The sequence below is a fragment of the Ruegeria sp. YTSA105 genome, from assembly GCF_059610225.1.
Map to the genome: position 1 here is coordinate 113,342 of NZ_JBXWNE010000006.1, position 55,567 is coordinate 168,908.

Sequence of the window (55,567 nt, forward strand, 5' to 3'; positions counted from 1 at the left end):
GCCTTTGCGGCGAAATTCGACTGGTTCTGGGGTGCATTCGCCCGCTGGAGCGTAGGAGGCTGACATGACCCAAATCGACTACACCCGCGCCGCCAAGTACTTCCTGCTACAGGACTTCTGGGTCGGCATGAAGCTGGGACTGAAGTACTTCTTCGCACCGAAGGCCACTCTGAACTACCCGCATGAAAAGGGTCCTCTGTCTCCGCGTTTTCGCGGTGAACACGCCCTGCGTCGTTACCCCAACGGTGAAGAACGCTGTATTGCCTGCAAACTCTGCGAGGCGATCTGCCCTGCACAGGCCATTACAATCGACGCCGAACCGCGCGAAGATGGCAGCCGCCGTACCACGCGCTATGACATCGACATGACCAAGTGCATCTATTGCGGTTTCTGCCAAGAGGCCTGCCCGGTCGATGCCATCGTCGAAGGTCCGAATTTCGAATTCGCCACGGAAACCCGCGAAGAGTTGTTCTACGACAAGGAAAAACTGCTCGACAACGGCGAGCGCTGGGAAGCCGAGATCGCCCGCAATCTGGAAATGGACGCGCCGTACCGATGACTGACGCCCCGACAAATCCGTTTGAGCTGATGATGAAGCAGGCTCAGGACATGGCCAAGGCGATGAACCCTGCGATGGAGAGCTTCTCGCCCAAAGGGTTCGAAACTCTATGGCCGACCATGCCGAAAGAAGTCATGGAGATGATGTTCGGCAACACCGTCAACAAAGACGGGTTGGATGCCAAGACCCGCCTGTTGCTGACACTGGCCGGGCTGACCTGTCAGGGCGCGCAGGCAGATGCGGCGGTGCGTCAGACCGTGCGCCACGCTGTGGAAGCCGGTGCCAAGAAACAAGAGATCGTGGAAACGATCGGTCAGATGTCGGTCTTTGCCGGCATCCCGGCCATGACCCGCGCGCTGGAATTGGCGCAAGAGGTCATGGGCGATAACGAGGATGAGGATCAATGACCGTCTTTGCCTTCTATCTGTTCGCCATCAGCGCCATCACCGGAGGGCTGTTCACCGTGATCAGCCGCCAGCCGGTGCATTCGGTGCTGTGGTTGATCCTGTCCTTCCTGTCCGCAGCGGGGCTGTTTGTGCTGCTGGGTGCTGAGTTCGTGGCGATGCTGCTGATCATCGTCTATGTCGGCGCGGTCGCGGTTTTGTTCCTGTTCGTCGTGATGATGCTGGACGTGGATTTTGCTGAGCTCAAGGCCGAGATGGCACGCTATATGCCGCTGGCCTTGCTGATCGGTCTGGTTATCCTGATGCAGTTCGTCATGGCCTTTGGCGCCTGGGACAGCGCGCAAGGTGCTGCCGCCAATCTGGCACAGCCGGTTCCAGTGGATCGTCACAATACCGAGGCACTGGGTGTCATCCTTTACGACCAATACTTCCTTCTGTTCCAACTGGCGGGCCTGATCCTGCTGGTGGCCATGATCGGCGCCATCGTGCTGACGCTGCGCCACCGTCAGGACATCAAGCGTCAGGACATCATCGGCCAGATGATGCGCGACCCGGCCAAGGCGATGGAGTTGAAGGACGTGAAACCGGGGCAGGGGCTGTGAACCGCGCTTTGCAAATAGTCGCAGCGCTAGCGCCAATGCTGTGGTCGGTGGGTCCAGCTTTGGCGGAGGATTGCAACGTTATTGTTTGTGAAATGGCCTCCAAACCTTTTTGGCATGTCGATAAGAGGATTCGTGTTTCGACAGACTGTTCGTTCAAGAACGCTGGTGATGAATGGGGACACTTCTTGGAGGCTAGCTCTGCTGTCGACATAGGAGGCGGTCGGGTTGGTCAGCGTTGGATATCAAGCGGTTGTGGTACTTACGAAAGTGTAGTCATTACCGACTGTAATTCGAAAGAGGTCGTCGAAGTCAGTGGAGTATGTCCGGCAAACACAAACAATCACCCTGGTATCGATCTTAAAGGAAAATCGACGTCGGCAGATTTGTTGTTTCCTCCATACGGAAATCTAAAATTGACCTCCAAGTCTACGATTCCTGAAATCCAAGAATTGGCAAACAAAAACGGATACGGGATTTCGACCAACCGGCTGGAGCTAATAGGTAGCATGAAAAAGCGAAATCAGATGGACGCTTTTTGCGGCTGCAAACTTTACTACCCCGACTCGCCAGGAGCGAAGCTATGATCGGACTTGAACACTATCTTACGGTCGCGGCGACGCTGTTCGTCATCGGCATCTTCGGTCTCTTCCTGAACCGCAAGAACGTCATCATCCTGCTGATGAGCATCGAACTGATGCTGCTGGCGGTGAATATCAACCTTGTGGCGTTTTCCAGTTTCCTCGGCGATCTGGTCGGGCAGGTGTTTACGCTGTTCGTGTTGACCGTGGCGGCGGCCGAGGCGGCGATCGGGCTGGCCATTCTGGTCTGCTTCTTCCGCAACCGCGGCTCAATCGCGGTTGAAGATGTCAATATGATGAAGGGGTAAGGGCACATGGAAACCACCATCCTCTTTGCCCCGCTGGTGGGCGCGATCCTGTGCGGGTTCGGCTGGAAGTTCATAGGCGAGAAAGCCGCCATGTGGACCGCCACGGGCCTGCTGTTTCTGGCCTGTCTGCTGTCGTGGATCGTGTTCCTGACGTTCGACGGCCACACCCAGCAGATCGAGATCATGCGCTGGATCGAAAGCGGCTCGCTCTCGACAAGCTGGGCCATTCGTCTGGACCGGCTGACAGCAATCATGTTGATCGTGGTGACGACCGTCTCGGCGCTGGTGCACCTGTATTCCTTTGGCTACATGGATCACGATCCGCAATGGCGCGAAGGCGAAAGCTATAAGCCACGCTTCTTTGCCTATCTGTCCTTCTTTACCTTTGCCATGCTGATGCTAGTGACGGCGGACAATCTGGTTCAGATGTTCTTTGGCTGGGAAGGTGTGGGCGTCGCGTCTTATCTGCTGATCGGGTTCTACTATCGCAAGCCCACCGCCAACGCCGCTGCGATGAAGGCGTTTATCGTCAACCGGGTTGGGGACTTTGGCTTTGCGCTTGGCATCTTTGCGCTATTCCTGCTGACCGACAGCATCAATTTCTCGGACATCTTCGCCTCTGCCCCGGCATTGGCCGAAGAGAAGCTGCACTTCCTGTGGGGTGAATGGACCGCGATCGAGGTGATCTGCGTTCTGCTGTTCATCGGTGCGATGGGCAAATCGGCACAGTTGTTCCTGCACACCTGGTTGCCGGATGCGATGGAAGGTCCGACGCCTGTATCAGCCCTGATCCACGCCGCGACCATGGTGACTGCGGGTGTATTTTTGATCTGCCGCATGTCGCCGCTGATGGAGTTTGCGCCGGGTGCGACCGGGTTCATCACCTTCCTTGGTGCGTCGACGGCGTTCTTTGCCGCGACCGTGGGTTTGGTGCAGACCGATATCAAACGCGTTATCGCTTATTCGACCTGCTCGCAGCTGGGTTACATGTTCGTCGCCGCGGGCGTCGGGATGTATTCGGCAGCGATGTTCCACCTGCTGACGCATGCGTTCTTCAAGGCGCTGTTGTTCCTTGGGGCCGGTTCTGTGATTCACGCGATGCATCACGAGCAAGAGATGACGGAATATGGCGGGTTACGGAAGAAAATCCCCTATACGTTTTGGGCGATGATGATCGGTACGCTGGCTATTACCGGGGTTGGCATTCCGCTGACCACATTCGGTTTTGCGGGGTTCTTGTCCAAGGATGCCATCATCGAAAGCGCCTTTGCCGGAGGCACCGGCTATGCGTTCTGGATGCTGGTGATTGCGGCGGTATTTACGTCATTCTACAGCTGGCGTCTGATTTTCCTGACCTTCTATGGCGAGCCGCGCGGGGACAAGCACACGCATGACCATGCGCATGAAAGCCCGTTGGTCATGCTGGTTCCGCTGGGCGTTCTGTCGCTGGGTGCGGTTTTCGCCGGGATGATCTGGTATGGCAACTTTTTTGGCCACACCGACAAGGTCGGCCAGTTCTATGGCATTCCGGTTGCAGAGGCTTCGGTGGATGGCCACGCGGCAGAGGGCGCGCATGGGGACGATACCCATGCCGAAGATGATCACGGCGACGATACGCATGCGGATGCCGGTCACGCGGAGGACAGCCATGGTGAGAAGGACGCGCAGGGCGGCGATCACCATTATGCCTTTGTTGGGACGCCCGGAGAAGGCGCGCTCTACATCGCACCGGACAATCATGTGCTGGACGATGCGCATGCTGTTCCGAAATGGGTCAAGGTCTCACCCTTCGTTGCGATGCTGCTTGGTTTCATCGTGGCCTATTGGTTCTATATCGTGAATACGACGTTGCCCGCGCGCTTGGCAGCAAACCAGCGTCCGCTTTATCTGTTCCTGCTGAACAAATGGTACTTTGATGAGATCTATGACGCGATCTTCGTCAAACCTTTCTTGGCACTTGGGCGGTTCCTGTGGAAACGCGGAGACGGCAACACGATTGACGGTTTCCTGAACGGGGTAGCGATGGGCATCGTGCCATTCTTCACCCGCCTCGCCGGCAAGGCGCAGACTGGTTACATATTTACCTATGCCTTCTGGATGGTCCTGGGAATTGCTGCCCTGGTCACCTGGATGTCGATCGGCGGAGGCGCACACTAATGGACAATATCCTCTCGATCGTCACCTTCATCCCCGCAGCGGCGGCCGCCATACTGGCGCTGTTTCTGCAGGGCGACGACGCAGCCGCGCAACGCAATGCCAAATGGGTGGCCATGGTTGCGACGACGGTGACCTTCCTGGTCTCGATTGGCATCTATACTGGCTTTGATCCTGAAAACACCGGCTTCCAGATGGTGGAAGAGGGCCAGTGGCTGATGGGTCTGAAATACAAGATGGGTGTGGATGGCATCAGCGTCCTGTTCGTGTTGCTGACCACTTTCATTATGCCGCTGACAATTCTGGCCAGCTGGAATGTGACAGACCGCGTCAAGGAATACATGATTGCTTTCCTGCTGCTGGAAACGCTGATGCTTGGCGTGTTCATGGCGCTGGACCTGGTGCTGTTCTACCTGTTCTTCGAAGCGGGTCTGATCCCGATGTTCCTGATCATCGGCATCTGGGGTGGTAAGGAGCGCATCTATGCCAGCTTCAAGTTCTTCCTCTACACGTTCCTTGGCTCTGTGCTGATGCTGGTGGCCATGGTTGCGATGTATGCGGATGCAGGCACGACGGATATCGAAGCGCTGATGGCGCATCAATTCTCGTCCGACAGCTTTACCGTTCTGGGCATCCATATCGTAGGCGGTATGCAGACGCTGATGTTCCTGGCGTTCTTTGCCTCATTTGCTGTGAAGATGCCGATGTGGCCGGTCCACACCTGGCTGCCGGATGCACACGTGCAGGCGCCGACCGCAGGGTCGGTCGTGCTGGCGGCGATCCTGTTGAAGATGGGTGGCTATGGCTTCCTGCGGTTCAGCCTGCCGATGTTCCCGGTGGGGTCGGCGGTGATGACAGATCTGGTGCTTTGGATGTCGGCCATCGCGGTGGTCTATACCTCGCTGGTTGCACTGGTGCAGGAGGACATGAAAAAGCTGATTGCTTATTCCTCGGTCGCGCATATGGGCTTTGTCACCATGGGCATCTTTGCGGCAAACCAGCAGGGTGTCGACGGAGCCATCTTCCAGATGCTCAGCCACGGGTTCATCTCGGCGGCGCTCTTCGTGTGTGTCGGCGTGATCTATGACCGGATGCACACCCGCGATATCGAGGCCTATGGCGGTCTGGTAATCCGGATGCCGGCCTACGCGCTGGTCTTCATGCTGTTCACCATGGCCAATGTTGGCCTGCCGGGCACCAGTGGGTTCATCGGAGAGTTCCTGACCCTGATGGGCGCATTCCAGGTCAATACCTGGGTGACTGCTGTGGCCGCGACTGGTGTTATCTTCTCGGCGGGATATGCTTTGTGGCTGTATCGTCGGGTCGTATTTGGGGATCTTATCAAAGAAAGCCTCAAGGCGATGACTGATATGAGCTCGCGCGAGCGGTTGATATTTGCCCCCCTGATCGTCATGACGATCCTGCTGGGTGTGTATCCATCGCTGGTAACAGATGTGATTGGCAACTCGACTGCCGCGCTGATTTCGAACTATGATACGGCTCTGGCCGCGGCTGAGACCGCGACCCAGACAGCCGCCTCGCATTAAGGAGGCTTTGGAGACATGATCCAGGCTGATCTGACAATTATCCTGCCAGAGATCGTTCTGGCACTATATGCGATGGCGGCATTGCTTGCGGCTGTTTACACCACCAAGGACGGGCTTGCGCCGACATTGGTCTGGGTGACAGCAGGGCTGATGGCGCTGCTGGCGTTCTGGATCGCCACCAATGGCGACGGGACGAACATCGCGTTTAACGGCATGTTCGTTGATGACGGATTTGCGCGCTTTGCCAAAGTGGCGATCCTGCTATCTGCCGCAGCCGTTTTGATGATGAGCCAGGACTATATGACCCGCCGCGGGTTGTTGCGTTTCGAATACCCTTTGCTGGTGGCGCTTGCCGCTGTCGGCATGATGATGATGGTCAGCGCGGGTGACCTGATGTCTCTGTATATGGGGCTCGAGCTGCAGTCGCTGGCACTTTACGTTGTGGCTGCGCTGCGTCGTGACAGCGCCAAATCCACCGAGGCTGGCCTGAAATATTTCGTTCTGGGCGCGCTTAGCTCGGGCTTACTGCTGTATGGGGCTTCGCTTGTCTACGGCTTTACGGGTACCACGCTGTTCTCGGGCATCATTCAGACCGTTCACCACGGCGATGTGACCCTCGGGTTGCTGTTTGGGTTGATCTTCCTGATCTCGGGGCTCGCGTTCAAGGTTTCGGCTGTTCCGTTCCACATGTGGACGCCGGATGTCTATGAAGGATCGCCCACACCAGTCACTGCCTTCTTCGCCACGGCGCCCAAAGTGGCCGCCATGGCCCTGTTTGCCCGCGTGTTGCACGACGCATTTGGAGGTGTCGTAAAGGACTGGCAGCAGGTGATCGTACTCTTGTCTGTTCTGTCTATGCTGCTGGGGGCCGTGGCTGCCATCGGACAACGCGACATTAAACGGCTGATGGCGTTTTCGTCGATTGCCCATATGGGGTATGCGCTGATCGGACTGGCGGCTGGGACCGAGCTGGGTATCAAGGCGATGCTGATGTATCTGGCGATTTACGTGACCATGAATGTCGGAACTTTCGCCTTTATCCTGATGATGGAACGGGACGGTAAACCTGTTACCGACATTGACGCTTTGCGCCAGTATTCCAAACGCGATCCGGGTAAGGCTCTGGCCGTGCTGATCCTGATGTTCAGCCTTGCCGGTGTTCCACCGATGCTTGGGTTCTTTGCGAAATTCGGCGTCTGGCAAGCGGGTATTGAGGCTGGCCTGACCGGTCTGGTTATCATGTCTGCCATCGCCTCGGTGATCGGTGCATTCTATTACCTGCGGATCGTATACTATATGTATTTCGGTGCCGAGAATGACGACCCGATCGACGCAAATTCGTCTCCGGTTCTATGGGTTGCTCTGATGGGGTCAGCTGCATTGATGTTGGTTGGCGTATTCTATCAGTTTGGGATTGAGGGCGCAGCGGCAGCTGCAGCGGCGACGCTTGTTAACTGATTTCGACCATTGCCCGCGGCCTATTGTACTTGTGACATGAGTGATTGGCCGGATGGATATGGCCTGCATGTATTGCAAGAGGTCGATAGCACTCTGAATGAAGCCGCCCGGATCGCGCCGATGGCTCAGGGTCCGGTCTGGATCCTGGCGCACCGCCAGACACAGGCGCGCGGTCGGCGCGGACGGGTCTGGACAAACCCCGAGGGAAATCTTGCCGCAACGCTGCTGATGCGGCCCGCAGGACGCCCGGAACAGGCCGCTCTGCGCAGTTTTGTCGCCGCCTTGGCCCTGTTTGATGCATGTGTGGCGGTCACCGGACGCATATCGGGTTTGTCGCTAAAATGGCCCAATGATGTGTTGCTGAACGGTGGCAAGCTTGCGGGGATACTGCTGGAAAGTACCGGGCAGGGGCGGGACGTCTCGCATTTGGCAATCGGCATCGGCGTCAATCTCGCGCAGGCACCGACTGCAGATAAAGTCGAACCAGGTGCGCTAAGGCCGGTTTCGCTGTTGTCCGAGACAGGGGCAGATGTCACCACCGAAGATTTTTTGACCGAGCTTGCATCGGCCTATGCGCGTTTTGAGGCCCAGTTTGTAACCTACGGGTTCGAACCCATCCGCGCTGCTTGGTTGTCCCGCGCAGCTAAGCTGGGCGAGGTCATCACCGCGCGTACTGTCACCACTGAGACGGTCGGGACTTTCGAAACGGTGGACGCAGGCGGTAACCTTGTCCTAAACACCGCGAAGGGCCGCGTCAGCATACCTGCGGCAGACGTATTTTTCTGAAAGGGGCACCAATGCTTCTAGCCATCGACTGCGGCAACACCAATACCGTTTTCTCGATCTGGGACGGTGAGGAATTCGTCTGCACGCTGCGCACGTCTACGCACCATGCCCGTACGGCAGATGCCTATTTCACCTGGTACTCTACGCTGGTCAAACATTATGAGATCCAAGCTGATATCACCGATGTGATTATCGCCTCGACCGTGCCGCGTGTGGTTTTCAATCTGCGCGTCTTTGCGGACCGGTTCTTTGGCTGTCGCCCATTGGTCGTGGGCAAGCCGGAATGTCTGCTGCCTGTCAGCCCGCGCATAGACGAGGGTACGGTCCCTGGCCCGGATCGCCTGGCCAATGCTGCCGGGGCATTTGAACGGCATGGCGGGGATGTGGTTGTTGTCGATTTTGGAACGGCCACCAACTTTGACGTGGTGTCTTCGGATGGAGCATATGTCGGCGGCATCATCGCCCCAGGGGTAAACCTGAGCCTTGAGGCGTTGCACCAGGGGGCCGCCGCGTTGCCGCATATCGACATCACACGTCCCGAAAAAGTGATCGGAACAAATACGGTTGGCTGCATTCAATCTGGCGTGTATTGGGGCTATTCCGGTTTGATCGAAGGGCTGATTGCCCGGATCAAGGCGGAATACGGCATGCCGATGAAAGTCGTGGGAACCGGGGGGCTTGCGCCTCTGTTCGATCAGGCAGATGTTGGGTTTGACGCTATAGAAGACGATTTGACGATGCACGGACTGACCGTGATCCATCGCTATAACAAGGAAAATGGCTCAACATGAGCAGTGAACGACTGATCTATCTGCCCCTGGGCGGAGCGGGCGAAATTGGCATGAATGCCTATGTCTATGGCTATGGCAAACCGGGGAAGGAACGGCTGATCCTTGTCGATCTTGGTGTAACCTTCCCAGATATGGACACAACACCCGGTGTCGACCTGATCCATGCCGATATCAACTGGCTAAAAGAACGTACCGACCGGCTTGAGGCGGTATTCGTCACCCATGCCCACGAAGATCATGTCGGCGCTGTGGCGCATTGCTATGACGACTTGGGCGCCCCGATCTATGCACGCGCCTTCACCGCAAATCTCGCGCGTCGCAAGATGGAAGAGAAAGCCCATCCGACAGACGCGGTTCAGACCCTGTCAGCCTGGCCTGAACAGGTGACGGTTGGCCCGTTTACAGTCGGGTTTTTGCCGGTATCGCACTCTATCCCCGAAAGTGCGGCGCTTGTCATAGACTCGCCTGCGGGGCGGATCGTGCATACAGGGGATTTCAAGCTGGATGCCAACCCTGTGGTAGGTGAACCGTTCGATCAAGACCTTTGGGCAGAGATTTCAAAGGACGGTGTGAAAGCACTGGTCTGCGACAGCACGAATGTGTTTTCAACGCATGCGGGCCGCTCGGAATCCGAAGTCGGGCCTGAGATCACCAAATTGGTCGAAAATGCCAAATCAATGGTGGTTGCGACGACTTTTGCCTCGAATGTCGCACGGGTGAAGACGCTGGCCGAGGCTGGGCAGCGCGCGGGACGCTCGGTCGTACTGTTAGGTCGTGCGATGCGGCGGATGATCGAGGCCGCGACGGAAACCGGTATTCTCGCGGATTTTCCCAAGGTTATCAGCGCCGAAGAGGCCGTAGATATCCCGCGCCAGAACCTGATGCTGATCGTAACCGGCAGCCAGGGTGAACGCCGTGCGGCCAGTGCCCAGCTTGCACGCGGTAAATACCGCGGGATCGAGTTGAAGGAAGGCGATCTGTTCCTGTTCTCGTCGAAGACGATACCGGGCAATGAGAAGGGCGTGATCTTCATCATGAACCAGCTCAGCGAAAAAGGCGTTGATGTGGTGGATGACAGCTCGGGTCTGTATCACGTCTCTGGCCATGCCAACCGGCCTGATCTGGAAAAAGTGCACGCCATAGTCAACCCACAGATGGTTATTCCCATGCATGGTGAACACCGACATCTGCGCGAACATGCTAAACTGGCCGAAGCGGGTGGTCGTACCGGGGTTGTGGCAGTCAATGGCACGATGCTGGATTTCAGCGGCAATGCCCCCAAGGTCGTCGACTACGTCGAGACAGGCCGAACTTATCTCGATGGAACCGTAAAGGTCGGAGCCTTGGATGGAGTTGTTCGCGACCGCATTCGCATGGCCTTGAACGGGCATGTAACCGTGACGGTTATTTTAGACGAAGAAGACGAACCGTTGGGTGAACCCTGGTGCGATACGATGGGCTTGGCCGAGACCGGAACATCGCGCGCAGCACTGGTCGAAGTTCTGGAAGAGGACCTGAACCAGTTCCTCATGCGGGCGGATGCCAAAACCCGGCGCGACGATGACAAGCTGGAAGAGGCACTGCGCCGGATCGTGCGTCAGACAGCAAAAACCGAGATCGGCAAAAAGCCCGAGGTGACTACGGTGATCAGCCGAATGAAGTAGGTTCGGCTAGAAGTCCTGTTCGGACATTGGATAGCCTTTGATCTGTAAGAACAGGCTTTGTTCTTCTTGATTGAGGAAGAACGGAACGCTTTGGGGTGGTTCGGGTCGTGTGACCCGGGCTGCGACTTCGGCCAGAACAACTTCGGTTATGAAGGGAAGATCAAGCTCGCGCGCCTTGTTCAACGGAACCCATTGCAGGTGAGACAACTCATCCGAAGCGCGGCCAAAGTCATCCAGATCGCCTTGCAGGGCTTCTGCATCTACCAAAAAGAATCGTGCATCGAACCGGCGCGTTCGGCCGGGCGGGGTGACGGCGCGAAAAACAAACTGCAATGCCTGTGCAGAGGGCAGAAATCCTGCCTCTGCATAGCTTTGCCAGTCAATCGGCACCTCACCTGTCCAAGCGCCGGGAACTCCAAGCACCAAGCCGGTTTCCTCCCAGAGCTCGCGGATTGCGGCGGCCGCCAAAGCATTCTGCAGCCCGGGCGGAGACTGTTCAGCAAGCCGATCGCGGCAGCGCTGGGACATGTCAGCCGATAGCGGGACCAAGGCGTCCTCTGCGTCTACCGCGCCACCCGGAAACACGAATTTGTTCGGCATAAAAACGGCTTTTGCGCCCCTCTGACCCATCAAAATGGAAGGGTTCGTCATCCGGTCCCGCAACACGATAACTGTTGCAGCGTCCCGTATAGCCGTTTTGTCCGTACTCATCTCAGGGCCGACCCAATCATTCCGGTCATCGGTCCGTTTCGAACCCATGCATCCGTCGTGCCCACTGATAGGCGACAACGGCCCCTTTCATTCGCGGTAGCAGGAACAGTGTCAAGGCTGTACATCCGAATGCAAAAATCAGGAACATGTTCAGCGGGTCAGGGCGCCACTGGACATAAGAGATGTGCAAAGCGGGCGCCAGCAGGTGACCGACCAACAGGATCGTCAGATAGGCTGGACCGTCATCCGCACGGTGATGAAACAGTTCCTGACCACAGTTGCTGCAGTTGTCATTCACCTTCAGGTAGCTGTGCAACAGCTTGCCTTCACCGCATTTTGGGCAGCGGCAGCGGAAGCCTTTGATTAGCGCAGGCCGGGTTGGACGGTCGTTCTCGGATATTGTGTCGATCGTTTGATCTGTCATTTTGAAACTCGCGCATTCAGATTGCCCTGATATTGCGCTTGTTTTGCCCCACAGAAAAGGGGGGTGCGTCGCTTTGTGCCGCGATGAGATGTCCGGAAATTATGTGGTCGTTGGCAGTGAGCAACAGAAAAAAATTAAATTGGGCGACGGAAACCGAAAACTGCACCGTTTTAACCTATGTGAGCAGCGACAAACCGGTCGCGAGAAACAAAGGAAAACGATATGAAAAGCGCGAAACTTATCCCGGCCATTCTGGTATCGGCCATTGCATTGACAGGCACAACCGCCTTGGCTGTCGGTCCGAAAGGCCGAGAGGACGTGACCTTTCAAGAGTTGGACCTGAACAATGATGGTCAGGTCACGCAGGAAGAAATGCAAACCTATAGGCAACAGCGTTTCACCAATGCCGACACCAGTGGCGACGGCATGTTGAGCGTCGACGAGATGCAAGCGGCTAGCCAGAAGAAGGCGAATGAGCGTGTGAATCAAATGTTCGAAAAGCATGACGCCAATCAAGATGGCCTCTTATCCGATGATGAGTTGCCCAAGCCGCGCCGTGCTGGCAAGATGTTTGACCGCATCGACGCGGACAAAAATGGCACGATCTCGGAACAGGAATTTGCCGATGCGAAAAACCGGATGGGCTGGCATCACAAAAAACGTGACAAGGCTGGCACCGACGACAGCTAATGAAGGATGCGGGACCTGAGTACCTCATCAACGGGGGCTCGCAGCCAAAGTCAGGCTGCGGGCGACCCCGGAGACGATGCATTGTTGCGGCGGTTCGCCGAGGGTGACGCTGATGCGGCACGCATTTTGACCGATCGGCTTGGGCCGCGCAGTTTTTCGGTGGCGCTCAGGCTGTTGAACGACCGGGCCGAAGCCGAAGATGTCACACAGGAAGCCATGATGCGCCTATGGAAGATGGCGCCGGATTGGGTTGCTGGACAGGCAAAGGTGTCGACTTGGCTTTACCGGGTCACTCTGAACCTGTGTGTCGATATTCGGCGGAAGAAATCGGCGGACAGTCTTTCTGATGTTGCCGAACCTGAAAGCGATGCGATCAGTGCAACCGAACACCTTCAGGATGCCGCCAGGTTGGACGCACTGCAGTTCGCGTTGGCGCAACTTCCGGACCGGCAACGTCAGGCTGTTGTCTTGCGCCACATCGAAGAGTTGCCCAATCCCGAAATCGCGGGAATCATGGATATTTCCGTCGAAGCTGTAGAGAGTCTGACAGCTCGGGGAAAGCGGGCACTGGCACAGCAGTTAGCCGCAAGAAGAGACGAGTTGGGATATGCCGATGGATGAAAATAGCGACCTGAATCACCTGTTTTTACGTGCTCGTCAAGAAAATGAGCCGTTACCCGATGCACTCGCCCTTCGTATTCTGGCCGATGCGGAAACCGTTCGTTTGCAAAGGCTTCAGAAATCACCCCAAGGGTTCTGGGCACAGGCATTGGATAGTTTCTTTGGCTGGCAGGGGATGGGAGGTCTGGCGGCCGCGGGCATTGCTGGCATCTGGATTGGATTGACTGCCCCGGCCTTTTTGCCCGATCCGGCGACGTTGCTTTATTCGCAATCCTCTGGATTTGAGGTTGCGGATATGGATCTGAATACAATCTTCCTGGAGGAAGGCGAATGAGCGAACAGTCAAAACCTAAACGCCGGTGGATGCCTGTCCTGCTGATCGTGTCCCTTGCTATCAATCTGCTAGTCATCGGTGCGGTTGTTGGCACGGCGCTGCGCGTCAGAAACAATGACCACGTCAAAGCCCCTCCGGGATTTGGATCGGCGCTTTATCGCGCGCTTCCCAAGCATGAACGCCAGGCGATGCGGGCCGAGCTTTCGGGCCTGCACCGCCAAGGTGTCGATCATCGGACGGCGGATTTTCAAGCCCTTGGCGACGCACTTCGCGCCGAACCCTTCGCGGCTGACGCTGTAGAGGCTTTGTTGGGCCAGCAGGCGCAGGTGATGTCAGAGATGCAGTCTGCTTTGCAGGAACAGTGGCTGATCCGTGTGTCAGCCATGAGCCCGAAAGAACGCGTCGAATACGCTGATCGTCTGGAAGATGTGGTGCACCGAAAATCGAAAGCGGGCAGAAAACACGACTGACCGGATCAGGCTGCGTGATCCTGGACCGTGACCTGATTGCGTCCCGCCTTTTTCGCAGCATACAGGGCTGTATCCGCAGATTTTATCATGTTGTCCAATGGTGCGGGTGGGATGCCCTGGCGAAACGTGTTGTCATCAGCTGTAATGAGGCCGATGCTGATTGTCACTGCGATTGGTTCGGCGGCCTCGGATAGGTCAAATGGACACTGGCAGATGTCGTCGCAGACGGTTCGTGCGATCCCCAATGCCCGCGGCCCCGTAGTTTCAGGCAGACCGATCAAGAATTCTTCGCCCCCAATCCGTGCCACAAAGCCGTCAGAACCAATGGAATTGCGCATGCGCTTGGCTGTTTCGATCAAGACCTGATCGCCTCCGGCATGGCCAAACTTGTCGTTGATTGATTTGAAATGGTCCAGATCGGCCACCATCACGGTAAACCCGAGCCCGGTCAGCGCAGACTGCCGGGCGATTTGCTTCAATGCTCGCATTGCATAGCGGCGGTTATGCAGGCCGGTCAGTGGATCCACCCAGGATTCCGCGATGCCACGCCGCAAAGAATCCCGCATCTGGTCAATTCGGGTTTTGCGGGCAAGCTGGTTATCAAGCCGCAACAGAGTTTCACGGGGGCAGAACCCCGCCATACAGATGGCATCCGCGCCACGATCCAGCACTTCGGCAGCCAGAGACGCGTCATCCTTTCTCAAGATGCCGATCAGCACCGTGTGCCGTGTTGCCCCGCGCGATTTCAAATCCGCCAGAATACTCAGGCCTGAAGATTCGCCATCAATTTCGACAATAATCGCGTCCGGGATGGGGCCGGAAAGCAGGCGGTGAAGGTTCGATATCGTGTGAATTGACAGACTGTGATGCGTATGTTCGGACAGCGCCTTCTGCCAAAGCGCCCCGGTTTTAGCGGATTGCGTCAGTAGGGCGGCGCGCGCAGCTTTGGGTGGCGTAGCAAAGGCGCTTGTCGCTTCAGCAAATCCCAAACATGGCGATCCGCTATTGTCTTGCAATTCCTGCGTATCGGCGCGTGCCCTTAGCAAGCTGCGAACCCGAGCTAGCAACAACGTGTCCTTGAACGGGTGCGCCAATACATCGTCCAACCCATCTGACAATGCCCTCAACCTTGCGGATTTGTCGTTTTGCGGCGCGATAGCGACAATGGGTATATCCGCCAGATCCGGGTCGGCCATTACCACTTTCTTGACATCTGCCGCCGTTCCATCCGGCAATGACTGCGCGGTTAAGATCAAATCGGGGCGCACACGTTTCAACAGCCCATCAAGACCCCGCAGATTTTCCCCCTGTGCGACGTGATACCAGGCCGCGGTAAGCTGTACCTTCAGCATAATTCGATTGGTTGAGGTCCCGTCCAGGACAAGGATCGTGCCTTGCACCGACATATCAGTCACCGTTGATTGCATGCGTTGCTAAAGTGTTTATGACTCTGGTTAACAAACCCTTTCCAATATCAGATCAGGGGCTTCTTTATGCCAATTTCCGCTCAATCCGCCGAAACGCTGGCGCTGAATGCCCTTGCCTGGCTTGTGGGCAATGATGACCTGCTGCCTGTATTTCTGGGTTCGACGGGGGCTTCGGTGCAGGACATAAAAGACAGGGCAGCAGAGCCGGAGTTTCTGGGCTCTGTTCTGGATTTTCTAATGCTTGACGATTCGTGGGTAGTCGAGTTTTGTGACGTCAATTCTGTGCCGTATGATCAGCCGGGCCAGGCCCGCGCCTTGTTGTCCGGCGGCGCGGAAGTTCATTGGACCTGAAAGCCTACCGGGCAGGAGTTTCACAATGCCAATCCAAGCCATCCTGTTTGACAAAGACGGTACCCTGTTTGATTTCGCGGAAACCTGGGGCACGTTCGGGCGCAATTTTTTACTGCGAGTGACGAACGGAGATCATGCCCGGGCGGCCGAGCTTGGGCAGGTGATCGGCTTTGACCTCGAACAGGTTGCCTATTCTGAGGACAGTGTTGTCATTGCGGGCACCGTCGAAGAAATCGCCGAGGTTCTAGAGCCGCACCTCCCGGAAATGCCGCGCGAAGAGTTGGTGGATCTGTTGAATGCCGAGTCGGCCTCATCTCCGCAAGCCCAGGCCGTTCCACTTATCCCGTTCCTTGAGGGGCTGCGTGAGGCAGGGCTGAAACTGGGTGTTGCGACCAATGACGGAGAAATGCCCGCATCCGAGCATCTTTCGTCTGCAGGAATCCGCGAACATTTCGATTTTGTCGCCGGTTATGACAGTGGGCACGGATTCAAGCCAGGCCCGGGTCAACTCTTCGCCTTTGCGCAGCATGTGGGGGTAAACCCAGAAAACATAGCAATGGTGGGCGACAGCCTGCATGATCTCCAGGCCGGACGGGCAGCAGGTATGAAGACGATCGGGGTTCTGACGGGTCTGGCGCGTGCAGAAACGCTCGAAGCGATGGCCGATGTCGTCTTGCCAAACATCGGACATATACCTGCTTGGTTGTACGAAAATGCGTGATCGGGCTGTGAATTCGGCGGTTCAGACGTCGAAACCGACATAGCCTGTCGCAGACAGAGCGGCCAACAGTACGCGTTCGGGGCTTGCTTCTAGAAAGCCAAGTTCCGAGGAGTGTCCAATGACCGACAAGAAAGCACGCAGAGGTCGCAGCGGAGGACGGGCCGGTGCCGCCGAGAGACGGGGCGCAGCGGTTATTGATCAGATGCCGTGGAGCCCTCCGATCAACACCGACAAACCAACCGAACCGTTGGACGAGATTGGCGTCGCGGCGATCCACGAGGGCGCAATGCGGATTCTCGAAGAGATCGGGATCGAGTTCTACAACGAAGAGGCAATCGGAATCCTGCGTGAGGCCGGATGTACGATCAACGGCGACAACGTTCGAATGGGCCGGGACTTTGTCATGGAAATGGTGCGTAAAGCCCCAGCCACCTTTACCATCACACCGCGTAATCCCGACCGCGCAATCGAGATCGGGGGCAAAAACCTGCTGTTCGGAAATGTGTCGTCCCCGCCGAACTACTGGGATATGGAGATTGGCACCAAGGTACCGGGAAATCGCGAGATGTGCCGGAACCTGTTGAAGCTGACGCAGTATTTCAACTGTATCCATTTTGCCGGCGGATACCCGGTCGAGCCAGTGGATATACATGCCAGCGTCCGGCATCTGGATGTTCTCTACGACAAGCTGACTCTGACCGATAAGGCGATGCATGCCTATTCGCTGGGCAAGGAACGCGTCGAAGACGTCATGGAAATGGTGCGGATTGCAGGGGGTCTGAGCCATGAAGAATTCGAAGCCAAGCCGAGGATGTATACCAACATCAACTCGACCTCGCCGTTGAAGCACGATCAGCCCATGATCGACGGTTGCCTGAGGTTGGCGCGGCGCGGGCAGGCGATTGTTGTGACGCCGTTCACCTTGGCCGGGGCGATGGCCCCCGTCACAATGGCCGGTGCAGTAGCGCAATCCCTGGCTGAGGCTCTGTGCGCGATTGCATTGTTCCAATATGTGCGACCAGGGATTCCTTGTGTCATCGGTACGTTCACCTCGAATGTGGATATGAAATCTGGTGCTCCGGCTTTTGGAACGCCGGAATACATGCGGGCGACACAGATGACCGGCCAGATGGCCCGATTTTACGACCTGCCCCTGCGGTCTTCGGGTGTCTGCGCGGCAAACGTTCCGGATGGCCAATCTGTGTGGGAGACCTCGAACTCATTATGGGCGGCGGTGCAATCGGGCACCAACATGGTCTATCACGCTGCAGGTTGGCTTGAGGGTGGCCTGATCGCAAGCCCTGAAAAGTTCATTATGGATTGCGAGATATTGCAGCAAATTCAGCGGTATATGCAGCCGGAATTGACGGCAACCGGCCCTGATGAGATTGCTCTGGATGCGATCCGGTCAGTCGGCAATGACGGGCATTTCTTTGGCATTCAGCACACTCAGGACCGCTATACCACCGCGTTTTATCAGCCGTTTCTGAGTGACTGGAAGAACTATGAGGGTTGGGAAGTCGCAGGAGGCGTCTGGACCGCTGAGCGCGCGCATCACATGTTCAAGGAAATCATCACCAGCTTTGAAGCTCCGGCAATGGATGAGGGCATCCGGGAAGAGCTTGCCGACTTTGTTGCACGACGCAAAACCGAAGGCGGAGCGCCGACAGATTTCTAGCGTAATCTCAGTCACTTCCACTTCGATACTTGCGTGAATTCTATGTGGTGACGCCCGCGTGTTGGGTGTTTGTTAACAAATTTCAGAGCACACTGCGTGAGAAACCAATTTGAGGTCTCTTATGCATGGTCTGATCAACCGGGCGATTCAATCCTTTGTTGCGGTGACCTACGGGCAGCCGTGCTGGATGCGCGTGATGGATTCAGCCGAACTGGGCTTTGCCGAGTTCGAGGCCATGCTTGTTTACGACGATGATATTACCGAGCAGGTATTGGATAAGGTATGCACGGTCCTGAAACGTTCACGAAGTGACGTTCTTGAAGACCTGGGAACGTACCTTGTGTCTCATCCCAACATGGAAGACCTGCGCCGTCTGTTGCGATTTGGCGGTGTCAGCTATCTGGAATTTCTCCATTCGCTTGATGATCTGTCAGACCGGGTCAGATTGGCCGTATCGGATCTAAATCTTCCGGCACTTGAATTGCACGAGCTTTCACCGACGGAATACAGATTGTCCTGCCATCCAGGCCTGCCTGGCTTTTCAAGCGTCATGGTTGGTGTATTGCGCGCGATGGCTGATGATTACGGGGCTCTGGCTATGCTATCGCATGAGGGCCAGCAGGGTGAGATCGAGTTTATCTCAATCGTTCTGGTAGAAAGCGCTTTTTCAGAAGGTCGGCATTTTGATTTAGGGGCGCGAAAAGCATGATGAACACGAATAATCTGGCAGAGCTTTTACAAACCCTGTGCCCAATGTTTTTGCTGGTGAACGAGGATGGGAAAGTGACCCGCGTCGGATCAACCTTGCAAAAGCTGCGCCCTGAAAAGCCGATGGAAGGTCAGAGCTTTCTGGATATCTTTGAGCTGCTTCGCCCTAGGGCGGTTACCACAGTTTCAGGCTTGATGTCCCAGGCCGGCACCAAGTTACAGCTCAGGTTCCATGACGCCCCGCGCACAGCATTGAAGGGCCTTATCGCTCCGCTGCCCGAAGGTAAGGGGGCGGTCATCAATCTGTCTTTCGGAATATCGATTTTGGATGCGGTCCGGGACTATGCCCTGACCAGTGCGGATTTCTCGGGCACTGATCTGGCGATCGAATTATTGTATCTGGTCGAGGCGAAATCGGCAGCGATGGAGGCGTCCAGATCTCTGAACCTGCGCCTTCAAGGGGCGATGCTTGCCGCCGAGGAAAAGGCATTTACAGATACACTGACGGGGCTGAAAAATCGCCGGGCGATGGATGTTCTATTGGATCACATGATCTCGTCCAAATCTCCATTCGCGCTGATGCATCTGGATCTTGATTTTTTCAAATCGGTCAATGACCAATTCGGGCATGCCGCGGGCGACTATGTGTTGCAACAAGCGGCGCGGATCATGGGTGAGGAAACCCGCGGAGACGATACAGTGGCGCGTGTCGGCGGGGACGAATTTGTAATTATATACAAAGGATTGACGGACGAGGGTGTTCTCTCTGCAATCGCCAGCAGGCTGATCGAACGTCTGCGGGAAACTATGATGTTCGACAACGTGTCGTGCCAGGTTTCAGCCAGTATAGGCACGGCGCTTTCGACCCAGTTTCCATCGCTTAAACCGGCTGAGATTTTGCATGCGGCAGACCTTGCCCTGTATGCGGCCAAGCGAAATGGCCGGTCTCGCCACTGTCTATATTCGCAGCTTGTGGATCACTCACACAGATAGGTTTCCCCCTAAAGGAACCGGCAAAGTGTATGTGGTCAGATGACTCTATTTCGATGAAGAAAAAGCTTTGAGAACGGACGCTATGTGTTGCTGCACCAGTGGCAGTTCACCCACTACCGGTAAAACCTGTCCCTTGAACTTGGCCTTGCTTAATTCTTGCGGCACATCCTCAAGAACATGGCCACCCGCGCAGGCAAAAAATGGCAAACACAGGGTTTGGGCGCCGGTTCCTGCGGCGGCCACAGAAATCGAAGGGGCCTCTTCGACAAACCCAAGGCGCAGGGATCCAAGTGGTATCAGTTGCAACAAAGCGTCGCCGAATGCCGTTGCAACGGCGGAAGGGTTTCTGCTGCGGCCCGATCCATGCGCAGCGATCACAAGGTCCGTTTCTTGTGACCGCCAGTCTTTGTCCTGCAGCGTTCCCTCAAGGGTTTGCGCGACCAACTGGGGCAATTTCGGGTCCGCGCCCAAGGGATCCAGAATAGGGTTTCGGCGGTCACCAATACGTTTCGGCAGCACATCTGTGACAAACCACCCTTTGGCCATGAATAGGGGATAGATGACGGCGTCGCCGGGAATCTTGTCCAGTGTGCTGTCAAGTGCCCCGGGGGCTGCCAGCGTTGCAGAATGAACCGAAACACCGGCACACAGGGCATTTACATCGGCCGCATAAGCCGCCAAGGCCGCTTCGGCTGGTTCTGGGTCAGAAGGTTGGCCATGGGTAACGATAAGGGCGTGTGTCATAAATCTGTCCTGTCCGCTTTAGCGATAGGTGCGCCGCGTCGTGTAAAAGTCAATCCGCCTGCGGCACCGTCAGCCCAATAGGGTCAGCCAAAACCAGACGCTCAGGATAGATACTGCCGTCCCCAACAGAACAGAGGATGCAGCAACCCGTTTGGCGCGGCCATAGATGTTTGCAAAGATATAGGCGTTGAAGCCAGGGGCCATGGCGGCTGTCATCACTCCGGACCGGAATAGATCCTGTGGCAGTCCAAGGGTGGATCCGAAAAGCCAGAAAAGGCTCGGGTGCAGCAGCAGAGAAACGCCGCAGACAAAGGCGATCGCCCTTAGGTCACCTTCGGGTTTGTATTTAACCAGAACGCCCCCAAGCGCGAACAGCGCGCCGGGAAGGGCCGCGCGGGTCACCAGGCCAAGGGCATCATCCACAACGGCTGGCACGCCGAGCCCGGACAGATTTACGATGAAACCCAGTGAGATCCCGACAATCAGAGCGTTGCGAAACATCGCGGTCAGGACCGAGCGAACCATTCGCGATCCTCCGTGGCCCCGGTTCCGGATCACCTCCATTACCGTGATGCCTAGGCCGTAACAAAACGGCGAGTGAAAGGCGATGACGGCATAATTGCCCGTAAGGCTTTCAGGGCCATAAGCCCGTTCAGTAATCGGCAATCCCAGCAGGACGGAATTGGAGAACAGGCAGCAAAAACCGATTGCGACGCAATCTTCCCATTCGCGGTTGAAGATCAGTCGCGCGCCGAACAGGCCGGCACAAAAGCAAAGCGCAGCAGCAGAGTAAAAGCTGATCAACAGCTTGGGATCAAAACTGACACTGAGGTCGAGATGTGAAATCGCAAGAAACAGAAGGCAGGGGATCGCAAAACCCTGAGTGAACTTCATCAGGCCATCAATGTGGTTTTCCTTGAAGTATCCAAGAAGAGTGGAGACGTAACCGGCTCCAATAACAAGAAAAACTGGAAGGATGACTTCAATGAGATTTTGCAGCATGTCAGCGTTCCGCAACAGTTATTCGCGCGGGAAAGGATATCTGCATGATCTCGGCCAGGGCTCTACAGAGCCTGATGTATCACCATGCCGTCATAAGCAGGGGTGATGTTGTCTGCGGTTTCTGCGTCGACCGTGGCATAGTCAAGATCGATATGCATGTTGGTCAGAACCGCGGTTTTTGGTTGCAACAGGTCGATCCAGCCAAGGGTCTTTTCCAGATGCGCATGGGTCGGGTGCGGGGACCGGCGCAGCGCGTCGATCACCAGACAGTCCAGACCCTCTAATGTGGTCCAGGCATCGTCATATATCTCTGCCACGTCCGGCAGGTAGGCCAGATTGCCCATTTTGAAACCAAGCGCGTCGATTGATCCGTGGTTCACCTTGAAGGGGTGAAACGGGATAGGGCCTCCGGGGCCAGTGATCTCGAACGGGCCGTCGATTGTCTTTAGATTGAGGATCGGCGGGTAGGGTGAGTTTTCGGGTTGGATGAAGGCATAGCCAAATCGGCCCAAAAGATCATTCTGGGTGTCACCATCAGCCCAGACCGGCACCCGTTCGCGCATGTTGAAGACGATCATGCGCAAGTCGTCAATGCCGTGGACGTGGTCGGCATGGGAATGGGTATAGACCACCCCGTCCAACCGCCCGGTGCCGGTATCCAGCAGCTGGCTGCGCATATCCGGGGTTGTGTCGATCAGAACCGAGGTGGTGCCTTCGGGCCCGTCACGTTCGACCAGCATCGAGCAGCGGCGGCGGATGTTCCTGGGGTTTTCGGGGTCGCAGTCGCCCCAGTGACCGCCAAGACGTGGCACTCCACCTGACGAGCCGCAGCCCAAAATGGTGCAGCGCAGCGTGGTCATGCCGCCGCCTTGTGAGAGGCGACCTTGGTGAAGAGTCTTTCGAAATTGGCCTGGGTCTGCGCCGCGAAATCGGCATAGCCCATGCCAAAGACCTCGGCGCCTTTGTGGGCGGTGTGGGCGGTATAGGCCGGTTCATTCCGTTTGCCGCGAAACGGGGGCGGCGCCAGATAGGGCGCGTCGGTTTCAACCAGGATGCGGTCTACTGGCGCATTTGCGAAAATATCGCGCAATTCCTGGCTTTTGGGAAAAGCGGCGATGCCCGACATGGACAGGTAAAACCCAAGATCCAGGGCGGACTGTGCCAGCTCGGCCGAAGACGAAAAACAATGCATCACACATGAATAGGGGGCATTGCCGTATTCTTCGGCCAGAATGCGGGCCATGTCTTCGTCCGCCGCGCGCGCATGAATGATCAGAGGTAGTCCGGTACGCTGGGCGGCCTCGATATGAACGCGCAGGGATTGCTGCTGAACCTGCGCACTGTCGGCGGTATAGTGATAATCCAGCCCGGTTTCACCGATACCAACAAATTTGGGGTGCTGTGACAGTGCCACCAGCTCGTCCACAGTTGCCATCGGTTCATCGGCTGCACTCATCGGGTGCGTGCCTGCCGCGTAGAATACCGGCGCGTGAGCCTCAGCGATGGCGCGCACAGTGGGCTCGTTCCTCAGCCTGGTGCAGATCGTCACCATCCGGGTCACACCGGCTTCGGCCGCATTTGCGACGATCAGGTCCAACTGTCCTTCAAAATCGGGGAAGTCCAGATGGCAATGGCTGTCGGTGATTTGGGGGGTGTCGCTCATCTGTTCTGACCGGCGGTTTCCTGTATCTTGAACACCGTATCTAGGACCAGAGCGGCAGGGTCAAGGTTCACCGCCTGCCCGTGGCGGGCGCGGGCGGTGATCTGGGCTGCGGTTTCCGCCCAAAGGCGTGCCTGCTCCGGCGATCTGGACAAACGGGACAGGATATCACCTTCGTTCGGCGCGGCCTCTGGCGATGGCGGAGCACCAGTCGCACCGGTCACAGCAAGACGTGACAAGGCAATGTCGATCAGCGTCAACAGCAACTCGAACCGTTCGGCTGCTCCGCGCTGTGCGGCGGCCTCGGCCAGAGCCAGAGCGCGTTGTCTGTCCAGCCGGGGCAGGGTGCCCAGGATCACGATGAGCTCGGCATATATTTCGAGTCCGCTCAGATTTATCAGGCGGACGGCGTCCCCAACGGACCCGCTGGCCAGAGCGGCCAGATGGTCGGGGTTTCCAGTCAGCTCAACCCCGGTCTGGGTCAGTGCGGCGTTCATATCTTCCGCGTTCAACGGCGAAAGGCGCAAGGTACGGCACCGGGATCGGATCGTGGGCAAAAGGCGGGACGGTTGGTGCGAAATCAACAGCAGCGTTGTCCGCGCAGGCGGTTCTTCGAGCATTTTCAGCAATGCGTTGGCGGCGCTGATGTTCATTTCATCCGCAGAATCTACGATGACGACACGGCGGCCCCCATCGGCCGAGGACAGGCCGAAGAACTTCCCAAGTTTGCGAATGTCGTCCACAACGATTTCATTTCGCAACCTGCCCTGATCGTTCACGGATCGTTTGATGGCGGCCAGGCCAGGCTCGGCACCAGCCAGAATACGATGAACAACCGGGTGATCTGGTGGAACCTCAAGCGTTTCAGGGGGAGGTGGCGCGCCAAACAGCCCGTCCTCTTCGACAGCCGGGGTCGCCAGCAGAAACCGCGCGATCCGCCAGGCCAGCGTCGCCTTGCCCACACCTCGGGGGCCGGTCAGCAGCCAGCCATGGTGCAGGCGATCAGAAGCATAAGCGCTAAGAAAGGCCTGCTCGGCCTCTGCCTGCCCAAACAGATGTGGCGTTTCGCGCGGATGAAGGGCACCGGGTGCCTGGTCCGGGATTGGGATGTCGTTGTTCATCAATCGTCTGTCACAAGGCTTGCATGACGATATCTGTCACATCGCGGGCAACGCTGTCCATGTCCCTATTGCCATCGACCAGGCGAAACCGGTCGGAAAATTCATCCGCCAGTTCCAAAAAACCGGCCCGCATCTTCTGTTGCAGGTGAATGCCGAAATCCTCGAACCGTTCTTCAGTGCCCTGCCGGCCCTTGGCCCGAGAGAGGCCGGTTTCAGGATCCATGTCGATCAACACGGTCAGATCCGGTTCACGTTTGATCATCAGCTTATGCAACTGATCGACCAAACCACGCAGGTCGCCGCGTGATAGGCCCTGATACATGCGTGTGCTATCGGCGAAACGGTCGCATATGACGATCTTGCCCGCTGCCAAAGCGGGTTCAATGGTGCGTTCCAGATGGTCGCGCCGCGCAGCAGTGAACAGCAGGATTTCCGTCTCAGCTGACCAGCGATCGGGATCGCCTTCAAGAACCAGTCTGCGGATTTCCTCGGCCCCGTCAGAGCCGCCAGGTTCACGCGTCAGAACGACATCATGCCCGAGCTCGCGCAAATGCTCGGCCAGCATACGCGCTTGCGAGGATTTGCCTGATCCGTCGATGCCTTCGAAGGTCAGAAATAACCCGCCTGCCGTCACATCGCGCCCAACGGGTTGCCAATGACATCTTTCGCGACAATGCCGCCAACTGTCATAATCCGCACGAAGAAACCGCCCTTTTCGACGCTTTCCGCTGCAACCAGAGGCCTACGGATCTCGGGCAGGCCATCGGGTTTGATGACAAGCTCAGCGATTTCCTGTCCTTTGGCGATGGGGGCCTCAAGCGGACCGTCATAGACTATTTCTGCCTCAACATTCTTATCCCCGAGAACAGGCAGCAGCAGTGTCAAATCCTCATGCGGGACAAGATCAACCGTTTTCGCGGTGCCCATCCAGATATCGGCTTGTCCTATCGGTTTTTCTGCTTCGGCAAGCTGCCTCTCGACAAAATTGCGAAACGACCAGTTAACGACGGCCTCAGCCTCCTCTGCGCGGCGGGCGACGCTGTCGAGCCCCGACAAAACGAAAATGACCCTGCGATCCCCCTGCTGTGCCGATCCTACAAGGCCATAGCCCGCTTCTTGCGTGTGGCCAGTCTTTAGCCCATCCGCACCAATCCCAAGTTTCAGTAAGGGATTCCGGTTACGCGAATTTGACGGCACTCGGTTGTCGAATTCGAACTCTTCCTCGGCGAACAGAGGGTAATATTCGGGAAAGTCGCTAATCAGATGGTCGGCCAGAATGGCGAGGTCATGCACAGACATCATGTGGCCTGCGGCTGGCCATCCGTTCGAATTCGCAAAGTTCGAATTATTCATGCCCAGCTGTTGCGCGCGTTGGGTCATGAACCGGGCAAACCCAGCTTCGGTTCCGTCCGGGCTGAGGGCTTCGGCGATAACAACACATGCGTCATTTCCTGACAGGACTATGATCCCGCGCAGCAGGTCTTCGACCCGGACACGGTCCTGCGTGTTCAAGAACATACTTGAGCCCTTATAGCTGGTCGCATGTTCGGAAACCGGAAGTTCCTCATTCAGTTCCAGGCGACCGTCCCGCAGCGCTTCGAATGCTACAAACAGGGTCATGAGTTTGGACATGGAGGCGGGCGGCAACGGCTGGTCTGCGTCTTTGGACAAAAGAACGGTTCCTGTCGTTTGGTCCATGACATAGGCAGCACGGGCTTGCGTATCGAAAGCTTGTGCGGGCAGGGCAAACATAGCCAAACTGAGGGTCAGTACAGATGATCGAAATGAGGACAGCACGAGGGGGACCTCCTTTTGCTTAATTCTTCACGGTATAGGCGTCAGAAAAGCCCAGATCTTTGACGTCGCTTTGCATTGCGTTTCGTTCCGCCCGCGTCAAAGCAGGACCAACGATCACCCTCCAAACGGTTTTGCCATTGGCTTCGAGTTTTTGAACTTTCGCAGGCAACCCGTTTCGCCGAATTTTCTCGGCAGCACCTTCGGCATTTTCTTCAACTGTGAAGGTGCCCACCTGAATAAACGGTTTTGAAAGCGATGAAACGGAGGCAGCCTCAGTGCTGGCCGCGGTTGCTGCCGGGGTAGGGGCGGCCTCTTCGATGGCCGCTGCAGCGCCCTCTATCGGGTCCAGAGGTGTTTCGGTGATTTCGTCGGCAGACTTCTTTTGCCACCATTTACGCTTCGGTGCAGCCTCGGCTGGCGGCGTGACAGTGGGATCGGTCAGATTTGCGGTTGGTGCTGGCTCAGGCGCCGCCTCGATAATCTCTGTTGCCACCTCATCGGCCTTTTCTGCGGTTTCAGCCACGGCTGCAGCTGTCGCAGCACCAGCTGCGGCAACTGGAGCCTTCTTTTGCCACCATTTACGCTTGGCTGGTTTATCAACGTCTTCGGACACATCTGCCGTGGTCTGGCTATCGGTTTTCTTGTCCTGAGGTTCAACCGCCTCAGCCGTTGGGGTCTCTTCGGGTTCAGCGACCTCTTCGGGCTCAGGAGCTTTTTCTTCTACTTTCTCGGCAGGCTTGCGTCGCAGGGCAACAACTTCAACCCGAGTCGGTGCGCCTGCGAGGATACCCAGTTTCGCGGCGGCAGTCGAAGACAGTTGCAGCGCAGGGCCTGGCAAGTTGCGTTCGCGGCGGAAAAGTGCGCCGGTTACGGATTTGTTGTTCTTTGTATTCGTTATCTGAACACGTTCAGGCTGTGTAACGTCCGGGTGCGCGACCCAGATTCCGCCCAACGAGGGGCGCCCATCCCACAAACCGGCTTCGGTGACCTTGAAGACATCAGGAGCTTCAACATCATCACGCGCGTTCCCTGTCGTTTTGGGAAACAGCTCTAATTTGCCGTCGTCCTGCACGCTTTCGTCCGCCTGCTCGGTGGAGGTTCCACCCGATGTCAGGGCCTCGTCGCACCCTGACAGAGCCGCAACTGTTATTACCAGAACCGCCAGTGCCCGCGGTTTTGCGCGTGTCGTGGTCGCTCGATCCATATTTGCAATCCCTTGCCTGTAAGGGGCCTCTTTCATCGTACCCCGCCGCCGATCGCTGGTTCTGAACTGCCAGCCTGTCACGGTCTTTCACGCAAAGCATAGCCTGCACGTTCGGCCATGGAAAGTCTGCTGCACAGGCTTCGGCAAGATTTCCCTATTTGGTCTTGCCACCGTTTAAAGATAGCCTTAGACCCGGCCCCACGCGGGGAGGTGGCAGAGTGGTCGAATGCGGCGGTCTTGAAAACCGTTGGGCGTGAGAGCGTCCCCAGGGTTCGAATCCCTGTCTCCCCGCCACTCATACTTGTCTCACTTCAGTTGTGTTTTCTGATCCGGAATTGCGCCGCAATTCCCGCGAGTTGGCGCATGCGCTTTCAGTCAGAGACGGAGCAATCCGTACACTCAGAACGCAATTCAGGCCTCAGTCTCAGTGGCGCATTTTGGCGGGGTCGCTTTGGGAGGGATTTCCCTGATATTCGGCAATTTACAGGGAATTTTCGTGAGATGGGTCTGGAACCCAGAGTTTCTCCTCTCAGAAATGTATGTTTTTCAAAGGTCTATGCTGCAAATTCCCAAAAAGGTGGAGCAGGGAATTGTTCCGTCGGATCAGGGAGGGCGAACCTTGTAGCAGGGACGAAGGACTTGGAGATGTCAGAAGCCGAACAGGCGTTCCTGTTCGGACCAATCAGGTGCGTGGGTCACGCTGACCAGTAAGATGAGGCTGCTCAGCCATGGTGCCTGAGAACCCGATCAAGAACGCTTACTTCGGCGAAACTCATGTACATACTTCGTTTTCACTTGATGCCTACATTGGAAGTGCACGCCTGACACCTTCGGACGCGTATCGCTTCGCGAAGGGTCAACCTGTCTCGGTAAACAACGTGCAGCGCAGAATTGGTCGACCTCTGGATTTTGCGGCCATTTCCGTTCATGCAGAATTTCTTGGCGAGATGCTCTCAACGCAGATCCCATCTGCTCCAGGGCATTACCAAGAAGCTGCTGGCTCTACACTGTTGGCCATCCCACAAAACTCCAACGGAAGCAAAGGCTTGATGTTTGAGCCGATCGACAATGCCGGTAATCCAATCACGCGCGAATATGCCGAGCGCCGCGCCAAGTGGGAGCCGTTGATCGAAATGATGCAGATCAAAGGCAATTCCGAAACCCATCCCGGCGTGTCGCCTAACGATGAATTTGCGAACTTCGAGAATGCAGAGAGTATCGCTGCATTCCGTGAACGTTTCTTCCACACCGATGGCTTCGTCCGTTGGGCTGCGACTAAAGGGCTCGACTATGAGCAGAAGCTAGGTGCGAACCCTTGGAAACTTGGTTTCATCGGAGGCACAGACAATCATAACGGTACCCCAAGTGATGTCGATGAGGCGACTTATAATGGCAGCCATGGTGTTGCCGACGGTACTATCGAACAACGCCGCGAAGGCGAGATAGACGGCTGGTTGCTTGGCCCCGACGCCAACCCGGGCTCGCTCGCAGGCGTCTGGGCGTCCAAGAACACACTTGGTGCGATTTTTGACGCGATGCAAAGCCGAGAAACCTTCGCCACATCAGGCCCTAGGATACAGCCGCGTTTCTTTGGCGGTGCAATACTCCAAAGCAACAACGATCCCGTGAAGCTTGTAATGGACGGTTATGCCAACGGCGTGCCGATGGGCGGTTCTCTGACAGCTTTGAACGGCCCACCAAATTTCGCGGTGCACGCATTAAAAGATCCGATCGGAGCCAACCTCGATCGTGTACAAATCATCAAGGGTTGGGTCGATGTGGGCGGATCGCCGCAAGAACGTATCATTGATGTAGATCGCGTGCCGGACGTGAATGGCAAGCTGCCGCCCATTGGCAATACGGTTGATCCTGAAACTTCGACTTACAGTAACGCAAACGGAGCTGCGGAGTTGTTTGGTCATTGGACAGACGACGATTTTGATCCTGGCCAACATGCTCTGTACTACATGCGCGTCATCGAAATACCAACTCCACGCTGGACGACGTATGACGCCGTCCGCCACGGCTTGCCGCTCCTTGAGGATGTCGCGGTGTGGATATAAGAACGAGCATGGATTTCGCCAATTTGGTATTCACCGGAGCAGTAGCCCACGGTCTTGTCAGAAGAACATTGCTTGAGCGGGGCAGGGCGGTTGCGTAGTTTTTGCACATGACCAAACCTGCCTCTTTTAAAAACTTCAAGACCAGTCCCGAGATCATCCGCCTTGCTGTGATGCTGTATATTCGATTTCCGCTCTTCCGTTTCGACGACGCGAACGCGCGACGCAACGGTTCAGGCGCATGCGAAGTTTACAGAAATTCGCTGCCGTTCATTCTTCCGTCTAAAACCATTTCAACCAAGAAAGATCGCTCACCAGCCGAGACACCTTCAAGCTGACCCGCGCCGCCGCTCTTAGCGAGTGGCGTCAACTTTGTTCCGGATAAGAATTGCGTCCCTCGCGTACTGATCCGATGCCAAGGATAAGGTCGGCGCATCGTTCGCCAAGCATCATGGCAGGTGCGTTTGTGTTGCCGGCGTTGATGTCGGGCACTGCGGACATGTCGCACACCCGTAAGCTCTCGATCCCGCGAACGCGCATTCTGGCGTCCAGCACTGCCATTCCGTCGCCGTCCCGGCCCATTTTGGCAGTGCCCGCCGGGTGATAGTTGGTTTTTACGAATCTCTTGCAATGTGCTCGCAGCGTCTGGTCGTCGTCCGCTATCGGAATGACGATTTCGCGGATCCTTTGTGCAAGCGGGCCCGACGTGAATGCCCGACGAAAGAACCGCTGCCCCCGGATCATCTCTTGCATGTCGTCCTCATGCTTCAGAAGGTTGGGCGAAACCACCGGCATAGCTTGAGGATCGGCCGAGCGAAGCCGAACCTCTCCGCGTGATTTCGGTTTGACCACGACGGTCGTAACGGTCACGCCAAAGTCATCCTGCACCTCGTCCAGCGCGTCGCGATCCAAATAGACGATGGGCACGCAAAAGGCTTGAATGGTCGGTTCTCCATCAGGAACCGACGGATTGACGAAGGCACCAGCTTCGACCCCGGCCGAAGTCACTGGGCCGCTGCCGAACAGTTTGAACTGTATGCCGTTGCGAAGCATCCGCCAGCCATCACCTTGTTTAAAATATCCGTATGGACCGTTGGCAAAGGCGGCGATGGGAACTTCGGGGTGGTCGATCAGGTTCTGACCGACCCCAGGCAGTGGGCAGACCACAGGAATACCGTGTTCGGCAAGATGTGCATCCGGTCCGATACCCGAAAGCATGAGGATTTTCGGCGTGACCAGAGCGCCCGCCGCAAGGATAACCTCACCATCACACCGGACGGTGTGGAACCCGCCTTTGTCGCGATACTGCACCCCGACGGCCTTGTCGCTCTCGATGATGACTTTTCTGACCGTGGCGCCAAGCCGTATGGTCAAGTCCGGGTTCGTCTCGAGAGGGGCGAGGAAAGCATAGGCTGACGAGCTGCGCTTTCCAGCGCGATTGGTGAACTGATAGAACCCGACACCGCGCTGTGTTGCGCCGTTGAAGTCCGTGTTGAATGGTTCACCAAGGGCCTGCACCGACTGAACGAACCAACGGGACATGTCGTCGATATACCCCGGATCAGAGACCTGCACCGGACCATCGCTGCCATGCAGGTAATTATGAAGCCTGTTGTTGTCTTCAATCCTGCGGAAATAGGGCAGCACATCATCCCATCCCCAGCTGACCCCGTCGTTGGTCTGTCGTAGCAGGTCGTTCCACGCGTCATAGTCAGAAGGGCGGCCGCGCATATAGACCTGCGCATTCACTGACGACCCGCCGCCCAGTACGTTGGCCTGCGGAATCTCATGCACGCGGCCGTCCAGGTGGTCCTGCGGTTCGGTCTGGTGGTAGGTCATGAACTTGGACCCGTTGATCATCTTGAAAATACCCGGCGGCATGTCCAGCAATGGATGGTGGTGCGAATGCCCGGCCTCCAGCACCAGAACCCTGCACTTGCCCTGGTTGACCAGTCGGGCGGCGGCTGCGGCACCGGCTGAGCCGCCGCCGATGACGATGTGATCGAAGGTTTCCGTCATGATGTCGCCTTCAGGTCCGGCGTTTGGGTTCTCTGATCGAGTCGCGCTCGACCAGTTCGCATTCAAGCTTCACGAGTGGGTGCCTCTGACCATCCGTCGGCCCGTGGAATAGCTGTTCGACGACCCAGCGTCCCATCGCCCGGGTGGGAAGAATCATCGAGGTCAGTGGCGGCGAAAGGTGTCGCGCGGTTTCGTCGTCGTCAAATCCGATGACCGAGATGTCCTCGGGGATGGACAGGCCAAGTTCCTTGAGTGCCTCATAGCAACCGATTGCCATGCGGTCATTCTGACAGAAAATGGCGGTTGGCGGAGAGGGCAGGTCCATCAATTCGCGCGTGGCGGCATATCCGGCGCTGGGCAACCAATTGCCTTCGACAACCAAGTCCTCGTCGAATGGAATGTCGGCGGAAGCCAAGGCGTTTCTATACCCGGTCGTTCGTCCCGCGGCGCATTCCATGAACGGCTCGCCGGTGATAGTGGCGATTCGTTTGTGCCCGGCCTTGATCAGGGCGTTGGTCGCCGTATGTCCAGCAGCGACTTCGCCGGGGATCACCGCAGGAAACGAGAGGTCGTCGCAAAAGCAGTTTAGCAGCAGAACCGGGGTTGCGGCCTGCGTGAGGATTTCCGGAACGACCACCCGCCGGGTGAAAACAGTTGCGTAAACGATGCCCGCAACCTGTTGGTCGAGGAAATACTTAAGCGTTCTGGGTTCGACCTCTGGGTCGTTTTGGGTTTCTGCCAGCAATACAAGATTTCCGGTGTCCCGAACGGCCTGTTTCACGCCGCTAAACGCGTTTACCATTTCGGGGCTCGACGCCAGATCGTCCACGACAAAAGCGATGGTGTCGTCTAGTGCCGAGGGTCGGCGCGCGCTGTCTTGGGGTTTCCTGAGTTGAGAGGGCATGGCGTATCCAAGCGTATTGGCGGCATCCAGGACTCGTTGCTTTGTGTCCTCGGAGATTTTGACGGAATCGTTCTTGTTCAGAACCAGCGATACTGTCGTTTGTGAGCATCCAGCGACGCGTGCAATGTCGTGCATCGTTATGCGCTGTCGGCCCGCGACTCGTCCTACACCCCTGTGTTGTCCGGCCTTGTTCGCTTGATCGTTCATCGCTCAACCTTTTTGTTCGTATCCTTTTTACCGATTATGCGGAGGACGTGCAACTAATATTAGCGGATAGTAATTAATATTAGTGTTGACTAAATAATAATATTAGTGTTTTGATCGGTGGTGCGGTCGCCATTGTGGTTTGACCGAGCAAGCGCGGGAGGCGAAATTGCGGTCTGTAGTGGGGGGGTTGGGTCAAGTCGTTCGGCATTCGATGTTCATCGATGGCCGCTTTGTCGACCTTGACGCGGACACGGTTGTTGTCGAAAACCCTGCGAATGAAGAGATCGTTGCGCTAGTTCCAGATGGCGCTGCCGCTCACGCGGATGCGGCGGTCGAGGCGGCCCATCGGGCTTTTGGCTCGTGGTCCTCGCGCCCGGCGATCGAGCGGGCTCGACTGGTCCTGAGGCTCGCTGAGGCTGTCCGGATCGACGCCGGTCGTTTGGCTGCTCTGATCACCGCCGAGCAGGGCAAGCCGATCTCGCAAGCCCGAGGTGAAGTGGATGCTGCCGTCACCTTTCTTTGCCATGCGGCTGAAGAGGCCCGGAGGATTTCGGGTGACATAGTTGCGTCGGACAACGAGTCCGAGGAAATCCAGATCCGGCGTCATCCTTATGGCGTTGTTGTTGCGTTGACGGCCTGGAACTATCCGTTGGCATTGGCCGCCAGGAAGGTCGGACCCGCGCTAGTCGCGGGCAACACCGTAGTTCTGTTGGGGCACGAAATCACGCCGCTATCCGGTCTTGCGGTCGCCGAGCTTGCCAACAAGGTCGGGTTTCCGCCCGGTGTTCTTAATGTTCTGACAGGCAAGGGGCCGGTGGTAGGGCAGCGGTTGGTCGAACACCCCGATACGTCACTGATCACGATGACCGGCAGCACACGCGCCGGGAAAGAGATTTTTCGCGCCGCGGCCAACCGGATCAAGGTTGTCCGGCTCGAGCTTGGCGGTAAGGCTCCGTTCATCGTGATGGAGGATGCGGATATTGACGCCGCCGTTTCGGCCGCCATTGCCGCCCGGTTTGCCAATTGCGGCCAGATTTGCACCTGCAACGAGCGTATGTATCTGCATCGCGGCATTGCGGATCAGTTCTTGGAAAAATTCGTGTCCGCGGTCCGCGCTTTGTCGATCGGGGAACCGATGGACGACTGCGATTTGGGTCCCAAAGTCAGCAAGGCCGAAGTGACCAAGGTCGCCGAGATCATCCAGCGCAGCATCGCCGAAGGCGCCACGGTTCATCTTGCAGGTGGGCCCCTGACGGACGGGGCGCACCATAAGGGGCACTGGATGTCCCCGACGGTTCTTGAGGTCTCAGACAACAGCAATGCCGCGATGCAAGAGGAGGTCTTTGGCCCCGTGGCAACAGCCATGCGAGTAGATGATTTTGATCAGGCGATAGACGTAGCGAATGACACATCATTCGGGCTGTCTGCCTATCTCTTTACGGCATCGCACCGGCGATTGATGGAGGCCCCGAGCCGTTTGAAGTTCGGCGAACTGTATCTGAACCGCTCCAATGGCGAGGCCGTGCAGGGATTTCATACCGGTTGGGGTATGTCCGGGGTTGGGGGTGAAGACGGCGCATATGGCTTCGATGGCTATCTGAGGAAACAGACGACTTACATGAATTGGGCATGACCTAAAACTCGCGGTCAAAACGTTGGCGACCGCACCAATGGAGGAGGAATAACCATGAAACGCAGAACTCTTTTGATCTCGACGGTTGTCGCGGGTGCGCTGTTGGGCACGACTGCGATTGCGCAGGATCTGCCACAGCTTGAGCAGAAGGAGCGCTACAAAGTTGGCTTTGCGCAGATGGAGTCGAACAATCCGTGGCGCATTGCCGAGACCAAATCGTTCCATGACACGGCCGAGGCCTGCGGCTGGGACCTTATCGCGACGGATGCAGCTGGATCTGCGGCCAAGCAGGTTGCGGATGTGGACAGCATGATCGCACAAGGCATCGACGTTCTGTTTCTGCCTCCAAGGGAAGAAAAGCCACTGATTCCGGCGGTTATGAAAGCACGCGCCGCCGGCATTCCGACTTTTCTCGTGGACCGCTCGGTTGATCCGGCTGTCGCCAAGCCAGGCGAGCATTTCGTAGCATTCCTGGGATCGGACTTCATTGATCAGGGCAACCGGGCCGCGCAATGGCTGATGGAAAATTTCGACGGCGACAAGGGCGTCATCGTCCAGTTGGAAGGCACAACTGGTTCTTCACCTGCAAATGACCGTAAAAAGGGTTTCGACGACGCGATCACAGCGGACGACCGCTTTGAGATCGTGGCTTCTCAGACCGGTGACTTTGCGCGCGACATGGGTCGTCAGGTGATGGAAACCCTGCTGCAGGCGCACCCCGATGTGAACGTGGTCTACGCCCACAATGACGAAATGGCGATCGGCGCGATCCAGGCTCTGGAACTGGCCGGCCGCAAGCCTGGCGAGGATGTGACCATCGTTTCGATCGACGGGACACGCGATGCTCTTCAGGCCATCATCGATGGCAAGATGGGGGTCACGGTGGAAAGCTCGCCCTTCTTCGGTCCTCTGGCTTGTGAAATCATGAAGAAATACGCGGCTGGCGAGACGATCCCGGAATGGGTGAAAGTCGAAGATCGCATCTTTACCAAAGACAATGCGGCTGATCACATCGACGAAGCTTATTGATTCTCCCTGGTGGGTGGTGCTGGCCTGTGGTCGGTGCCGCCTGCAAGCAATCGGAGGAAGACATCTTATGAATGCGCTCGTCTCGATGTCAGGAATTGAAAAGTCCTTTGCCGGCGTACCGGCACTGAGCCAGGCCAGTCTGGAGATCGCACTTGGCGAGGTTCATGCGCTGATCGGTCAGAACGGTGCCGGCAAATCGACGATGATCAAGGTTCTGACCGGAGTTTACGATCGGGATGCCGGCGACGTCCATTTGGCGCGTGGGCCTAGCCGCATTTCCACCCCGCGCGAAGCGCAGGAATCCGGAATTGCCACGATCTATCAGGAGCTCAACCTGGTTCCGCTGCGGTCGGTGACCGAGAACATTATCATGGGGTACGAGCCCAAACGTCTCGGTTTGGTCGACTGGCGCGAGGGCAACAGGCGCGCACGCGAGGTTCTTGCGCGCTTTGGCATAGAAATTGACGTGACTGAGCCGCTAGGAAATTTCTCGACTGCGATCCAGCAGTTGGTTGCGATTGCGAGGGCTGTTTCTCTTGACGCGAAGCTGGTCATTATGGACGAGCCGACGTCGTCGCTTGATGCCAGCGAGGTCGAGGTTCTGTTCGGTGTGGTGCGCGAGTTGAAGAAACAGGGCGTGTCCGTTCTGTATGTCTCGCATTTCCTCGATGAGCTGTTCCAGATCTGCGATCGGGTCACAACGATGCGCGACGGGCGCACTGTCAGCACTCGCAATGTCCAGGACACGACCAAGCTGGAAATGATCGCGGACATGCTGGGCCGCAACAAGGACGAGATTGCGGCAGACGGTTTGACGGACTTCGCCGGCGCCAAGGCTAAGAAAGGCGATATCGTTCTGCGGGCCGACTCTGTTTCGACAGGCCCACGACTGACGCATTTCGACCTCACGCTCCACCGCGGGGAAATCGTTGGGTTGGGCGGGTTGCTGGGCTCTGGCCGGACTGAGGCGGCGCGCGCTTTGTTCGGCGTGGACGGAGCACTCAGCGGCGCAATCGAGATACACGGTGCGGTCGGGCAACCGTCCGGACCGGGTGAAGCGATAGCAAACGGGGTCGGCTTTCTGACCGAAGATCGCAAGGCCGAAGGGATTATTCCCGACATGTCCGTGCGTGAGAACATAACGTTGGCCCTTTTGCCGAAACTAGCCAGCCGTGGTCAGATCGATTTTGCCCGCGAGCGAGAGATCGTTCAGGCCTTCATCGACGATCTGGGCATCAAGGCGGCGCATATGGACCAACCCATTCGCGAGCTGTCCGGCGGCAACCAGCAGAAGGTGCTGCTTGCCCGTTGGCTGGCGACGCAGCCCGACATCCTGATACTCGATGAGCCGACCCGAGGCGTGGATGTCGGCGCCAAGCGAGAGATCCAATCGTTCATTCGGTCTTACGTCGAGAAGGGGTTTGGCGTGGTCCTCATTAGTTCAGAATTCGAAGAACTGGTAGAAGGCGCCGACCGCATCGTGGTCATGCACGAGGGGCGCTCGGTCAAGGAACTGACCAACCCCGGGATTACCGAGAACATACTGGTGCGCGCGCTTGCGCATCATGAAGGAGGATCTGGTTCATGGACCGAGCAATGAAGTTGCCGCAACGGGTCGCCTCAATGCCCTTCCGCTTTCACGGCGGCATCGCCGCGTTGGTCGCCTTATTGGTGTTCAACGCGTTTTTCACCCCCAATTTCCTGCAACTGCAAACATTGTTCGTGAATATCAGCCAGGTTGCCACGATCGCCATCGTGGCCATGGGCATGACGCTGGTGATCGCCACGGGTGGTATCGATCTTTCGGTCGGTGCGGTCATGGCACTGGCGGGGGCAGTTGCTCCGCTGATTTTCCTGTCGGATCTGGGCGCTGCCTATCCGATGCTGGGCGTCACTTTGGCCATTGTCCTACCGCTGTTTATCGCCGGGCTATGCGGGGTGTTCAACGGTGTGATGGTTGCCGTGTTGAATGTGCAACCCATTATTGCGACGCTCATTCTCTTTATCTCGGGTCGCGGTATTGCCCAAGTCTTGACGAACGGGAACCTGCAGACGTTTTCCAACCCTTCATTCAGTTATCTTGGAACCGGCAAGGTGCTTGGCTTGCCGTTCCAGGGTTGGCTGGCGCTGGCCATTGCCTGTGTGCTGTTCTGGGTGATCACCAGAACCACTTGGGGCCGCTACCTGCTAGCGATCGGCGGCAATGAACGCGCGGCCTATCTGGCCGGTGGTCCCGTCCGGCGGGTCAAGATCGGGGCCTATGTCATCTGCGCGGTGCTTGCGGGCTTGGCTGGTCTGATCGTGGTTGCGATCAACTCGGCCTCGGACGCCGCGCGCAACGGCAATCTGATGGAGCTTGACGCCATCGCGGCCGCTGTCGTTGGCGGGGCTCTTTTACAAGGCGGACGGGCGCCGATCTTTGGTGCCATACTGGGTGCTGTGATCATCCAGTTGGTCAAATATACATTGCTGGCCAACGGGGTAGAGGACGAAGTTGCACTGATCGCCAAAGCGGTCATTATTATCCTGGCCGTCTGGGTCCAGCAGTTCCGGAGGGCTTGATCGATGTTGGATGAAACGGCTTTTGACCTGCGAAAGTACCTTCGGCGCAATTCGGCTTCGGTGACGGTGTGGATCGCACTGCTGGCTTTGATCCTGTTTGGGCTGATGCGCTATGACAACTTTGGCAGCGCCTACAATTTCTCGTCTTTCCTGAACTACAACGCGATGTTCATCGCGATTGCGCTGGGTATGTGTTTTGTGATCATGACCGGCGGGATTGATCTGTCGGTTGGATCCGTTGCGGCCTTTACGTCGGTTGTTGCGGCCTATCTCAGCCCATACGGGATTCAGGTTGCGCTGCCGGGGGCCGTGCTTGCCGGGGTGGGCTTCGGAGCGATCAACGCCTTTTGCATCATCATCCTTCGGATTCCGCCCTTCATCGCCACGCTGGCCACCATGCTGGCCGCAAAAGGCGGCGCACTGGTGATTTCGGGCGCCCAGACAATTTCGGTTGATTGGGGGTCGAACTTCACCAAGCTTGGCATGGGGCAGGCGTTTGGTCTGTTTCCATGGGCAATAGTCATAGTGGCCGGACTGACGCTGGTACTGTGGCTGGTGCTGGAAAGAACAACCATCGGGCGGACCGTCTTGGCGATCGGTGGCAGCGAGGATGCCTCGAACCTCATGGGTCTGAAGGTGAATCGCGCCAAGGCTTTCGTCTACCTGCTTTCGGGCGGCTGCGCAGGGCTGGCTGGCGTCTTTCTGGCCTCGGGTTTTGGAGCCGGACAACCCCTTGAGGGCATCGGATGGGAATTGTCGGCCATCGCGTCCGTTGTTGTGGGCGGCACCTTGTTGACAGGTGGGATGGGTTCGATCCCTGCGACCGTGGCCGGAGCGCTTTTGCTGGGTCTGGTGTTCAACGTTCTGAACTTTGAAAACGGTCAGGGGACCATCAGTTTCAGCGCCTATTGGCAGATGGTCATACGTGGAGGCTTTCTTTTTGTGGTCATCCTCTTACAGTCTCGGGTTATTGCCAGGCAGCAGAAGGTCTTGGGTTCGTGAATCGCATAGAAAGTGTTTCAGCGCGGCTGTTCAACGTCCCGCTCGCCGAAGTCCTGGTCGACGCCAAACATGGCGATCACACGTTCTTTCAATTGATCACCGTTACCATTCAAACGTCGGATGGGGTTGAGGGGGTTGGGTATACCTATACGGGCGGCAAGGGCGGTCATGCCATCTTGGCGATGATCCAGCATGATCTAGCGCCGTTCCTGGTTGGACAAGGCGCCGAACAGATCGAAAGCCTGTACGATGCCATGCAATGGCATGTGCACTATGTGGCACGGGGTGGGATCGCCTCGTTCGCCATTTCGGCCGTGGATATTGCCCTTTGGGACATTCGCGGCCGAACGCAGAATGCACCACTATGGCAAATGGCTGGTGGAGCGTCCAAACGGTGCAAGGCCTACGCCGGCGGGATCGACCTGAATTTCTCGTTGGAGAAACTGCTGTTGCAGACCGAAGGCTACCTTGCGCGTGGGTTCAACGCGGTCAAGATCAAGGTCGGTCAACCGGATCTGGCCGATGATCTGGCGCGGGCCCGGGCGGTGCGCGAAATGTTGGGGCCGGACCGGTTCTTCATGGTCGACGCGAATTACTCAATGAGCGTCGAGCAGGCCATCGTGGCAGCCCGAGGGTTCGCCGACTGCGATACCCTGTGGTTCGAGGAACCGACAATTCCAGACGATTACAAAGGCTATGGCCGAATTGCCGAAGCCACGGGCGTGCCCCTTGCTATGGGTGAAAACCTGCACACGATTCACGAATTCGAGTACGCCTTTGATGACGCGAAGCTGAGTTTCATCCAGCCCGATGCCTCAAACTGTGGCGGGATTACCGGCTGGTTGCGCGTGGCCGCGCTGAGCGCCCAGCACGGCATTCCGGTTTGTAGCCATGGCATGCAGGAGCTGCACGTCAGCCTTGTTTCTGCGCAGCCCAATGCGGGTTGGCTGGAAGTACACTCATTCCCGATAGACCAGTACACGACCCGTCCGCTGGTCGTGGAAGACTGCCTGGCCGTGGCCCCGGATACGCCGGGGACCGGAGTGGAATTCGACTGGGACAAACTGAATGCGGAACACAGGGAGATGCATACATGACGACCCAGACGATCTCTGCGGCGTATTACAGGGGCAACAAGAGCTTTGCCGTGGAACAGGCTCAGGCGACGGCACCGGGCCCCGGCGAGGCCGCCATTCGCGTTGCCTATTGCGGGATTTGCGGGACGGATATGCACGTCTACCACGGCAACATGGATGCCCGTGTCGGCCTGAACCGGGTAATTGGGCATGAGATGTCCGGTGTCGTAGAAGCGGTGGGCGAGGGCGTCGATACGATAAAGCCCGGCCAAAAGGTCGTCGTCCGACCGCTTGATCACTGCGGCGAGTGCCCGGCCTGCAAACGGGGGCATCAGCATATCTGTCAGAACCTCAAGTTTCTCGGCCTCGATACCGATGGTGCCATGCAAGAGATCTGGACCGTTCCGGCCCACACCTTGCACGTTCTACCGGATGACTTGCGCATGGATCACGCGGCGCTGATCGAGCCGGTCGCCGTTGCCTGCCACGATGTGCGCTTGTCTAGCCTGCAATCTGGCGAGGACGTCGTCGTCATCGGCGGCGGCCCGATCGGCATCCTGGTTGCCATGGTTGCGCGGGACGCGGGCGGAAACGTCGTGATTTCCGAAGTGAACCCAAACCGCTTGGCCATTGCCGAAAAGCTTGGTTTTGACACGATCAACCCAATCGAAACCGATCTGGTGGCCACGATCAACGGGCGCACGGGCGACAAAGGGGCGGATGTAGTTTTCGAGGTATCGGGAACGCAGCCCGGTGTTGATGCGATGACAGCCGTTGCCGCGACGCGGGCCCGGATCGTGATGGTCGCGATCCATGCTCAAAAACCCAAGATCGACCTCTTCCAATTCTTCTGGCGAGAGCTGCAACTGATCGGTGCTCGGGTCTATGAGCCGGAGGATTACGAGAAGGCGATCGCAGTTGTCGCCTCGGGCGGAGTGGACGCGGATGTCGTGATCACTGATGTCAGCCCTCTGGCAGACATTCAGGCCGCGTTCGAAGCACTGGATCGCAGCCCAACCGCAATGAAAAGCCTGATCGAAGTAGGACCGCGTTCATGAGTGTTTTGCAAAGTTTCGACCTGACGGGAAAAACGGCCCTTGTGACCGGATGCAAACGCGGCATCGGGCGCGGCATGGCCGAGGCATTGGCATCGGCTGGAGCAGACATCATCGGAGTGTCCGCCTCGCTCGAGCTGTCCGGCTCGGAGGTCGAAAAAGCCGTCACCGCGATGGGGCGCAGTTTCCGGGCTTACCAATGCGACTTCTCGGACCGCTCTGCACTGCATGGGTTTATTGATCAGTTAAGAGCCGATGGACAAACCCCTGATATCCTTGTCAACAATGCCGGAACAATCAAACGCAAACCTGCCGCCGAACACCCGGACGACTGGTGGGACGAAGTGATTGAGGTCAACCTGTCCTCTCAGTTTGTTCTGTCTCGCGAGATCGGCAAGGACATGCTGGCGCGCGGCTCGGGCAAGATCATCTTCACCGCCTCGCTGCTGACGTTTCAGGGCGGCATCACCGTTCCCGGATATGCGGCCTCGAAAGGTGGGATTGGACAGCTGACGAAGGCCCTGGCCAATGAGTGGGCCGGGCAGGGTGTGAACGTGAATGCAATCGCCCCCGGCTACATCGCGACCGACAATACCCAAGCCCTGCAGGACGATCCGGTCCGATCAAAGTCGATTCTGGAACGAACACCCCAAGGCCGTTGGGGTACGCCTGGTGATTTTGCCGGACCTGTAGTCTTTTTGGCTTCTGCAGCGTCGGACTACGTCAACGGTGAAATCCTTGTTGTCGACGGGGGCTGGATGGGGCGGTAACACCGTCAACGCGCCACGGGACCTAAGGCATCACGTCCCGATGTAGTGCACCTTCAATCGTCGTGTCTTGGGTGCCTCGCGATGTTCGAAGAGATACAGGCTTTGTACGCGGCCCAGCGGAAGCTGCCCCTGTTCGACCGGGATGGACACCTGCGTTTGCGTCAACAGCGCCCGCAAATGCGATGGCGCGTTGTCGTCTTCGCTCGGGCGATGGTGATATTTGCCTGGTGATTTGGGGACCAGTTCTTCGAAGAACGTCTCGATATCCTTGACCACCTCGGGATCGGCATTGGCCTGAACCAACAGCGCGGCACCGGTGTGGACGCACCAAAGGGTCAGCAGGCCCGAGCCAAGTTCATGGTCAGACACCGCACCCTGAACCACCCCGCTGATGTCGGCGAGGGATTTGCCGGGCGTTTCAATGGACAGCTCAAAAAACTCTTGCTTCATCCATCAGATCCTTTCCTTGATCTTGCGCGAATGCGCCCAGCTTTCCGCACCCCATTCGGCATTCAACTTTGAGGCTTAAGTATTTGATTTATAACATTCTATGACTTTCATTCATGCAAACAGGCTTTTGAACCTGTCTACGCACAAACGAAACCCATCTTCGAAATTTTCGTTGCCGGGATGATAAACGCTTTCCAAGGAAATCACGCCATCATAGCCATCGGATCGGAGCGCGTCCGCGATGGGTTGGAATAGGGGCGCGAGCTGACCTTCCCCCATACGGCGCACTTCCAGCGTTGCCCGTGGCGTGTCGACCTTTACGTCCTTGATGTGAATGTGACCTAAATAGCCGCCGCGCAGTTCTTCGTAACCGTCCGGGTATGCCAGTTCATGGCACCAGCAGTTGTTTCCGGGGTCCCAAAGTACCTTCAACGCATCCTTTGCATCCAACTCGTCGATCAGTTTGCGGGCTGTATAGTTGGAATTGACCAGCGTGCCGTTTCCGGTTTCCACGACAAGCGTCACCCCCTCAGCTCTTGCCAGTTCAACCGCCGGCGCGATCAGAGGCGGCATCGAGTCCCACACCCCATGCGCCACGTTCCATTTCTCGGCGCCGTTTTTTCCCCAGAGTATCTGCTCTTTTCGTTGGGTCATGATCCGAACGAGCGGAGACCCAACAACATGCGCCATGTCGATTACGCGTTTCAAGGCGTCCATGTGCCGAGTGTGCAGGTCGTCGCCGGGCCTGTTGGCAGCTGTCATCCCCGCAAAGATATGGCGTGACAGACATGACACAGGCTTGCCCCGGTCGCGCAAAAGCGCGTCGATCTCGGCAATTTCCTGCGGGGAATGGTCCCCGACCTCCGTATCTCCAACGAACTGAAGCTCTGCATAGTCCAGACCGAATTCGTCCATTACGTCCACGGCATGCCGCAGTTCGCGGGAAATGCCGTCGCAAATCACACCAAGTTTCATGTTCGTCCCCCCTCAGCGATGCAATTCTGCGCCAACGATCTCTTCGATGACCTGAGTACACACCCAGTTGTCGCCGTTCGGGTATTTGGTTTTTCCTGCGTGAAAGATCTGCATTGCGGATGACGCTGTGTGCATTGGAACGCCCAACGAACCGGCCAGTGCCAGCGAGATAGTCAGGTCCTTGTGCATGGTTGCGATATGGCTACCGGTGGCCTCGAACTTGCGATCAATGATGTTTTCAAGGGCGGTATTCACGACGCCGCACCCCGCGCTGGATGAGGAGAACACATCAAGTAATGCCTGACCGCTGACACCGGCTTTGGCCGCCAGGGCCGCAGCCTCGAATGTGGCGGAAAAGATCGATCCGATCAGAGATTGCAGGCAGGCTTTCACGGTTTGCCCGTCGCCGGCGTTTTCTCCGACCCGATGAATGGTTGCGGACACTGCCTGCATGACTTCTGCATTTCTGTCCAGCACATCCGCAGCACCGGCAGCCATCATCGTCAATGTGCCGTTCTGCGCGCCGAGGAACCCACCCGAGACAGGGGTGTCTATTAGGTGGATGCCCGAGCCCTCCATATCCTGCCCGATGGCGCGGGCTTCGGCCGGGGTAATGGTCGCCGACAGGATGACCGTTCCGCCTTTCGCCATGTTCGGAACCAGCCCGTTTTCACCCAAGATGACATCGCGGGCCTGATCTCCGTTCATCACCATGACAAACACAGTGGCGGCGTGACGACCGACTTGCCCCACGCTGTCCTTGGGCCGGCCGCCCATGTCGGCAAATGCCGCCATGCGTGTCACGCTCAGGTCGAAACCGGATGTTTCAAAGCCATTCTTGATCAGGTTCTTGGCAAGGCCGCTGCCCATGTCGCCAAGACCGATTACGCCTGCGGTTTTCATTTGGAATCCTCCCGTTCTTCCGTCGTTGCCGTCTGGCAGACGTTTCGAAAAATGATGCCCCAAGGCATCGGTTTTCGCGGGAGTTTCACGCGTCTTGAACAGACGTCGGGCGAGTCCGGAAGACACCCCGCTGCCCGTTTACGTCCCGCAAGTAAACGAAGAATGCGGCGCACAGGCAAGCAAAGAAGTGTTACGGACGGAAAGAAACTGCCTGATCCGACGTGTCAGGAAAACGCCGCCATGATGCCGCGCAATTCTGCCAGCCCGCGCATTCGTCCGATCAGCGGATAGCCGGGAGTGCTGTGTCCGCCCAGATCGCTCAGCAGCTCTTGTCCGTGGTCGGGTCGCATAGGAATTTGCCAGTCGTCCCGCCCTTGAGATTTGCGGCGGCGTTGTTCTTTCATCAGCTCGCGAATGGTTCCGATCATGTCAGTGTCGCCCTCCAGATGCGGAGCCTCATAGAAATCGGGCTTCTGGCTGTCTGACCCCGCGATGCGTCGGGTGTTTCGCAAGTGAACAAAGTGAATCCGGTCGCCATGCCGGCGAACGAACTCCGGCCCATCGAATTCAGGGGAAACACCCAGCGATCCGGTACACAAGGTTGCGCCGTTCGCGGGCATATCAACCGCATCCAGTACGGCGCCGTAGTCCTCGGTACTGGACATGACCCGCGGCAGACCGAGCAACGAGAAGGGCGGATCATCGGGATGACAGCACAAGCGCACCCCCAATTCTTGGGCTATCGGGGCGACCTCAGACAGGAAGTCGATGAGGTTTGCGCGCAGCCGGTCACGGTCTATCTCGGCATATGTCTGCAGCAAGCCGCTCACGTCCTCTACGCTCCACTGATCGTTGGCGCCGGGCAGCCCCGCAGTGACATTGTGCTGCAACTGGGCCTTGGATTCATCCGACATGCGCATGAAGCGATCCTTGGCCGCTTGGCGGACGTCGCCGGAATAGTCTTCGGACGCGCCCGGACGTTCGAGAATATGTATATCAAAAACTGCAAAATCGGTCAGGTCGAACAGCATGGCCGTTCCGCCATGCGGCTGTGGGGCACGAAGGGCGGTGCGCGTCCAATCCAGGATCGGCATGAAGTTGTAGCAAACAATTTTGACGCCACGGACGGACAGGGCCCTGAGGCTGGACTTGTACGCCTGCAGATGCTCGGCCATGTCTGCCGACTGCGTCTTGATCGCCTCCGATACGGGCAGGCTTTCGACAACGTCCCAACTGTACCCGGCCGCGGCAAGAACGGCCTGCCGTTCGGCGATGCTCTGTTCATCCCAAGGCTGTCCGGGTGGGATGTGATGCAGCGCGGTGACGATTCCCTGAACCCCGACTTGATGGAGATCGGCCAGGGCGATCGGATCCTCGGGTCCGAACCAACGCCAGCATTGTTTCATGGCAGCCATCCTTCATACAGTGGGTGATCGGGCCTGATGGGAAGGGCAACGCGCTGCCCGGTGCGCGCCGCGTGATAAATCGCCGTAACAAGGCCGATGGACGCAGCGCCATCCTTCAGCGTAACGGCCGAATTTGCCTCGGACCGCAGCGCTTTGCCGACTTCGGTAAAAAAACCTTCGAACCCCGTTGGCTCGGCAGCGGCGGCGGCAAGAGCCGCGTCGATAGCGGCTTGATCCGCCGGATCCCGCGCGGCGAATGTCCAAGGCGTTTGGCCCGGGGCATAGGGTTCCGTGCCAGAGGTGGCGGTCACCTTTTCAAAGACGAACCGCAGGCGGGTTTCGTCCGTGGCGGCGCCTAGTGTGATATTGCTTGTGCACAATGCTCCGGAAGTCATGCCAAAGCAGATCGCGGCGCAGTCTTCCGTCTCGATCGGGTTGACCCGCGTCGTTGTCATTGCAGACACCCAGGCGATATCGCCCGCGATATGAGTCAGCAGATCATGGTTGTGGATGGCATGGCCCAGAACCGCGCCGCCGCGTTCACCGGCCCATGTTCCTCGCCACGGCACCGCGTAATAGTCCGCCTCTCGGGACCAATGGGTTTCAAGCGCGGCAGTTTGGACCGCTCCGGTCAGGCCTGCGCGTTGTAAGTGGCGCAGTTGGGCCAGTGACGGGCCCCACCGGTATTGAAAGACCGGAAACACCTGCTTGCCCGCGCTGCGTGCGGCTGCCGTGATCCGATCCACATCCTGCATCGAGGTCGCAAGAGGCTTTTCGCAGACAACGTGTTTTCCTGCCGCCAGTGCCTCAAGGGTGGTCGGTACATGCAGATGGGGCGGCAGGCAGATGTCGATGACATCAATCGCCGGATCATCCAGCGCGTCTTGAATGTTGGTCAGTGCTCGAAAATTCGCGTTCTGTCGAATCTGTTCGATCCGGTCCGTATTCTGGTCGACCATGGCGGCTACGCGGAAGTCGCGGTCAAGCCGTTCCAGTGCGCTCAGATGTTGCGCACCGATACCAGCGCCAAGGATCGCAACGTTGATCATCTGCGTTCCGCCATTTCCTGCGCACGTAGCGCCAGTTCCATGACCTTAAAGCAGTGGGTCTGCGTCATTGCAGTTTCGGTCCGGTTACGGATGTCATCGGCGAGGCGCGCAAAGTAGGGAAGGCCGGCGTCAGATGCGTCGATCTTTTGGCAGGTTTCACCGTTGACGATGATCAGATGGTCTGTCCCTGAGGCCCCACCCACATCAACATATTTTCGCAACTCGATATAGCCTTCGGTTCCTAGGATCGTCAGACGACCATCCCCCCAGTTCGGAAGGGCATCCGGCGTAAACCAGTCAACCCGGATGTACCCGGTGCCATTCTCGCTTAGTAGATTGACCTCGCCAAAATCCTGCAACCCGGGATCCTTGGGGTTTGCGTAGTTCGCCACGTAAGCGTTTGTGATTTCCGCGGTTTCCGAACCTGTGTAATGCAAGAACTGATCGATCTGATGCGAGGCAATGTCGGTCAGAATTCCGCCATAGCGGTCACGCCTAAAAAACCACTCCGGCCGGGTTGCCCGGTTCAATCGGTGCGGGCCAAGTCCGACCGTTTGGATCACGCGCCCTATGGCGCCGGCCTCGACCAACTCGGTCGCCATGGTGCTAACCGGCGTTTCAAATCGTTCAGAAAAATTTACCGACCAGATTCGACCGGTGTCCGCGACCGTTCGCTTGATCTGGTCGAGTTGCTCGAACGTCGTGCAGCCCGGCTTGTCGCTCATGACATCCATGCCGTTCTGCATAGCGCGGATCGTCAACGCGGCCCTATCTGCCGGAATTGCGGAAATCAGCGCTAGATCCGCCCCGCAGGTTAGGGCGTCTTCCAATCGGGCCAGCCGCGGAATATTGGGAAACCTTTTGACGTAGCCCGGCAGCGTTTCTGGATCGCCTTGTGTCCAGTAGCCGACGCAGTCCACGCCGATTTTACGCATGTTTTCCGTCATGCCATAGATATGGCGGTGGTCCAGACCAAGGGCGACGCAGGTCAGGCTCATGAGGCGACTCGTGTTTTCTGGCCGGTTCGATTGGCGATCTGCATCGCGTCTATGACGGCGTGAGTCAAAAGGGCACTGCGTCCGCTGGCCAGCGGCCTCGTTCCACCGGCGACGGCCTTGGCGAAATCCTCGATAACCGTCTGGTGCCATTCATGAGTGAACGCCATGGGATCGGCCCCTCCGCCTGTGGCGGACGTTTCGCCAACCGTGGATTTCCGACCATCGAAAGTGGTCAAGGTCAGGACACCTGAATCCAGATGCGCTTTGGCGCGCGTGCCCTGGATCGTGATAGATTCAGCGGCCCCAGGATATTCGGCAGTAGTTGCCATCAACGTTCCCACCGCGCCGTTATCCATTTCAAGGATTGCACCTGCCCAATCCTCGGCCTCGAGATCGTGTAACGGAGTTTTTCTCATCATGGCTTGAATGCCCGAGATCGGCCCCAGCAGCCACATCGCAAGGTCAAGCGTGTGGATTGCCTGCGAGATCATGACACCGCCTCCGTCGCGTGCGTAAGTGCCGCGACCCGGCTCGTCATAGTAGCTCTGATCACGCCACCAGGGGACACGGATCTCCACCGTGGCGATCGCGCCCAGCTCACCCTGTTCAATGGCTGATTTCAGCGCCTGCGAAGCGGCGCGGGCGCGGTGCTGAAAGACTATGCCCAGCGGAACACCAGACACCTCGCACTGCTCGACAATGGCCGTCGCGGCGTCCAGCGTTCTTTCGATGGGCTTTTCCATCAGGATCGGTTTCGAAGCGGTCGAAAGAACCCGCACCAACTCTGTGCGCTGATCAGGCGGGGTAGCGATGATCGCAAAGTCGACGTTTGAGTCGTTTGCGATTTCCTCAACCGAGCTGAACGCGCGGGTGTCGTTTCGCTGCGCGAACTCAGCTGCTTTTTCAGGATTGCGCCCTAGGACGCCAGCAAGATTGAGACCTCGCTCCGATGCCTGAATGGCAGCAACATGCGTTCCCGAAACCATCCCCAAACCAATCAGCGCAATATTCATTCATTCCCCCGGATCACCCGGTCAGTCTGCGGGTTCGAACGGGAAAGATGCAACCATTAAAAACTGTGTTAACAATTGCGGGCAGCAGTATCGGAGGCAGAATTGACTGGTAATTTGAATGGGATGGCAGAAGGCCTGTACCTGGGCATCAAGGACCTCCCGATCGTGTCTCCGCATGGTCACTGCGATCCGGGGTGGTTCGCAACCGATGCGCCGTTTCCCAATCCGGCAGAGCTGCTGGTGGTTCCCGACCATTACGTGTTCCGAATGCTCTATTCGCAGGGTGTTCCCTTGTCCGAACTTGGCGTTGGGGAAGAGGGGCGAAAGAATGATCCTCGCGACGTGTTTCGCACCTTTGCCGAGCACTGGCATCTGTTTCTGGGAACGCCATCCCGGATCTGGGTGAACTACGTGCTGCATGAAACGCTGGGCGTGTCTGAGGAGTTGTCTTCACGCACAGCAGACCTGATCTATGATAAGATCGCCGAAAAGCTGGCGCGACCCGAATTTCGCCCGAGGGCTTTGTTCGACAAGTTTGGGATCGAGGTTCTGGCCACCACGGATTCCGCTCTCGACGGCCTCGCGGAGCATCGGGATATCCGTGCAAGCGGTTGGGGCGGGCGAGTTATTCCGACGTTCCGCCCAGACGGGGTTTTGGATGGGGCAGACCCGGAGTTCGTACAGAACCTGAACAAGTTGGCCGAGCTGACAGGCTGCGATCTGGGCAGCTATGATGGCTACCTCAATGCGCTGCGAATGCGGCGGGCTTATTTCATCCGGCTGGGCTGTACGGCTACCGACCACGGTATCGAACGTGTGCAGACCGAGTGGCTGGAAGACCCGGATGCGCTGTACCAACGGCTGAGACGGCGGGAAGGGGCCGAACAGGATGCTCGCCGTTTCTTCGGGCATATGCTGATCGAAATGGCGCAGATGTCTGTCGATGATGGTCTAATCATGCAGATACATGCGGGCAGCAAGCGCAACACGAACGACGCGGTAATGCGGGACTTCGGACGGGACAAGGGGGCTGACATTCCAATCGCGATGGATTGGGTCACGGGCCTTGAGGCGCTGTTGAACCGGGTCGGAAACTCGCCGGAACTGCGGATCATTCTCTTCACATTGGACGAAAGCACCTATGCCCGTGAACTGGCGCCAATGGCGGGGCATTGGCCGTGCCTTCGGATCGGGCCGCCTTGGTGGTTCCACGACAGCCCAGCCGGGATTGCGCGGTATTTCGATCAGGTCGTTGAAACGGCCGGATACTACAATCTGGCCGGATTCAATGACGACACGCGGGCTTTTCTGTCCATTCCAGCTCGTCACGACCTGTGGCGACGAGGTGTTTCTATTCATTTGGCCGAGCAGGTCGCGCGCGGCTATTTCGGCCGGGACAGTGCCGAGCATCTGGCGCGATTGCTGGCGGTCGATCTGGCGAAACAGGTTTACGGGTTGCAAAGCTAGATGGGTACCATTCTTCACTTCGGTCTTGGAAACTTCGCCCGGGCGCATTTGCTGGACTACACCGATCAAGCGGGCGGATGGGACGTTGTCGGCGTTAGCCTGCGTTCATCCTCGGTTCGGGATGGATTGGCCGGCCAGGGTTTCGAGTACGATTTGTGCGTACAGGGGCAGGGCGTCCGGCGCATAAAAGCTCTGCGGGACGTTCTGGTCGCGCCCGAGGATCGCGCCGAGATTCTCAATGTGATGGCGGATGCCGAGATCATCTCGGCGACCGTCACCGAAAAAGGTTATCACTTGGACGCAGCGGGCAATCTGAACCTTCAGGACCCGGCGATTGCTGCCGATCTGGCGGGGCAGGGGCCCGCAACGCTGATCGGGTTTCTCGCTTTTGGCCTCGCGGAACGGCGCAAGCCAGTGACGGTGCTAAGCTGCGACAATCGCATGGAAAACGGCAAAACGCTTGAAACGGCAGTTGCCGATTTTGCAAATGCAGCCGGTCTGGACGTGAATTGGGACGCAGTTCGCTTTCCCAACGCGATGGTCGACCGGATCACCCCGGCTACCACGGACGCCGTTCGCGCAATCAGCGGCGATCCTATGGCTGTTCCAACCGAGGCGTTCTCGGAGTGGGTGGTCGAGGACAATTTCGTCGGGCCACATCCGGATTGGCCGGGCGTGCAACTGGTCGATGACGTGGCCCCGCACGAGATGCGAAAGCTACGCATGTTGAACGGTGCCCATTCCCTCTTGGCTTATGCCGGGTTGGAGCGAGGCCTGACCTACGTTCACGAAGCGGTTCAAGACCCGGTTTTGCGCCCGCTGGTTACCGAGTTGATGAAGGATGCGGGCGCAACGCTGCCCGCAGCACTGCAAGTACAGGTTCCGGACTATGCCGAGGCTTTGTTGCGCCGCTTTGAAAACCTCGAGCTGGCGCACCGTCTGGACCAAATCGCGATGGATGGCAGCCAGAAGCTGCCGTATCGGTTTGTTCCCACACTCCGTGAGACCGGCTCTCAGGCGGTGATCGCAGGGATGCGGGCCTGGATCTCCTTTTGCATGTCCGAGATCGCCAAGGGCAGGACGCTGAACGATCCTTGCGCGTTGGAAATCGCCTCGGCTGTCACACAGCCAGATCCGGTAGTGCTGCTTTTGGACCTTGTTGGCGCTGAGGATCTCGCGTCACTTATCCGGGAGTGATCGCGCCGCGGAACTGAACAACGGTGGACGCCAGATTGTGTCCGGCCATCAGGGCCTTGGCCTGCGATTTTCCTGTCAGCAAGGCTGCGAGGTACCCACCGTTGAAACTGTCGCCCGCCGCTGTAGTATCCAGCACGTTTTTGGCAGGCTCATAGGTTTGGTCAATGTTCTGACCAATGGGCAGAGGGCCATCCTCTCCGCGTTTCAATGCACCGACACCGTGATGATCGGCAAAGCGTGCCGCCACTTGATCCGCGCTTTCCCCGAACAGTGCCATCTCGTCGTCGATGGATGGTAGGGCAATATCTGCACGCTGCCAAAGCCGTTGGTTGATCTGCCGGGCGTGTTCGACGCTGTCCCAGAGACGCGGACGAAAATTGCTGTCATAGACCAACCGAACTGAAGAGCCTTCTAGCCAGTCCAGAAGCGCAAGCCTCACCGAATGCGGAAGAATGGCCACGGAAATCCCTGACAAGTACAGCACGTCGTAACCTTTCAGCGAGCTGAAGTCATGATCGGCAAAAAGCTGGCGGGCGGCCGCCTCGCTGCGCCAATAGGTAAAGCTGCGTTCACCGTCCGCAGAGGTCGTGATCGCGTATAGTCCCGGAGAAGCGTTGGGAATGATGCGGATGCCGGATGTCCCGATTCCATGACTGGCGATAAAGCCGGCGATGCGCCCTGAGAACGGGTCGTCGCCCAGACATGTCATATACTCCACCTGCAGATCAGGAGCGGCGCGGTGCATGTAGATGGCCGTGTTCAGCGTATCCCCCGCGACGCCCACCTTTGCACCGGTTTCCAGCATGGACAATTCGATCATTGCTTCGCCGATGCAGGCAATTCGCGTCATTTCTTTTCTCTCTTCCAGATGATGAGACCGGCAGTCATGATTAGAACAGCCCCTGCCAAAGTGAATGCGCCCGGTACCGTGTCAAAGAACAAATAGCCCCAAATCGCAACGTAGATCAGGAACGAATAGGTGAATGGCATCAACTGGTTCGCCGTTCCGAACCGATGCGCGTTCGTCAATAGTTGATGCCCGCACCAGCCAAAGACGCCAAGGCCGATCAGTACAATCAGGCTCCAAGTGTTTTCTGGCTGGACCCAAAACCATATGGCGAACGGCAGCAGAACCACCGTCCCGGTAAGCCCAAGGTAGAATTGCATGGTGTCCACGGCAACAACCCCGGACAGCTTGCGCGTCATGATCGAGTACAAGGCCAAAGCGGTGGCATTGTAGACGATCAACAGCATGGTCGGATGAAAGGCTGAACCAAACGGCCGCACGACAACCAACACCCCCAGAAAGCCCAGGGTAATAGCCGCCCAACGCCATGGACCCACGCGTTCTTTCAAAACGAAGACGGACAGAAAACACACGATGACCGGGCTTGAGAACATGATTGCTGACACGACGGTCAGAGGCAAAAACCGCAGGGCATAAAAATTGAAAACGGTCGCCGAGATCAGCAGCAAGGCCCGGCTAATGACCTGCCATGGATGGTCGGTCTTGAACCTGCTGGCCTCAATCCCGCCCTTGGCGATCACGCCCACAGAGATCACAAAGTGCCCCGCATAGCGCATGAATGCCAACTGAAATGCCGGCACGCCCGCCAACGCCAACCACTTGGCCCCAAGATCCACCAGCGAAAAGAATAGCCACGCCGTCAACATCAGCACGATGCCAAGGCGCGGCAGGTCCGCAGTGGGGCTGGCGGTGACGGCCATCGATCAGGTGTTGAAACGCTTGACGTAGTAGTCAACCATCTGGCTGACCATGTCGTCCGCCTGACCGTGGTCGCGCGCGTCAATCAGCGCCGAAAGCGCGCCCTGCGACATCACGCTGGTAACGCCTGCCTCGTGTGCCATGCGGTCATAATACCCAAGGTCTTTTGCCGCGTTCTTGATGGCAAAGGCCAGCTGATTTGGGTCATCCTCGACGCCGTAGGCTTTGACGAAATCCATCATTCCGGAATGCAGCGGCCCTGCGGCCATAACGTCATACACCTGCTTGCGGTCAACACCGGTAATATCTGCCATGGCAAAGGCTTCGGCCATTGCGTTCGCGACGGTCATTCCGAAGAAGTTGTTGATCAGCTTGATCGTGTGTCCGGACCCAACGGGGCCAAGGTAAAAAACGTTTTCGCCCAAGTCTTTCAGTGTCGGCTCGGCCTTGTCAAAGGCAGCCTTGTCGCCGGAAGTCATAATGTTGAGCTTGCCCGCTAGCGCGTGCGAAGGCGTACGGCCAAGCGGCGCATCAAGATAGCTTCCGCCGGCTGCGGCAACCTCCTCGGCCAAGGCGCGTGTGCTGCCTGGAAGCGAAGTGCCAAAGTCGATGACGATCGCCCCGGGTTTCAATCCCGAAATCACTCCATCTGCACCGCGCATACGGCCCTCGACCTGTTCGGAGGTACCCATGCACAGCATCACGATGTCACTGGCCTGAGCCAGCTCGTGGGCGTTTTCCATCTCGCGGGCTCCTCGGTCAATCGCGGCGTCCAGGTATGTGCGGTCGCGGTTTCCCAATACCGTGACCGAGTATCCTTGGTCCAACAGTCGGTTCACCATGGCTCCGCCCATTAGTCCCAAGCCGATAAACCCGATTGATGGTTTGCTCATTGGTTTCCCTTTCCGTAAATGTCTCTGGTTTTCATTCTTGTGTCTGGCGCGGGCGGTTTTGAAGTTCGGATGCTCATATTGCCCGGCGTGTAATCATAGGTTTTTGGGTGGCCCGGTTCTTCGCCGGGGCCGGATTTCCTTCAGGTCGGTGCCCGCGCTCGAGCTGACCGCGCTTTTAGCCCCTGTTCTATCCGTGATGTGACCTCGAGCGTCCGGGCCGCATCCTCGACGTCGATCAACGGTGAGGCGCCGTCGATCACGTCAAGGAAGTGATCCAACTGGGCATCCAGCGGCTCGCGTTTCTGTTTCGGTCGTAGAAGTTGGTCTTTTTGGGCCGCAGTGCCCCAATCCTTTCCACGCCACAGGGTCATGGAAGGAAAACTTACAGCGCCCTTGGTTCCAGTGATCCACATCATGTCCTGTCGGGTTGTGCCGATATTCGGGTTTTCGCCGGTTCCGGCCTCAAACCCCCAAGGGCTGGGTGCGGTGTCGGCAAAGCTGATAGTGCCCGTTGCGCCGTTTTCGAACGCGATCGCGATAGCCCCGCTTTCTATCCGATCTGATCCGCGGATCGACGCGCCAGGCAGGGCGACGACATCTGAGATTTCTCCGATCACAAAGCGCATGACATCGATATCATGCACCAGGTTGATCATGACTGGGCTGCCATCGAAAGTCCGCCAGTTCTGTTCAAAATAACTCTCGGGTTTGCGCATGGCCCACAGCAACGAGACGTTGATAACTTGTCCGATCGTACCTTGCGCGATCACTTCTTTCAGTTGCTGCAAGGTTGTGTGATAACGCCGATGGTGGCCTACAAGGCTGCGGACATTAGCCTGGCGAACGGCCGTCCTCAGGCGCAGGGCATCATCGACTGATGCGGCAACCGGCTTTTCGATTAGCATGTGCCAACCGCGGGATGCGGCCAGAATGCCATGTTCTGCATGCAGGCGGGTCGGCGTCGCAATGATGACGCCATCCACCGGGTCCTGCACCTCGTCCACACTAGCAAAACGCGGCACGTCTATCTTGATCGAGCCATCTGGATCGGCCAACCCGACCAACATACAGCCGGGATGCTCAATCACGGCGCGGACGTGGCGGATACCGATCAATCCACCGCCGGCTACAAGGATCCTTTTCACATCACCGCTCCGATTTGCCAGGGAACGAATTCGTAGTCACCCAAGCCCTGCGCCTCGGACTTGGTCCGCGCGCCCGAGGCGACTTGGAGCAGCCGTTGGTATATTTCCCGTCCTTTTTCTTCGACGCTGGTACCTTTGGTCAGAATGTCGCCCGCATCCACGTCCATGTCTTCGGGCATGCGCGCTGCCAACTCAGAGTTAGTAGCGATTTTCAGCGTGGGTGCCGGTTTGGACCCAAATGCAGAGCCGCGTCCCGTGGTGAAGCACACAAGGTTGCACCCGGCCGCGATCTGCCCGGTCACCGAGGCCGGGTCATATCCGGGGCTGTCCATGAAGGTGAAGCCTTTGGCGGTGATGGGTTCGGCGTATTTGAATACACCGGTCAAAGGGGTGGTTCCGCCCTTCGCCGCTGCCCCCAGCGATTTCTCAAGGATGGTCGTCAGACCGCCTTGCTTGTTGCCGGGGCTTGGGTTGTTGTCCATCGAACCGTGATTGCGAGCGGTATAGTCCTGCCACCAATC

The 55,567-nt window shown here is 57.5% G+C and carries 56 protein-coding genes, 1 tRNA gene and 2 pseudogenes (2 of these 59 cut by a window edge); 34 read left to right on the forward strand and 25 right to left on the reverse strand.

From position 1 onward, the window contains the following. The 12 genes in view from nuoH to AC2FH2_RS09980 are tightly spaced (at most 36 nt apart) and all read left to right on the forward strand, a layout consistent with a single transcriptional unit that may run on beyond the window. Window positions 1–63, forward strand: the 3' end of a protein-coding gene (gene nuoH, locus AC2FH2_RS09925) for an NADH-quinone oxidoreductase subunit NuoH (RefSeq protein ID WP_496690845.1). Its footprint begins 975 nt before the window's first position; 63 of the gene's 1,038 nt are visible here — the last part of the coding sequence; its start codon lies beyond the left edge, outside the window; it ends in the stop codon at window positions 61–63. Between the two features lies 1 nt (window position 64). Further along, window positions 65–559 (forward strand): NADH-quinone oxidoreductase subunit NuoI, encoded by a 495-nt coding sequence (gene nuoI / locus AC2FH2_RS09930; RefSeq protein WP_037307839.1) that lies wholly within the window; start codon window positions 65–67, stop codon window positions 557–559. After that, window positions 556–966: a carboxymuconolactone decarboxylase family protein gene (locus AC2FH2_RS09935; protein ID WP_142634878.1), complete on the forward strand. Its 411-nt coding sequence runs from the start codon at window positions 556–558 to the stop codon at window positions 964–966. The genes nuoI and AC2FH2_RS09935 overlap by 4 nt, the downstream gene beginning before the upstream one ends. Beyond that, the gene (locus tag AC2FH2_RS09940) at window positions 963–1,565 is read left to right on the forward strand and encodes an NADH-quinone oxidoreductase subunit J (protein WP_480636068.1); all 603 of its coding nucleotides are present in this window, start codon (window positions 963–965) and stop codon (window positions 1,563–1,565) included. The genes AC2FH2_RS09935 and AC2FH2_RS09940 overlap by 4 nt, the downstream gene beginning before the upstream one ends. After that, window positions 1,562–2,149, forward strand: a complete 588-nt coding sequence (locus tag AC2FH2_RS09945) for a hypothetical protein (RefSeq protein ID WP_496823410.1) — start codon at window positions 1,562–1,564, stop codon at window positions 2,147–2,149. The genes AC2FH2_RS09940 and AC2FH2_RS09945 overlap by 4 nt, the downstream gene beginning before the upstream one ends. Next, window positions 2,146–2,451, forward strand: a complete 306-nt coding sequence (gene nuoK, locus AC2FH2_RS09950) for an NADH-quinone oxidoreductase subunit NuoK (protein ID WP_050602759.1) — start codon at window positions 2,146–2,148, stop codon at window positions 2,449–2,451. The genes AC2FH2_RS09945 and nuoK overlap by 4 nt, the downstream gene beginning before the upstream one ends. Window positions 2,452–2,457: 6 nt before the next feature. Further along, complete coding sequence (gene nuoL, locus AC2FH2_RS09955) at window positions 2,458–4,608, forward strand: NADH-quinone oxidoreductase subunit L (RefSeq protein ID WP_496823411.1); 2,151 nt, start codon at window positions 2,458–2,460, stop codon at window positions 4,606–4,608. Then, window positions 4,608–6,152, forward strand: a complete 1,545-nt coding sequence (locus AC2FH2_RS09960) for an NADH-quinone oxidoreductase subunit M (RefSeq protein WP_496823412.1) — start codon at window positions 4,608–4,610, stop codon at window positions 6,150–6,152. Before nuoL ends, AC2FH2_RS09960 begins: the two co-directional genes overlap by 1 nt. Before the next feature lie 15 nt (window positions 6,153–6,167). Beyond that, window positions 6,168–7,610 (forward strand): NADH-quinone oxidoreductase subunit NuoN, encoded by a 1,443-nt coding sequence (gene nuoN / locus AC2FH2_RS09965; protein WP_496689762.1) that lies wholly within the window; start codon window positions 6,168–6,170, stop codon window positions 7,608–7,610. 36 nt (window positions 7,611–7,646) lie between these two features. Then, window positions 7,647–8,396 (forward strand): biotin--[acetyl-CoA-carboxylase] ligase, encoded by a 750-nt coding sequence (locus AC2FH2_RS09970; protein ID WP_496690841.1) that lies wholly within the window; start codon window positions 7,647–7,649, stop codon window positions 8,394–8,396. Window positions 8,397–8,407: 11 nt separating this feature from the next. Beyond that, window positions 8,408–9,187 (forward strand): type III pantothenate kinase, encoded by a 780-nt coding sequence (locus AC2FH2_RS09975; protein WP_271950166.1) that lies wholly within the window; start codon window positions 8,408–8,410, stop codon window positions 9,185–9,187. After that, entirely contained in the window at window positions 9,184–10,851 is a 1,668-nt protein-coding gene (locus AC2FH2_RS09980) for a ribonuclease J (protein ID WP_496823413.1), read from the forward strand. Before AC2FH2_RS09975 ends, AC2FH2_RS09980 begins: the two co-directional genes overlap by 4 nt. A gap of 6 nt (window positions 10,852–10,857) precedes the next feature. Here the strand turns inward: AC2FH2_RS09980 and AC2FH2_RS09985 are convergent, their stop codons facing one another. Then, window positions 10,858–11,562, reverse strand: a complete 705-nt coding sequence (locus AC2FH2_RS09985; protein WP_496823414.1) for an NUDIX hydrolase — start codon at window positions 11,560–11,562, stop codon at window positions 10,858–10,860. 25 nt (window positions 11,563–11,587) lie between these two features. After that, window positions 11,588–11,986 (reverse strand): DUF983 domain-containing protein, encoded by a 399-nt coding sequence (locus AC2FH2_RS09990; RefSeq protein WP_496823415.1) that lies wholly within the window; start codon window positions 11,984–11,986, stop codon window positions 11,588–11,590. Window positions 11,987–12,208: 222 nt separating this feature from the next. Here AC2FH2_RS09990 and AC2FH2_RS09995 point away from each other — a divergent pair, with 222 nt between their 5' ends. The 4 genes from AC2FH2_RS09995 to AC2FH2_RS10010 are packed head-to-tail and all read left to right on the forward strand — an operon-like array spanning window position 12,209 to window position 14,101. Then, on the forward strand, window positions 12,209–12,676 hold the full coding sequence (locus tag AC2FH2_RS09995; RefSeq protein ID WP_496689764.1) for an EF-hand domain-containing protein: 468 nt from the start codon (window positions 12,209–12,211) through the stop codon (window positions 12,674–12,676). Between the two features lie 6 nt (window positions 12,677–12,682). Then, window positions 12,683–13,297: an RNA polymerase sigma factor gene (locus AC2FH2_RS10000; RefSeq protein WP_281994866.1), complete on the forward strand. Its 615-nt coding sequence runs from the start codon at window positions 12,683–12,685 to the stop codon at window positions 13,295–13,297. Beyond that, complete coding sequence (locus AC2FH2_RS10005) at window positions 13,290–13,631, forward strand: hypothetical protein (RefSeq protein ID WP_281972823.1); 342 nt, start codon at window positions 13,290–13,292, stop codon at window positions 13,629–13,631. Before AC2FH2_RS10000 ends, AC2FH2_RS10005 begins: the two co-directional genes overlap by 8 nt. Further along, window positions 13,628–14,101: a periplasmic heavy metal sensor gene (locus AC2FH2_RS10010; RefSeq protein ID WP_496750639.1), complete on the forward strand. Its 474-nt coding sequence runs from the start codon at window positions 13,628–13,630 to the stop codon at window positions 14,099–14,101. The genes AC2FH2_RS10005 and AC2FH2_RS10010 overlap by 4 nt, the downstream gene beginning before the upstream one ends. Window positions 14,102–14,106: 5 nt before the next feature. Here AC2FH2_RS10010 and AC2FH2_RS10015 read toward each other — a convergent pair whose 3' ends face one another. Then, window positions 14,107–15,528, reverse strand: a complete 1,422-nt coding sequence (locus tag AC2FH2_RS10015; protein ID WP_496823416.1) for a diguanylate cyclase — start codon at window positions 15,526–15,528, stop codon at window positions 14,107–14,109. 66 nt (window positions 15,529–15,594) lie between these two features. On the opposite strand from AC2FH2_RS10015, the gene AC2FH2_RS10020 reads away from it, so the two are divergent. From AC2FH2_RS10020 to AC2FH2_RS10040, 5 genes are all read left to right on the forward strand, one after another. Then, window positions 15,595–15,879: a DUF3572 domain-containing protein gene (locus AC2FH2_RS10020; RefSeq protein WP_142634849.1), complete on the forward strand. Its 285-nt coding sequence runs from the start codon at window positions 15,595–15,597 to the stop codon at window positions 15,877–15,879. A 25-nt stretch (window positions 15,880–15,904) separates the two neighbouring features. Then, a complete protein-coding gene (locus tag AC2FH2_RS10025) occupies window positions 15,905–16,600 on the forward strand; it encodes an HAD family hydrolase (RefSeq protein WP_271950155.1) in 696 nt (231 codons plus the stop codon). A gap of 118 nt (window positions 16,601–16,718) precedes the next feature. Beyond that, window positions 16,719–18,278: a trimethylamine methyltransferase family protein gene (locus tag AC2FH2_RS10030; protein WP_496823417.1), complete on the forward strand. Its 1,560-nt coding sequence runs from the start codon at window positions 16,719–16,721 to the stop codon at window positions 18,276–18,278. A gap of 121 nt (window positions 18,279–18,399) precedes the next feature. Then, the gene (locus AC2FH2_RS10035) at window positions 18,400–18,987 is read left to right on the forward strand and encodes a heme NO-binding domain-containing protein (protein WP_271950151.1); all 588 of its coding nucleotides are present in this window, start codon (window positions 18,400–18,402) and stop codon (window positions 18,985–18,987) included. Beyond that, window positions 18,984–19,979, forward strand: coding sequence for a diguanylate cyclase domain-containing protein (locus AC2FH2_RS10040; RefSeq protein WP_496693922.1), 996 nt, complete (start codon window positions 18,984–18,986; stop codon window positions 19,977–19,979). Before AC2FH2_RS10035 ends, AC2FH2_RS10040 begins: the two co-directional genes overlap by 4 nt. A 45-nt stretch (window positions 19,980–20,024) precedes the next feature. Here AC2FH2_RS10040 and AC2FH2_RS10045 read toward each other — a convergent pair whose 3' ends face one another. The 8 genes from AC2FH2_RS10045 to AC2FH2_RS10080 all read right to left on the reverse strand — a co-directional run bounded on the left by AC2FH2_RS10045 (window position 20,025) and on the right by AC2FH2_RS10080 (window position 27,507). Continuing rightward, window positions 20,025–20,723 (reverse strand): CbiX/SirB N-terminal domain-containing protein, encoded by a 699-nt coding sequence (locus AC2FH2_RS10045; RefSeq protein WP_496689767.1) that lies wholly within the window; start codon window positions 20,721–20,723, stop codon window positions 20,025–20,027. A gap of 69 nt (window positions 20,724–20,792) precedes the next feature. Continuing rightward, complete coding sequence (locus AC2FH2_RS10050) at window positions 20,793–21,725, reverse strand: AEC family transporter (protein ID WP_496823418.1); 933 nt, start codon at window positions 21,723–21,725, stop codon at window positions 20,793–20,795. Between the two features lie 62 nt (window positions 21,726–21,787). Continuing rightward, complete coding sequence (locus AC2FH2_RS10055; protein ID WP_271950144.1) at window positions 21,788–22,585, reverse strand: MBL fold metallo-hydrolase; 798 nt, start codon at window positions 22,583–22,585, stop codon at window positions 21,788–21,790. Beyond that, complete coding sequence (locus AC2FH2_RS10060; RefSeq protein ID WP_496823419.1) at window positions 22,582–23,388, reverse strand: TatD family hydrolase; 807 nt, start codon at window positions 23,386–23,388, stop codon at window positions 22,582–22,584. The genes AC2FH2_RS10055 and AC2FH2_RS10060 overlap by 4 nt, the downstream gene beginning before the upstream one ends. Next, entirely contained in the window at window positions 23,385–24,506 is a 1,122-nt protein-coding gene (locus AC2FH2_RS10065; RefSeq protein ID WP_281972832.1) for a DNA polymerase III subunit delta', read from the reverse strand. The genes AC2FH2_RS10060 and AC2FH2_RS10065 overlap by 4 nt, the downstream gene beginning before the upstream one ends. A 10-nt stretch (window positions 24,507–24,516) precedes the next feature. Further along, the gene (gene tmk / locus AC2FH2_RS10070) at window positions 24,517–25,140 is read right to left on the reverse strand and encodes a dTMP kinase (protein ID WP_271950139.1); all 624 of its coding nucleotides are present in this window, start codon (window positions 25,138–25,140) and stop codon (window positions 24,517–24,519) included. Continuing rightward, entirely contained in the window at window positions 25,137–26,258 is a 1,122-nt protein-coding gene (locus tag AC2FH2_RS10075; protein WP_271950137.1) for a D-alanyl-D-alanine carboxypeptidase family protein, read from the reverse strand. The genes tmk and AC2FH2_RS10075 overlap by 4 nt, the downstream gene beginning before the upstream one ends. 64 nt (window positions 26,259–26,322) lie before the next feature. Continuing rightward, window positions 26,323–27,507 carry an SPOR domain-containing protein gene (locus tag AC2FH2_RS10080; protein ID WP_496823420.1) on the reverse strand — a complete coding sequence of 395 codons (1,185 nt, stop codon included), beginning with the start codon at window positions 27,505–27,507 and terminating at the stop codon, window positions 26,323–26,325. 204 nt (window positions 27,508–27,711) lie between these two features. On the opposite strand from AC2FH2_RS10080, the gene AC2FH2_RS10085 reads away from it, so the two are divergent. The 3 genes and pseudogenes from AC2FH2_RS10085 to AC2FH2_RS10095 form a co-directional block, all read left to right on the forward strand. Then, window positions 27,712–27,801, forward strand: a tRNA-Ser gene (locus AC2FH2_RS10085). A gap of 434 nt (window positions 27,802–28,235) precedes the next feature. Beyond that, window positions 28,236–29,570 carry a DUF3604 domain-containing protein gene (locus AC2FH2_RS10090; protein ID WP_496823421.1) on the forward strand — a complete coding sequence of 445 codons (1,335 nt, stop codon included), beginning with the start codon at window positions 28,236–28,238 and terminating at the stop codon, window positions 29,568–29,570. Window positions 29,571–29,757: 187 nt separating this feature from the next. Continuing rightward, window positions 29,758–29,952, forward strand: a pseudogene (locus AC2FH2_RS10095) (IS6 family transposase); the annotation flags it as partial. On the opposite strand, the gene AC2FH2_RS10100 reads toward AC2FH2_RS10095, so the two are convergent. Further along, the gene (locus tag AC2FH2_RS10100) at window positions 29,934–31,586 is read right to left on the reverse strand and encodes a GMC family oxidoreductase (protein ID WP_496823422.1); all 1,653 of its coding nucleotides are present in this window, start codon (window positions 31,584–31,586) and stop codon (window positions 29,934–29,936) included. The pseudogene AC2FH2_RS10095 and the gene AC2FH2_RS10100 overlap by 19 nt on opposite strands. 10 nt (window positions 31,587–31,596) lie before the next feature. Next, window positions 31,597–32,697 carry a LacI family DNA-binding transcriptional regulator gene (locus tag AC2FH2_RS10105; protein ID WP_246097150.1) on the reverse strand — a complete coding sequence of 367 codons (1,101 nt, stop codon included), beginning with the start codon at window positions 32,695–32,697 and terminating at the stop codon, window positions 31,597–31,599. Window positions 32,698–32,863: 166 nt separating this feature from the next. On the opposite strand from AC2FH2_RS10105, the gene AC2FH2_RS10110 reads away from it, so the two are divergent. From AC2FH2_RS10110 to AC2FH2_RS10145, 8 genes are all read left to right on the forward strand, one after another. Beyond that, window positions 32,864–34,330: an aldehyde dehydrogenase family protein gene (locus tag AC2FH2_RS10110; protein ID WP_496823423.1), complete on the forward strand. Its 1,467-nt coding sequence runs from the start codon at window positions 32,864–32,866 to the stop codon at window positions 34,328–34,330. A gap of 54 nt (window positions 34,331–34,384) precedes the next feature. Continuing rightward, a complete protein-coding gene (locus AC2FH2_RS10115) occupies window positions 34,385–35,359 on the forward strand; it encodes an ABC transporter substrate-binding protein (RefSeq protein ID WP_281994854.1) in 975 nt (324 codons plus the stop codon). 67 nt (window positions 35,360–35,426) lie between these two features. After that, entirely contained in the window at window positions 35,427–36,959 is a 1,533-nt protein-coding gene (locus AC2FH2_RS10120; RefSeq protein ID WP_496693915.1) for a sugar ABC transporter ATP-binding protein, read from the forward strand. Then, a complete protein-coding gene (locus AC2FH2_RS10125) occupies window positions 36,944–37,921 on the forward strand; it encodes an ABC transporter permease (protein WP_496823424.1) in 978 nt (325 codons plus the stop codon). The genes AC2FH2_RS10120 and AC2FH2_RS10125 overlap by 16 nt, the downstream gene beginning before the upstream one ends. A gap of 3 nt (window positions 37,922–37,924) precedes the next feature. Beyond that, entirely contained in the window at window positions 37,925–38,923 is a 999-nt protein-coding gene (locus AC2FH2_RS10130) for an ABC transporter permease (RefSeq protein WP_142634806.1), read from the forward strand. Next, on the forward strand, window positions 38,920–40,020 hold the full coding sequence (locus AC2FH2_RS10135; protein WP_496693914.1) for a mandelate racemase/muconate lactonizing enzyme family protein: 1,101 nt from the start codon (window positions 38,920–38,922) through the stop codon (window positions 40,018–40,020). The genes AC2FH2_RS10130 and AC2FH2_RS10135 overlap by 4 nt, the downstream gene beginning before the upstream one ends. Continuing rightward, window positions 40,017–41,057, forward strand: coding sequence for a zinc-dependent alcohol dehydrogenase (locus tag AC2FH2_RS10140; RefSeq protein ID WP_496823425.1), 1,041 nt, complete (start codon window positions 40,017–40,019; stop codon window positions 41,055–41,057). Before AC2FH2_RS10135 ends, AC2FH2_RS10140 begins: the two co-directional genes overlap by 4 nt. Continuing rightward, the gene (locus AC2FH2_RS10145; RefSeq protein WP_093961700.1) at window positions 41,054–41,824 is read left to right on the forward strand and encodes an SDR family oxidoreductase; all 771 of its coding nucleotides are present in this window, start codon (window positions 41,054–41,056) and stop codon (window positions 41,822–41,824) included. Before AC2FH2_RS10140 ends, AC2FH2_RS10145 begins: the two co-directional genes overlap by 4 nt. A 30-nt stretch (window positions 41,825–41,854) precedes the next feature. Here the strand turns inward: AC2FH2_RS10145 and AC2FH2_RS10150 are convergent, their stop codons facing one another. The 7 genes from AC2FH2_RS10150 to AC2FH2_RS10180 form a co-directional block, all read right to left on the reverse strand. Continuing rightward, window positions 41,855–42,274, reverse strand: coding sequence for a secondary thiamine-phosphate synthase enzyme YjbQ (locus tag AC2FH2_RS10150; RefSeq protein ID WP_496689776.1), 420 nt, complete (start codon window positions 42,272–42,274; stop codon window positions 41,855–41,857). Between the two features lie 111 nt (window positions 42,275–42,385). Next, window positions 42,386–43,249 (reverse strand): sugar phosphate isomerase/epimerase family protein, encoded by an 864-nt coding sequence (locus AC2FH2_RS10155; protein WP_496689777.1) that lies wholly within the window; start codon window positions 43,247–43,249, stop codon window positions 42,386–42,388. Window positions 43,250–43,261: 12 nt separating this feature from the next. Next, a complete protein-coding gene (locus AC2FH2_RS10160; RefSeq protein ID WP_496823426.1) occupies window positions 43,262–44,152 on the reverse strand; it encodes an NAD(P)-dependent oxidoreductase in 891 nt (296 codons plus the stop codon). 224 nt (window positions 44,153–44,376) lie between these two features. Next, window positions 44,377–45,558 carry a mannonate dehydratase gene (gene uxuA / locus AC2FH2_RS10165; protein WP_281994848.1) on the reverse strand — a complete coding sequence of 394 codons (1,182 nt, stop codon included), beginning with the start codon at window positions 45,556–45,558 and terminating at the stop codon, window positions 44,377–44,379. Further along, window positions 45,555–46,607, reverse strand: a complete 1,053-nt coding sequence (locus AC2FH2_RS10170; protein WP_281994847.1) for a Gfo/Idh/MocA family protein — start codon at window positions 46,605–46,607, stop codon at window positions 45,555–45,557. The genes uxuA and AC2FH2_RS10170 overlap by 4 nt, the downstream gene beginning before the upstream one ends. Further along, window positions 46,604–47,605, reverse strand: a complete 1,002-nt coding sequence (locus AC2FH2_RS10175) for a Gfo/Idh/MocA family protein (protein WP_496713116.1) — start codon at window positions 47,603–47,605, stop codon at window positions 46,604–46,606. The genes AC2FH2_RS10170 and AC2FH2_RS10175 overlap by 4 nt, the downstream gene beginning before the upstream one ends. Continuing rightward, complete coding sequence (locus AC2FH2_RS10180) at window positions 47,602–48,618, reverse strand: Gfo/Idh/MocA family protein (protein ID WP_496823427.1); 1,017 nt, start codon at window positions 48,616–48,618, stop codon at window positions 47,602–47,604. Before AC2FH2_RS10180 ends, AC2FH2_RS10175 begins: the two co-directional genes overlap by 4 nt. Before the next feature lie 123 nt (window positions 48,619–48,741). Here AC2FH2_RS10180 and uxaC point away from each other — a divergent pair, with 123 nt between their 5' ends. After that, window positions 48,742–50,085, forward strand: coding sequence for a glucuronate isomerase (uxaC, locus tag AC2FH2_RS10185; RefSeq protein WP_496823477.1), 1,344 nt, complete (start codon window positions 48,742–48,744; stop codon window positions 50,083–50,085). Continuing rightward, window positions 50,086–51,282 (forward strand): mannitol dehydrogenase family protein, encoded by a 1,197-nt coding sequence (locus AC2FH2_RS10190; protein WP_496823428.1) that lies wholly within the window; start codon window positions 50,086–50,088, stop codon window positions 51,280–51,282. On the opposite strand, the gene AC2FH2_RS10195 is transcribed toward AC2FH2_RS10190, so the two are convergent. The 5 genes and pseudogenes from AC2FH2_RS10195 to AC2FH2_RS10215 form a co-directional block, all read right to left on the reverse strand. Then, window positions 51,269–52,132, reverse strand: coding sequence for a sugar kinase (locus tag AC2FH2_RS10195; protein WP_496823429.1), 864 nt, complete (start codon window positions 52,130–52,132; stop codon window positions 51,269–51,271). The genes AC2FH2_RS10190 and AC2FH2_RS10195 overlap by 14 nt on opposite strands. Continuing rightward, window positions 52,129–53,010 carry a DMT family transporter gene (locus tag AC2FH2_RS10200; RefSeq protein ID WP_142634780.1) on the reverse strand — a complete coding sequence of 294 codons (882 nt, stop codon included), beginning with the start codon at window positions 53,008–53,010 and terminating at the stop codon, window positions 52,129–52,131. The genes AC2FH2_RS10195 and AC2FH2_RS10200 overlap by 4 nt, the downstream gene beginning before the upstream one ends. 3 nt (window positions 53,011–53,013) lie before the next feature. Beyond that, window positions 53,014–53,943: pseudogene (locus AC2FH2_RS10205) on the reverse strand (NAD(P)-dependent oxidoreductase); the annotation flags it as partial. 98 nt (window positions 53,944–54,041) lie between these two features. Next, complete coding sequence (locus AC2FH2_RS10210) at window positions 54,042–55,046, reverse strand: Gfo/Idh/MocA family protein (protein ID WP_496823430.1); 1,005 nt, start codon at window positions 55,044–55,046, stop codon at window positions 54,042–54,044. Continuing rightward, window positions 55,043–55,567 carry the 3' end of a UxaA family hydrolase gene (locus AC2FH2_RS10215; protein ID WP_142634774.1) on the reverse strand. Its footprint extends 978 nt past the window's final position, so 525 of the gene's 1,503 nt are visible here — the last part of the coding sequence; its start codon lies beyond the right edge, outside the window; the stop codon is at window positions 55,043–55,045. The genes AC2FH2_RS10210 and AC2FH2_RS10215 overlap by 4 nt, the downstream gene beginning before the upstream one ends.

What these genes read in the sequence shown, in the direction of transcription:
- nuoI (WP_037307839.1), top strand. Translation starts at nt 65, where the DNA reads ATGACCCAAATCGACTACACCCGCGCCGCCAAGTACTTCCTGCTACAG.
- AC2FH2_RS09935 (WP_142634878.1), top strand. Translation starts at nt 556, where the DNA reads ATGACTGACGCCCCGACAAATCCGTTTGAGCTGATGATGAAGCAGGCT.
- AC2FH2_RS09940 (WP_480636068.1), top strand. Translation starts at nt 963, where the DNA reads ATGACCGTCTTTGCCTTCTATCTGTTCGCCATCAGCGCCATCACCGGA.
- nuoK (WP_050602759.1), top strand. Translation starts at nt 2,146, where the DNA reads ATGATCGGACTTGAACACTATCTTACGGTCGCGGCGACGCTGTTCGTC.
- nuoL (WP_496823411.1), top strand. Translation starts at nt 2,458, where the DNA reads ATGGAAACCACCATCCTCTTTGCCCCGCTGGTGGGCGCGATCCTGTGC.
- AC2FH2_RS09960 (WP_496823412.1), top strand. Translation starts at nt 4,608, where the DNA reads ATGGACAATATCCTCTCGATCGTCACCTTCATCCCCGCAGCGGCGGCC.
- nuoN (WP_496689762.1), top strand. Translation starts at nt 6,168, where the DNA reads ATGATCCAGGCTGATCTGACAATTATCCTGCCAGAGATCGTTCTGGCA.
- AC2FH2_RS09970 (WP_496690841.1), top strand. Translation starts at nt 7,647, where the DNA reads ATGAGTGATTGGCCGGATGGATATGGCCTGCATGTATTGCAAGAGGTC.
- AC2FH2_RS09975 (WP_271950166.1), top strand. Translation starts at nt 8,408, where the DNA reads ATGCTTCTAGCCATCGACTGCGGCAACACCAATACCGTTTTCTCGATC.
- AC2FH2_RS09980 (WP_496823413.1), top strand. Translation starts at nt 9,184, where the DNA reads ATGAGCAGTGAACGACTGATCTATCTGCCCCTGGGCGGAGCGGGCGAA.
- AC2FH2_RS09985 (WP_496823414.1), bottom strand. Translation starts at nt 11,562, where the DNA reads ATGAGTACGGACAAAACGGCTATACGGGACGCTGCAACAGTTATCGTG.
- AC2FH2_RS09990 (WP_496823415.1), bottom strand. Translation starts at nt 11,986, where the DNA reads ATGACAGATCAAACGATCGACACAATATCCGAGAACGACCGTCCAACC.
- AC2FH2_RS09995 (WP_496689764.1), top strand. Translation starts at nt 12,209, where the DNA reads ATGAAAAGCGCGAAACTTATCCCGGCCATTCTGGTATCGGCCATTGCA.
- AC2FH2_RS10000 (WP_281994866.1), top strand. Translation starts at nt 12,683, where the DNA reads ATGCGGGACCTGAGTACCTCATCAACGGGGGCTCGCAGCCAAAGTCAG.
- AC2FH2_RS10005 (WP_281972823.1), top strand. Translation starts at nt 13,290, where the DNA reads ATGGATGAAAATAGCGACCTGAATCACCTGTTTTTACGTGCTCGTCAA.
- AC2FH2_RS10010 (WP_496750639.1), top strand. Translation starts at nt 13,628, where the DNA reads ATGAGCGAACAGTCAAAACCTAAACGCCGGTGGATGCCTGTCCTGCTG.
- AC2FH2_RS10015 (WP_496823416.1), bottom strand. Translation starts at nt 15,528, where the DNA reads ATGCAATCAACGGTGACTGATATGTCGGTGCAAGGCACGATCCTTGTC.
- AC2FH2_RS10020 (WP_142634849.1), top strand. Translation starts at nt 15,595, where the DNA reads ATGCCAATTTCCGCTCAATCCGCCGAAACGCTGGCGCTGAATGCCCTT.
- AC2FH2_RS10025 (WP_271950155.1), top strand. Translation starts at nt 15,905, where the DNA reads ATGCCAATCCAAGCCATCCTGTTTGACAAAGACGGTACCCTGTTTGAT.
- AC2FH2_RS10030 (WP_496823417.1), top strand. Translation starts at nt 16,719, where the DNA reads ATGACCGACAAGAAAGCACGCAGAGGTCGCAGCGGAGGACGGGCCGGT.
- AC2FH2_RS10035 (WP_271950151.1), top strand. Translation starts at nt 18,400, where the DNA reads ATGCATGGTCTGATCAACCGGGCGATTCAATCCTTTGTTGCGGTGACC.
- AC2FH2_RS10040 (WP_496693922.1), top strand. Translation starts at nt 18,984, where the DNA reads ATGATGAACACGAATAATCTGGCAGAGCTTTTACAAACCCTGTGCCCA.
- AC2FH2_RS10045 (WP_496689767.1), bottom strand. Translation starts at nt 20,723, where the DNA reads ATGACACACGCCCTTATCGTTACCCATGGCCAACCTTCTGACCCAGAA.
- AC2FH2_RS10050 (WP_496823418.1), bottom strand. Translation starts at nt 21,725, where the DNA reads ATGCTGCAAAATCTCATTGAAGTCATCCTTCCAGTTTTTCTTGTTATT.
- AC2FH2_RS10055 (WP_271950144.1), bottom strand. Translation starts at nt 22,585, where the DNA reads ATGACCACGCTGCGCTGCACCATTTTGGGCTGCGGCTCGTCAGGTGGA.
- AC2FH2_RS10060 (WP_496823419.1), bottom strand. Translation starts at nt 23,388, where the DNA reads ATGAGCGACACCCCCCAAATCACCGACAGCCATTGCCATCTGGACTTC.
- AC2FH2_RS10065 (WP_281972832.1), bottom strand. Translation starts at nt 24,506, where the DNA reads ATGAACAACGACATCCCAATCCCGGACCAGGCACCCGGTGCCCTTCAT.
- AC2FH2_RS10075 (WP_271950137.1), bottom strand. Translation starts at nt 26,258, where the DNA reads ATGTTTGCCCTGCCCGCACAAGCTTTCGATACGCAAGCCCGTGCTGCC.
- AC2FH2_RS10080 (WP_496823420.1), bottom strand. Translation starts at nt 27,507, where the DNA reads ATGGATCGAGCGACCACGACACGCGCAAAACCGCGGGCACTGGCGGTT.
- AC2FH2_RS10090 (WP_496823421.1), top strand. Translation starts at nt 28,236, where the DNA reads ATGGTGCCTGAGAACCCGATCAAGAACGCTTACTTCGGCGAAACTCAT.
- AC2FH2_RS10100 (WP_496823422.1), bottom strand. Translation starts at nt 31,586, where the DNA reads ATGACGGAAACCTTCGATCACATCGTCATCGGCGGCGGCTCAGCCGGT.
- AC2FH2_RS10105 (WP_246097150.1), bottom strand. Translation starts at nt 32,697, where the DNA reads ATGAACGATCAAGCGAACAAGGCCGGACAACACAGGGGTGTAGGACGA.
- AC2FH2_RS10115 (WP_281994854.1), top strand. Translation starts at nt 34,385, where the DNA reads ATGAAACGCAGAACTCTTTTGATCTCGACGGTTGTCGCGGGTGCGCTG.
- AC2FH2_RS10120 (WP_496693915.1), top strand. Translation starts at nt 35,427, where the DNA reads ATGAATGCGCTCGTCTCGATGTCAGGAATTGAAAAGTCCTTTGCCGGC.
- AC2FH2_RS10125 (WP_496823424.1), top strand. Translation starts at nt 36,944, where the DNA reads ATGGACCGAGCAATGAAGTTGCCGCAACGGGTCGCCTCAATGCCCTTC.
- AC2FH2_RS10130 (WP_142634806.1), top strand. Translation starts at nt 37,925, where the DNA reads ATGTTGGATGAAACGGCTTTTGACCTGCGAAAGTACCTTCGGCGCAAT.
- AC2FH2_RS10140 (WP_496823425.1), top strand. Translation starts at nt 40,017, where the DNA reads ATGACGACCCAGACGATCTCTGCGGCGTATTACAGGGGCAACAAGAGC.
- AC2FH2_RS10145 (WP_093961700.1), top strand. Translation starts at nt 41,054, where the DNA reads ATGAGTGTTTTGCAAAGTTTCGACCTGACGGGAAAAACGGCCCTTGTG.
- AC2FH2_RS10150 (WP_496689776.1), bottom strand. Translation starts at nt 42,274, where the DNA reads ATGAAGCAAGAGTTTTTTGAGCTGTCCATTGAAACGCCCGGCAAATCC.
- AC2FH2_RS10155 (WP_496689777.1), bottom strand. Translation starts at nt 43,249, where the DNA reads ATGAAACTTGGTGTGATTTGCGACGGCATTTCCCGCGAACTGCGGCAT.
- AC2FH2_RS10160 (WP_496823426.1), bottom strand. Translation starts at nt 44,152, where the DNA reads ATGAAAACCGCAGGCGTAATCGGTCTTGGCGACATGGGCAGCGGCCTT.
- uxuA (WP_281994848.1), bottom strand. Translation starts at nt 45,558, where the DNA reads ATGAAACAATGCTGGCGTTGGTTCGGACCCGAGGATCCGATCGCCCTG.
- AC2FH2_RS10170 (WP_281994847.1), bottom strand. Translation starts at nt 46,607, where the DNA reads ATGATCAACGTTGCGATCCTTGGCGCTGGTATCGGTGCGCAACATCTG.
- AC2FH2_RS10175 (WP_496713116.1), bottom strand. Translation starts at nt 47,605, where the DNA reads ATGAGCCTGACCTGCGTCGCCCTTGGTCTGGACCACCGCCATATCTAT.
- AC2FH2_RS10180 (WP_496823427.1), bottom strand. Translation starts at nt 48,618, where the DNA reads ATGAATATTGCGCTGATTGGTTTGGGGATGGTTTCGGGAACGCATGTT.
- uxaC (WP_496823477.1), top strand. Translation starts at nt 48,742, where the DNA reads ATGGCAGAAGGCCTGTACCTGGGCATCAAGGACCTCCCGATCGTGTCT.
- AC2FH2_RS10190 (WP_496823428.1), top strand. Translation starts at nt 50,086, where the DNA reads ATGGGTACCATTCTTCACTTCGGTCTTGGAAACTTCGCCCGGGCGCAT.
- AC2FH2_RS10195 (WP_496823429.1), bottom strand. Translation starts at nt 52,132, where the DNA reads ATGACGCGAATTGCCTGCATCGGCGAAGCAATGATCGAATTGTCCATG.
- AC2FH2_RS10200 (WP_142634780.1), bottom strand. Translation starts at nt 53,010, where the DNA reads ATGGCCGTCACCGCCAGCCCCACTGCGGACCTGCCGCGCCTTGGCATC.